The sequence below is a fragment of the Aeromonas piscicola genome, from assembly GCF_000820005.1.
GTDB lineage: Bacteria > Pseudomonadota > Gammaproteobacteria > Enterobacterales > Aeromonadaceae > Aeromonas > Aeromonas piscicola.
Genome location: NZ_CDBL01000055.1, coordinates 180,192 through 227,427, shown reverse-complemented (window position 1 = coordinate 227,427; position 47,236 = coordinate 180,192). Strand labels below are relative to the sequence as shown.

At 59.5% G+C, this 47,236-nt stretch carries 38 protein-coding genes, 3 tRNA genes and 1 pseudogene (1 of these 42 running past the window's edge); 17 read left to right on the top strand and 25 right to left on the bottom strand.

The window, feature by feature from the left end; all coding sequences use genetic code 11:
- Positions 1 to 239: 239 nt before the first annotated feature.
- From sapA to BN1128_RS14295, 6 genes are read left to right on the top strand one after another with little or no spacing between them, the layout of a single operon-like run.
- Positions 240 to 1,835 (top strand): ABC transporter substrate-binding protein SapA, encoded by a 1,596-nt coding sequence (sapA, locus tag BN1128_RS14315; RefSeq protein WP_042869872.1) that lies wholly within the window; start codon positions 240 to 242, stop codon positions 1,833 to 1,835.
- A 2-nt stretch (positions 1,836 to 1,837) separates the two neighbouring features.
- Positions 1,838 to 2,797: an ABC transporter permease gene (locus BN1128_RS14310; protein WP_042869871.1), complete on the top strand. Its 960-nt coding sequence runs from the start codon at positions 1,838 to 1,840 to the stop codon at positions 2,795 to 2,797.
- 35 nt (positions 2,798 to 2,832) lie between these two features.
- On the top strand, positions 2,833 to 3,726 hold the full coding sequence (locus BN1128_RS14305) for an ABC transporter permease subunit (RefSeq protein WP_042869869.1): 894 nt from the start codon (positions 2,833 to 2,835) through the stop codon (positions 3,724 to 3,726).
- Complete coding sequence (locus BN1128_RS26455; RefSeq protein WP_276325067.1) at positions 3,726 to 3,854, top strand: hypothetical protein; 129 nt, start codon at positions 3,726 to 3,728, stop codon at positions 3,852 to 3,854. The genes BN1128_RS14305 and BN1128_RS26455 overlap by 1 nt, the downstream gene beginning before the upstream one ends.
- The gene (locus BN1128_RS14300) at positions 3,854 to 4,852 is read left to right on the top strand and encodes a peptide ABC transporter ATP-binding protein (protein WP_042869867.1); all 999 of its coding nucleotides are present in this window, start codon (positions 3,854 to 3,856) and stop codon (positions 4,850 to 4,852) included. Before BN1128_RS26455 ends, BN1128_RS14300 begins: the two co-directional genes overlap by 1 nt.
- 55 nt (positions 4,853 to 4,907) lie before the next feature.
- Positions 4,908 to 5,693, top strand: coding sequence for a peptide ABC transporter ATP-binding protein (locus tag BN1128_RS14295; protein ID WP_042869865.1), 786 nt, complete (start codon positions 4,908 to 4,910; stop codon positions 5,691 to 5,693).
- 158 nt (positions 5,694 to 5,851) lie between these two features.
- Here BN1128_RS14295 and miaE read toward each other — a convergent pair whose 3' ends face one another.
- The 8 genes from miaE to lrp form a co-directional block, all read right to left on the bottom strand.
- Complete coding sequence (miaE, locus tag BN1128_RS14290) at positions 5,852 to 6,610, bottom strand: tRNA isopentenyl-2-thiomethyl-A-37 hydroxylase MiaE (RefSeq protein ID WP_042869863.1); 759 nt, start codon at positions 6,608 to 6,610, stop codon at positions 5,852 to 5,854.
- A gap of 200 nt (positions 6,611 to 6,810) precedes the next feature.
- Positions 6,811 to 8,331 (bottom strand): amidophosphoribosyltransferase, encoded by a 1,521-nt coding sequence (gene purF, locus BN1128_RS14285; protein WP_042869861.1) that lies wholly within the window; start codon positions 8,329 to 8,331, stop codon positions 6,811 to 6,813.
- A gap of 21 nt (positions 8,332 to 8,352) precedes the next feature.
- Positions 8,353 to 8,841, bottom strand: coding sequence for a CvpA family protein (locus BN1128_RS14280; RefSeq protein WP_042869859.1), 489 nt, complete (start codon positions 8,839 to 8,841; stop codon positions 8,353 to 8,355).
- Positions 8,842 to 9,028: 187 nt separating this feature from the next.
- A complete protein-coding gene (serS, locus tag BN1128_RS14275) occupies positions 9,029 to 10,324 on the bottom strand; it encodes a serine--tRNA ligase (RefSeq protein ID WP_042869857.1) in 1,296 nt (431 codons plus the stop codon).
- Positions 10,325 to 10,711: 387 nt separating this feature from the next.
- Positions 10,712 to 12,049, bottom strand: a complete 1,338-nt coding sequence (locus tag BN1128_RS14270) for a replication-associated recombination protein A (RefSeq protein ID WP_042869855.1) — start codon at positions 12,047 to 12,049, stop codon at positions 10,712 to 10,714.
- A 76-nt stretch (positions 12,050 to 12,125) separates the two neighbouring features.
- Positions 12,126 to 12,734, bottom strand: coding sequence for an outer membrane lipoprotein periplasmic chaperone LolA (lolA, locus tag BN1128_RS14265; protein ID WP_042869896.1), 609 nt, complete (start codon positions 12,732 to 12,734; stop codon positions 12,126 to 12,128).
- Between the two features lie 74 nt (positions 12,735 to 12,808).
- Positions 12,809 to 15,331, bottom strand: a complete 2,523-nt coding sequence (locus BN1128_RS14260; RefSeq protein WP_042869852.1) for a DNA translocase FtsK — start codon at positions 15,329 to 15,331, stop codon at positions 12,809 to 12,811.
- A gap of 207 nt (positions 15,332 to 15,538) precedes the next feature.
- A complete protein-coding gene (lrp, locus tag BN1128_RS14255) occupies positions 15,539 to 16,030 on the bottom strand; it encodes a leucine-responsive transcriptional regulator Lrp (RefSeq protein WP_005300047.1) in 492 nt (163 codons plus the stop codon).
- A 150-nt stretch (positions 16,031 to 16,180) separates the two neighbouring features.
- Between lrp and ald the strand changes: the two genes are divergently transcribed.
- From ald to BN1128_RS14240, 3 genes are all read left to right on the top strand, one after another.
- Positions 16,181 to 17,296 (top strand): alanine dehydrogenase, encoded by a 1,116-nt coding sequence (gene ald / locus BN1128_RS14250; protein ID WP_042869850.1) that lies wholly within the window; start codon positions 16,181 to 16,183, stop codon positions 17,294 to 17,296.
- A 180-nt stretch (positions 17,297 to 17,476) separates the two neighbouring features.
- A complete protein-coding gene (trxB, locus tag BN1128_RS14245; RefSeq protein WP_042869848.1) occupies positions 17,477 to 18,427 on the top strand; it encodes a thioredoxin-disulfide reductase in 951 nt (316 codons plus the stop codon).
- Between the two features lie 57 nt (positions 18,428 to 18,484).
- Positions 18,485 to 19,732, top strand: coding sequence for a diguanylate cyclase (locus BN1128_RS14240; RefSeq protein WP_042869846.1), 1,248 nt, complete (start codon positions 18,485 to 18,487; stop codon positions 19,730 to 19,732).
- A 104-nt stretch (positions 19,733 to 19,836) separates the two neighbouring features.
- Here BN1128_RS14240 and BN1128_RS14235 read toward each other — a convergent pair whose 3' ends face one another.
- Positions 19,837 to 20,307 carry an outer membrane lipoprotein gene (locus tag BN1128_RS14235; protein ID WP_042869844.1) on the bottom strand — a complete coding sequence of 157 codons (471 nt, stop codon included), beginning with the start codon at positions 20,305 to 20,307 and terminating at the stop codon, positions 19,837 to 19,839.
- A 19-nt stretch (positions 20,308 to 20,326) separates the two neighbouring features.
- Between BN1128_RS14235 and aat the strand changes: the two genes are divergently transcribed.
- The 3 genes from aat to infA all read left to right on the top strand — a co-directional run bounded on the left by aat (position 20,327) and on the right by infA (position 22,034).
- Positions 20,327 to 21,034 carry a leucyl/phenylalanyl-tRNA--protein transferase gene (gene aat / locus BN1128_RS14230; RefSeq protein WP_042869842.1) on the top strand — a complete coding sequence of 236 codons (708 nt, stop codon included), beginning with the start codon at positions 20,327 to 20,329 and terminating at the stop codon, positions 21,032 to 21,034.
- On the top strand, positions 21,031 to 21,747 hold the full coding sequence (locus tag BN1128_RS14225) for an arginyltransferase (protein ID WP_042869840.1): 717 nt from the start codon (positions 21,031 to 21,033) through the stop codon (positions 21,745 to 21,747). The genes aat and BN1128_RS14225 overlap by 4 nt, the downstream gene beginning before the upstream one ends.
- A gap of 68 nt (positions 21,748 to 21,815) precedes the next feature.
- The gene (infA, locus tag BN1128_RS14220; protein WP_005300033.1) at positions 21,816 to 22,034 is read left to right on the top strand and encodes a translation initiation factor IF-1; all 219 of its coding nucleotides are present in this window, start codon (positions 21,816 to 21,818) and stop codon (positions 22,032 to 22,034) included.
- A gap of 68 nt (positions 22,035 to 22,102) precedes the next feature.
- Here infA and clpA read toward each other — a convergent pair whose 3' ends face one another.
- Both clpA and clpS read right to left on the bottom strand, forming a co-directional pair.
- Positions 22,103 to 24,355 carry an ATP-dependent Clp protease ATP-binding subunit ClpA gene (gene clpA / locus BN1128_RS14215; protein ID WP_042869838.1) on the bottom strand — a complete coding sequence of 751 codons (2,253 nt, stop codon included), beginning with the start codon at positions 24,353 to 24,355 and terminating at the stop codon, positions 22,103 to 22,105.
- A 60-nt stretch (positions 24,356 to 24,415) separates the two neighbouring features.
- A complete protein-coding gene (gene clpS, locus BN1128_RS14210) occupies positions 24,416 to 24,733 on the bottom strand; it encodes an ATP-dependent Clp protease adapter ClpS (protein WP_005310725.1) in 318 nt (105 codons plus the stop codon).
- 229 nt (positions 24,734 to 24,962) lie between these two features.
- Between clpS and cspD the strand changes: the two genes are divergently transcribed.
- Positions 24,963 to 25,181 carry a cold shock-like protein CspD gene (cspD, locus tag BN1128_RS14205; RefSeq protein WP_005300025.1) on the top strand — a complete coding sequence of 73 codons (219 nt, stop codon included), beginning with the start codon at positions 24,963 to 24,965 and terminating at the stop codon, positions 25,179 to 25,181.
- 119 nt (positions 25,182 to 25,300) lie between these two features.
- Here the strand turns inward: cspD and folD are convergent, their stop codons facing one another.
- A complete protein-coding gene (gene folD / locus BN1128_RS14200) occupies positions 25,301 to 26,155 on the bottom strand; it encodes a bifunctional methylenetetrahydrofolate dehydrogenase/methenyltetrahydrofolate cyclohydrolase FolD (protein WP_042869836.1) in 855 nt (284 codons plus the stop codon).
- A gap of 203 nt (positions 26,156 to 26,358) precedes the next feature.
- On the opposite strand from folD, the gene BN1128_RS14195 reads away from it, so the two are divergent.
- From BN1128_RS14195 to BN1128_RS24740, 4 genes and pseudogenes are all read left to right on the top strand, one after another.
- Positions 26,359 to 26,435, top strand: a tRNA-Pro gene (locus BN1128_RS14195).
- 37 nt (positions 26,436 to 26,472) lie between these two features.
- A tRNA-Arg gene (locus BN1128_RS14190) sits at positions 26,473 to 26,549 on the top strand.
- Positions 26,550 to 26,601: 52 nt separating this feature from the next.
- Positions 26,602 to 26,677 (top strand) — tRNA-His (locus BN1128_RS14185).
- Positions 26,678 to 26,767: 90 nt separating this feature from the next.
- Positions 26,768 to 27,527, top strand: a pseudogene (locus BN1128_RS24740) (integrase core domain-containing protein); the annotation flags it as partial.
- A 64-nt stretch (positions 27,528 to 27,591) separates the two neighbouring features.
- On the opposite strand, the gene BN1128_RS14175 reads toward BN1128_RS24740, so the two are convergent.
- The 13 genes from BN1128_RS14175 to tssJ form a co-directional block, all read right to left on the bottom strand.
- Positions 27,592 to 28,080, bottom strand: a complete 489-nt coding sequence (locus BN1128_RS14175; protein WP_042869834.1) for a hypothetical protein — start codon at positions 28,078 to 28,080, stop codon at positions 27,592 to 27,594.
- Positions 28,081 to 28,247: 167 nt separating this feature from the next.
- Positions 28,248 to 30,863, bottom strand: a complete 2,616-nt coding sequence (locus BN1128_RS26255; protein WP_244464594.1) for a glycoside hydrolase family 19 protein — start codon at positions 30,861 to 30,863, stop codon at positions 28,248 to 28,250.
- A 38-nt stretch (positions 30,864 to 30,901) separates the two neighbouring features.
- Complete coding sequence (locus tag BN1128_RS14160; RefSeq protein WP_042869832.1) at positions 30,902 to 32,950, bottom strand: type VI secretion system Vgr family protein; 2,049 nt, start codon at positions 32,948 to 32,950, stop codon at positions 30,902 to 30,904.
- Between the two features lie 11 nt (positions 32,951 to 32,961).
- On the bottom strand, positions 32,962 to 33,249 hold the full coding sequence (locus tag BN1128_RS14155; RefSeq protein WP_042869831.1) for a type VI secretion system PAAR protein: 288 nt from the start codon (positions 33,247 to 33,249) through the stop codon (positions 32,962 to 32,964).
- Between the two features lie 291 nt (positions 33,250 to 33,540).
- Positions 33,541 to 34,971: a VasL domain-containing protein gene (locus BN1128_RS14150; protein ID WP_042869829.1), complete on the bottom strand. Its 1,431-nt coding sequence runs from the start codon at positions 34,969 to 34,971 to the stop codon at positions 33,541 to 33,543.
- 44 nt (positions 34,972 to 35,015) lie between these two features.
- The gene (tssM, locus tag BN1128_RS14145; RefSeq protein WP_042869827.1) at positions 35,016 to 38,513 is read right to left on the bottom strand and encodes a type VI secretion system membrane subunit TssM; all 3,498 of its coding nucleotides are present in this window, start codon (positions 38,511 to 38,513) and stop codon (positions 35,016 to 35,018) included.
- Positions 38,514 to 38,554: 41 nt separating this feature from the next.
- A complete protein-coding gene (tssA, locus tag BN1128_RS14140) occupies positions 38,555 to 39,988 on the bottom strand; it encodes a type VI secretion system protein TssA (protein WP_042869890.1) in 1,434 nt (477 codons plus the stop codon).
- 8 nt (positions 39,989 to 39,996) lie between these two features.
- Positions 39,997 to 40,602: a type VI secretion system-associated protein VasI gene (gene vasI, locus BN1128_RS14135; protein WP_042869825.1), complete on the bottom strand. Its 606-nt coding sequence runs from the start codon at positions 40,600 to 40,602 to the stop codon at positions 39,997 to 39,999.
- Positions 40,602 to 42,140 carry a sigma-54 interaction domain-containing protein gene (locus tag BN1128_RS14130; RefSeq protein WP_042869824.1) on the bottom strand — a complete coding sequence of 513 codons (1,539 nt, stop codon included), beginning with the start codon at positions 42,138 to 42,140 and terminating at the stop codon, positions 40,602 to 40,604. Before BN1128_RS14130 ends, vasI begins: the two co-directional genes overlap by 1 nt.
- Positions 42,141 to 42,142: 2 nt before the next feature.
- On the bottom strand, positions 42,143 to 44,785 hold the full coding sequence (gene tssH, locus BN1128_RS14125) for a type VI secretion system ATPase TssH (protein ID WP_042869822.1): 2,643 nt from the start codon (positions 44,783 to 44,785) through the stop codon (positions 42,143 to 42,145).
- A 21-nt stretch (positions 44,786 to 44,806) separates the two neighbouring features.
- Positions 44,807 to 45,586 (bottom strand): type IVB secretion system protein IcmH/DotU, encoded by a 780-nt coding sequence (gene icmH, locus BN1128_RS14120; RefSeq protein WP_042869820.1) that lies wholly within the window; start codon positions 45,584 to 45,586, stop codon positions 44,807 to 44,809.
- A gap of 22 nt (positions 45,587 to 45,608) precedes the next feature.
- A complete protein-coding gene (gene tssK, locus BN1128_RS14115; protein ID WP_042869818.1) occupies positions 45,609 to 46,943 on the bottom strand; it encodes a type VI secretion system baseplate subunit TssK in 1,335 nt (444 codons plus the stop codon).
- 2 nt (positions 46,944 to 46,945) lie between these two features.
- A protein-coding gene (gene tssJ / locus BN1128_RS14110) for a type VI secretion system lipoprotein TssJ (protein WP_042869816.1) crosses the window boundary here: on the bottom strand, positions 46,946 to 47,236 show its 3' portion. It continues 225 nt past the right edge of the window; 291 of the gene's 516 nt are visible here — the last part of the coding sequence; its start codon lies off the right edge, out of view; it ends in the stop codon at positions 46,946 to 46,948.

The following is a 47,236-nucleotide window of genomic DNA, read 5'->3' as shown; positions in this document are numbered from 1 at the left end:
GTTGCTGGACAGTGACAACGATGCAGATTAATACCCGGGGCAGCCAGGTTCAGGCTGATGCCGGCTCAGGTGCCGGCCTGCGCTATCGCCCGTTTCGCGGCAGGCTGCGCCAATACAGGTTGCTGGACAGTGACAACGATGCAGATTAATACCCGGGGCAGCCAGGTTCAGGCCGACTCCCGCAACTCGCCAGCCTTGGCGCTGGCACATTCGTATAAAAACATGGTTCTACAATGAGAATGTTCAAACCCTTGCTGCTTGGATTGCTGGTGCTGGTTACCGGTTGTCAGAAACAGGACGACGCCTCCAGGACGGGTCTCATCTATTGTGCGGAAGGCTCGCCCCAGACCTTCAATCCCCAGGTGTCGAACTCAGGGGTGACCCTGGATGCCAGCTCTCGCCCGCTCTACGATCGCCTGCTGGAGGTGAACCCCAACACGCTGGCGCTGGAGGGGGGACTCGCCACCCGCTGGACCCTGAGCGAGGATGGCCTCTTCTACACCTTGACCCTGCGCAAGGGCGTCACCTTCCATCACACCTCCTGGTTCAACCCCTCGCGCACCTTCAACGCCGACGACGTGCTGTTCACCTGGCAGCGCCTGCTGGACAAGCAGCACCCCTATCACGACGTCTCCGGCGGCGTATATCCCTATTTCTACAGCCTGGGGCTGGATCAGCTGATCAAGCGGGTCTACAAGAAGGGGCCCGAGCAGGTGGTGTTCGAGCTGAATCGACCGGATGCCTCCTTCCTCGCCACCCTGGCCAGCGACTACGCCATCGTGCTCTCCGCCGAATACGCCGATCAGATGCAAAAAGCAGGCACCCCGGCCCTGCTCGACAGCCGTCCCATCGGCACCGGGCCGTTCAGCTTCAAGGAGTATCGCCACAACGAATATGTGCGCTACTTGCGCCATCCCGGTTACTGGGGCGGCGAGGCCAAGATAGAGCAGCTCATCTACGACATCACCCCCAAGTCCTCCAAGCGGCTCGCCAAACTGCTGACCGGCGAGTGCGATGTGATGAGCACCCCGTCCGCCAGCCAGCTGTCGGTGATCGACACGGATCCGGATCTCAGCCTGTCGGTGCAGTCCGGCATGAACGTCGCCTTCCTGGCCCTCAATACTCGCAAGCCACCGTTCAACAAGGTACAGGTGCGTCAGGCCATCGCCAGTGCCATCAACATAGACAACCTGTTGCAGGCGGTCTATTTCGAGACGGGCCAGGCCGCCAACAGCCTGCTGCCGCCCCTCTCCTGGGGCTACAACCCCTCCCTGCCGATGCGCCAGCCTGACCTGAAGCGGGCGCGCCAGCTGCTCAAGGAGGCGGGGCTCGAACAGGGGTTCGAGATGCAAGTGCTGGTACAGCCGGGCTCACGCCCCTACAACCCGGATGCCCTCAAGACAGCCCAGCTGATGCGAAACGATCTGGCCAGGATAGGCATCAAGCTAAAGATCGTGCAGCAGGAGTGGCCCGTCATCGAGGCCCGCCTCGCCCACGGCCAATATGACAGCCTGCTCTCTGGCTGGATTGCCGACAACGCCGATCCGGACAACTTCTTTCGCCAGCTGCTGAGCTGCGCCGCCGTCGAGCGCGGCAACAACTACAGCCGCTGGTGCAGCCCGGCCTTCGATCAACTGCTGGACGATGCGGTCACCACGCCCCAGCTGGCGTTCCGGCTGCGCAACTACTATTACGCCCAGACCCTGCTCAACGAGCAGGTGCCGCTCATCCCGCTGGCCCATGCACTGCGCACCCAGGTCAGTCGCAGCGACATTCAGGGGCTCTCCCTGATGCCCTTTGGCGGCACCGTCTTCAACCAAGCCCACAGGGAGTAAGCATGTTTCTCTATATACTGCGTCGCATCAACCTGCTGCTCATTACCCTGCTGGCGCTGACTTTCGTCGCCTATCTGCTGGACTTTCGCCTCATCGGCCAGCAGGCCAGCTTCTGGAGCGGTTATCCCGACTTCCTGCGCCGCATTATGGATGGGGATCTGGGGCTCTCCAGCGTCTCAGGCCTGCCGGTGCTGGAGGAGATCCGTCACTACTTCCCGGCCACCCTGATCCTCTGCATGGCAGCCTTTGCCATCTCGCTGCTGGTGGGCATTCCGCTCGGCACCCTGGCGGCGCTCTATCAAGGCAAGCCGCTGGATCTCTCCATCATGACCGCCGGCCTCATCGGCTACGCGGTGCCCGTCTTCTGGCTGGCGCTGCTGGTGGTGATGTTCTTCTCGCTGGATCTGGGCTGGCTGCCCGCCTCTGGTCAGATCAGCCTGCTCTATGACGTGCCCTCCATCACCGGCATAGCCGTGTTCGACGTGCTGATGAGCCACGAGCCTTGGCGCCAGGCTGCGCTGCACGATGCCCTGCGCCATCTGATCCTGCCCTCGCTGGTACTGGCGGTGGTGCCCACCACAGAGGTGATCCGCCACGTGCGCAGTTCGCTGATCGACGTGATGAAGCAGAACTACATCAAGGCGGCGGCGAGCCGTGGCCTCTCCCGCCGCCAGATCGTCTGGCGCCATGGCCTCAAGAACGCCCTACCGCCGGTACTGCCGCTGCTCGGCCTGCAGCTGGGCAGCGTGCTCACCTCCGCCATGATCACCGAGGTGGTATTCGAGTGGCACGGGATCGGCCGCTGGCTCATCAACAGCATTGCCCTGCAGGACTACGCCGCCATCCGGGGCGCCACCCTGGTGGTCGCCGGCTTCGTCATCTTCATCAGCGTCAGCACCGAGCTGCTCACCACCCTCATCTATCCGGCGCGGCGCAAAGAACTCTATGCAAAACAAGACTGAACGTGCTCATGGCATGACCTGGAGCCAGGAATCCTATGCAAGACAAGAATAACCTCTACCCCGAGCTCAAGATCCTCTCCCCGCTGGAGCAGACCTGGGCCTCCTATCGCCGCAATCCGCTGGCCATGGGCGGACTCTGGTGCTTCGTGATCCTGCTGCTCATTACCCTGTTCGGCCCGCTGGTGGTGCCCTACGGTATCGACGAGCAGCACAGCAGCCGTCTGCTGCTGGCCCCCTCCTGGGCCAACAGCGGCAACATAGACTACTTCCTCGGCACCGACGATCTGGGCCGCGATATTCTCTCCCGTCTGGTGGCAGGGGCACGGCTCACCTTCGGCAACGCCCTGCTGGTGGTGATGATCGCCATGGTGGCCGGCACCGCCATCGGCATCCTAGGCGGTATGAGCAAGGGGCTGAAATCGAGCGTACTGCACCACCTGCTCGATACCCTGCTCTCCATCCCCTCCCTGTTGCTGGCCATCATCATGGTTGCCATCCTGGGACCGGGCCTGTTCAATACCCTGATCGCCATCACGCTGGCGCTGATCCCTCCCTTCATCCGGGCGACCTACAACGCGGTCCATACCGAGATGCAGAAGGAGTACATCATCGCCAGCCGCCTCGATGGTTCGCCGCCGCTGCGGATCATGCGTCTGGCCATTTTGCCGAACATAGTGGAGACCCTGGTCGCCCAGACCACCCGCACCCTGTCGGCGGCCATTCTCGATATCTCGGCGGTGGGTTTTCTCGGCCTCGGCGCCCAGTCGCCCCAGCCGGAATGGGGCGCCATGCTGGCCGATTCGAGCGATCTCATCTATCTCGCCCCCTGGACAGTGACCCTGCCAGGCATGGCCATTCTGTTCAGCGTGCTGGTCACCAATTTAGTGGGTGAAGGTATTCGCGAAGCACTCAAAGAGGGAAACGACTGATGCAGCGCTCTCTGCCCAAGATAGACATGTTCACCTTTGGCCCCTGTCCGTTCCTGTACGACGTGCGGGTCAACCAGTCTTTGGCTGGTGAAGGCATTCGCGAAGCACTCAAAGAGGGGAATGATTAATGCCCTTGCTCGATATTCGCAACCTCACCATCGAGATCGACACCCCCCAGGGCAAGGTCAAGGCGGTGGACAGGGTGAGCCTGACCCTGACCGAGGGGGAGATCCGCGGCCTGGTGGGTGAGTCGGGCTCCGGCAAGAGCCTTGTGGCCAAGGTGATCGTCGGCATCCAGAAGGACAACTGGACGGTGCGTGCCGACCGGATGCGCTTCAACGACATGGATCTGCTGACCATGGCCCCCAAGGAGCGACGCCGGATCATGGGCCGCGAGATCGCCATGATCTTCCAGGACCCCATCAGCTGTCTGGACCCTTCCGAAGAGATAGGAACCCAGCTGGAAGAGGCGATCCCGACCGATTCGTTCGAGGGCCAGTTCTGGCAGCGCTTCCAGTGGCGCAAGAAGAAGGCCATCGCCCTGCTGCATCGAGTCGGCGTCAAGGATCACCGCAAGGTAATGCGCGCCTATCCCCACGAGCTGTCGGACGGCATGTGCCAGAAGGTGATGATCGCCATGGCCATTGCCAACAAGCCACGTCTGCTGGTGGCCGATGAGCCCACCAGCGCCATGGAGTCCACCACCCACTCCCAGATCCTGCGGCTGCTGGACAAGATGAACAAGCTTGGCAACACCACCATTCTCATCATCAGCAACGACATAGCAGCCATCGCCAACCTGACCGACACCATCAACGTGATGTACTGCGGCCAGATGGTGGAGGTGGGCACTCGGGAGCAGATCCTGACCTCGCCCCATCATCCCTATACCGATGCCCTGCTCAAGTCCATTCCCGACTTTGACAAGCTGGTACGCCACAAGTCGCGGCTCGAGACCCTGCCCGGGGTGATACCGCCGCTGCAGCACCTGCCCATAGGTTGCCGGCTCGGTCCCCGCTGCCCCTATGCCCAGAAACAGTGCGTACAGACGCCGTTGATGAGCAAGATCAAGGGTCACCAGTTCAGCTGCCACTTCCCGCTGAACATGGAAGAGCCGAAGAAATGAATCCAAGACGTTATCAGCCCGTGGCCGCATGCTCTGCCACCAAGGAGCCAGGACAGTGATCGAACCCTCCCTGCTGCAGGTCAGAGGCCTTAGCAAGACCTATCAGAACCGCACCGGCCTGTTTCGGCGTCAGGCGGTCGAAGCCATCAAGCCGCTCTCGTTTGACCTCGAGGTCGGCCAGACCCTGGCCATCGTCGGCGAGGCCGGCTCCGGCAAGAGCACGCTGGCGCGGATCCTGGCGGGCATGATAGAACCCACCGCCGGCGACATCGCCATCGAAGGTCAGACCCTGGTCCACGGCGACTATCAGACCCGCTGCAAGCTGCTGCGGATGATCTTCCAGGACCCAAACTCCTCCCTCAATCGCAAGATCCGGGTCGGCCAGATCCTGGAGACCCCGCTGCGGCTCAACACCGAGATGAGCGAGGAGGAGCGTCACGACAAAGTGGTGCAGACCCTGCGCATGGTGGGCATGCTGCCGGATCACGCCCTCTTCTATCCGCAGATGCTCTCCGCCGGTCAGCAGCAGCGGGTGGCGCTGGCCCGCGCGCTCATTCTCAACCCCAAGATAGTGGTAGCCGACGAGGCACTCTCCACCCTGGACATCTCGGTGCGCTCCCAGATCATCAACCTGCTGCTGGAGATGCAGGAGACCATGGGGCTGAGCTATGTGCTGGTGGCCAACGATCTGGGGGTGGTGAGCCACATCAGTGACGAGGTGCTGGTGATGCACGAAGGGCGGGTGGTGGAGCGTGGCAAGACCCTCAAGGTGTTTGCCGATCCCCAGCACGAGGTGACTCGCCGCCTGATCCAGAATTACAACAACGAATACCGCCGCTGATCCTCGGGCCGGTGCCGACCCCGGCACCGGCCACCCCTCTTCGTCATCTGCTTGAAAAAGCCTAAAAAAATCCCGGCTCAGTGGCCGGGAATTGCGCTCAAAAAGTGAATGCGTCGCTCGTAGTAGGAACATGGCCATGGTAGGCAGTGCCTCTTGCGTCAACAACTGTCAGATCTGACAGGCAGCCCGCTATGGAACCTGAACTGCGGATCCGGCGAGCAGACAAGCTCGGCTTCGAGTTTGCCAAAATAAGCCACTCGCTCGCTGATATCCTCCCCCGCGTATTGCTCGGCCAGCGCCAGATAGTCCTGGTAGTGGCGCGCCTCGGAGCGCAGCAGGGAAACATAGAAGCGACCCAGCTCCTCGTCCAGATGGGGCGCCAGCTTGGCAAAGCGCTCGCAGGAGCGCGCTTCTATGTAGGCACCGATGATCAGCTTGTCGACCAGGGTGGCTGGCTCGTGGGTGCGTACATGCTGCATCAGGTTGCGGGCATAGCGGGAGGCGGTCACGGGGCCATAGGGAATGCCGCGCGCGGCCATCAGTTCCAGTACCTGCTCGAAGTGATGCAGCTCCTCCTGGATGAGCCGCACCATGGGAAACAGCAGCGGGTTGCGGGCCAGCTCCTCAAACACGGTGCGATCGGACTCCCCCATGCTGCGCTTGCCCAGGATCTCGGCCTTCTCCGGGATGGCATCCAGCTCCCGATAAAACTCCAGCTTGGGCAACAGATGGCGCTTGCCCTTGGGCAGGCAGTAGCGCCGCACCAGGCTGTGGGCGGTGAGCGCAGCCTTGTTCTCGCAGTTGGCGTGATCGATGAGCAGGGTCGGCAACCAGGCGGGATCCCGCGCCATCTCGACCCACGCATCCGGGGTCTCACACTGCAAAAACTGGCGCACGGGGGCTAGCAGGTCATCCATCTGAATTCTCATCTGTTCTGGTTGATACGGCGGCGCGATTGGCACGCGGCTGCCCATGCTAGCGGATCCCGCCGCCACTGCCCACACCTGGCGGTATAAGTGATTATTTTTAAAGCAGATAACAGCCCTGCCCCACCGCCCGCATACGACAATGGGGGCCGGGGCCCCCATCTCATATCTGTCATATCAAGCGAAAACGTTTAACTGCCTTCGTTAAAAATTTCCAGATTGCTGGTGCCTTCCTGCCACTCACGTACCGCCTTGTTGTCATCGCTGCGCAGGGCGTTGAGGTGGTCCAGATAGGATTGATCCACGTCGGAGGTGACGTAGTGACCGTTGAACACCGAGGTCTCGAAGTGACGCAGCTCGGGGTTGATCTCCCGCACCGCCTCTTCCAGATCTTCCAGATCCTGGAAAATCAGGCCATCGGCACCGATCAGCTTGCACACCTCTTCCACTTCCCGACCGTGGGCGATCAGCTCGTTGGCGGTGGGCATGTCGATACCGTAGACGTTGGGGAAGCGGATCTCCGGTGCCGCCGAGGCGAAGTAGACCTTGGCCGCCCCTGCCTCACGGGCCATCTGGATGATCTGCTCCGAGGTGGTGCCACGTACGATGGAGTCATCCACCAGCAACACCTTCTTGCCCTTGAATTCGGAGCTGATGGCATTGAGCTTGCGACGCACCGACTTCTTGCGCTGGGTCTGACCCGGCATGATGAAGGTACGGCCTATGTAGCGGTTCTTCACGAAGCCCTGACGGTAAGGCAGGTCGAGGGTATGGGCTATCTCCAGCGCCACGTCACAGGAGGTCTCCGGGATGGGGATGACCACATCCACGTCGAGGTCTTCCCACTCGCGGGCAATTTTCCGGCCCAGCTTGCGACCCATGTTGAGGCGGGCGGCGTAGACGGAGACCTTGTCGATGCACGAGTCAGGACGGGCGAAGTAGACGTATTCGAAGATGCAGGAGCTCATCTGCGGGTTTTCCGCACACTGCTCGGAGAAGAGCTGGCCCTGCTCTGTGATGTAGATGGCTTCACCGGGGGCGACGTCACGCACCGTCTCGAAACCTATGGCGTCCAGCGCCACGCTCTCGGAGGCGAGCATGTACTCCACCTGGCCCTGCTCATCGGCCCGACGACCCAGGATCAGCGGACGAATGCCGTTGGGATCGCGAAAGCCGATAAGGCCATGACCGATCACCAAGGAGACCACTGCATAGGCACCGCGGATCTGCTGGTGCACCTTGCGCACCGCAGAGAAGATATCCTCCGGCCGCAGCGCCATCTTGTCGCACAGATCCAGTTCGTGGGCCAGCACGTTCAGCAGCACTTCCGAATCGGAGGTGGTGTTGATGTGGCGCCGGGCTACCTTGAACTGCTGCTCCTTGAGTTCCTTGGCATTGGTAAGGTTGCCGTTATGGGCCAGCACCATGCCGTAGGGCGAGTTCACGTAAAAAGGTTGGGCTTCAGCGGCACTTGAGCTACCTGCGGTGGGATATCGGACATGACCTATGCCGATGTTCCCTTGCAGACGCTGCATGTGGCGCACTTCAAACACGTCCTTCACCAGGCCGTTGGCCTTGCGTTGCCGGAAGTTTCCACTCTCTATGGTCACGATCCCGGCGGCATCCTGTCCCCTGTGCTGCAACACCGTCAAGGCGTCGTAGAGGGCCTGATTGACGGGGGTGGTGCCAACTATACCGACAATACCACACATGTCTTTGCTACCTCGAAGTCACTATACCTGTTTAAGAAAACTGGACGAGTTCAGCATGAACCCGAAAAACCACTGGATCACCGGTTTGAACTCGGGAACCAGTTTGGACGCCACCCACCAGTCGCTCTGGGAGAGGCTGGTGAAGGTATCCATAAAAAACAGCAGGGCACTGACGATCAGTACCCCGCGAATGGCGCCGAAACAGATGCCGAGCACCCGATCCGTTCCTGACAGGCCGGTCTTTTCCACCAGCAGACCCACCACGTAGTTCACCACGCCGCCCAGGATCAGGGTCGCCACGAACAAGGCGGCGATGGCCAGGCCGTTGCGCACCAGAGGGTCGCTGAACGAGGTGAAGTAGATGGCGAGATCGGGATAGAAATGGCTGGCGATGAAGAAGGCGATAAACCAGGTGACGAGCGACATGGCTTCCTTGACGAAGCCGCGCACCAGGCTGATGAGGGCGGAGAAACCGACGATGCCGATGATGGCGTAATCAATCCAGACCATAGGAAAAAGTGTCCTGCGAAATTGCGGCGCAGTCTAACAAAAACGATTGCGCAATGCTTGATAAAAATGTGTTAAATGTTCGACAAGGGGTCGAATGAAACGCTTTTTTTGGCGCCAACGCGAAGATTTGGCGCCCAAACGCACAACGCCATGGCATGGCCATGGCGTTGTGTTCATGCGCGTGTGCTTAACCTATGTGGGTCAGGCCACCCATGTAGGATTGCAACGCAGCCGGGATGGCGATGCGGCCATCTTCCTGCTGGTAGTTCTCCATCACGGCTACCAGGGTGCGACCCACTGCCAGGCCGGAGCCGTTCAGGGTGTGCAGCAGCTGGGGCTTGCCGTCGATACGCACGCGAGCCTGCATGCGGCGCGCCTGGAAATCGGTGCAGTTGGAGACGGAGGAGATCTCGCGGTAAGTGTTCTGAGCCGGCAGCCACACTTCCAGATCGTAGGTCTTGGCGGCGCAGAAGCCCATGTCACCGGTGGCCAGCGCCATCACGCGATACGGCAGCTCCAGCAGTTGCAGCACTTTCTCGGCGTGACCGGCCATCTCTTCCAGCGCTTCCCAGGATTTTTCCGGGTGAACCAGCTGCACCATCTCGACCTTGTCGAACTGGTGCATGCGGATGAGACCGCGGGTGTCACGGCCATAAGAACCGGCTTCGGAACGGAAGCAAGGGCTGTGGGCCGTCATCTTGATGGGCAGCTCCTGCTCATCGAAGATCTCGTCGCGGGCCATGTTGGTGAGCGGCACTTCGGAGGTCGGGATCAGGGAGAACTTGCGCATCTTGCCCTCGTCTTCCCCTTCGCCCTCAATCCCGGTATTGAACAGGTCCTGGGAGAACTTGGGCAGCTGGCCGGTACCGTACAGGCTGTCCGGGTTCACCAGATAAGGCACGTAGCACTCGGTGTAACCGTGCTGCAGGGTGTGCAGGTCCAGCATGAACTGCGCCAGGGCGCGGTGCAGGCGGGCAATCTGGCCCTTCATCACCACGAAGCGGGCACCGGACAGCTTGACGCCGTTCTTGAAGTCAACGCCCTTGGCCGCTTCACCCAGATCGATGTGATCGCGAACCGGGAAAGTGAACTGACGTGGGGTACCCCAACGGCGCACTTCCACGTTGTCGTTCTCGTCGCGCCCCACCGGCGTGGTCTCGCTCGGCAGGTTGGGGATGGCGTCGGATATGGCTTTCAACTGGGCCAGCAGGGCATCCAGCTCGACCTTGCTGGTCTCCAGCTCGTCGTTGATCTTGGTCACCTCGGCCTTGAGCGGAGCCACATCTTCACCACGACGGGCAGCCTCACCGATGGACTTGGAGCGGGCGTTGCGCTCGGCCTGCAGCTCCTGGGTACGGGACTGCAGATCCTTGCGTTTCTCTTCCAGAGCATTGACAGCCGCTACGTCCAGAACGTAGCCACGTGTCGCCAGACGAGCAGCAGCTTCGTCAATCTCGCTACGCAGATATTTGGGATCCAGCATGGTTTACCTACTTTTTTAAAATGGGATCTGGGCCTGGGTCATCATGACCGGGCGAGAGAACAGATCCGGAAGTTAACATCGGTTGGCGCACCCCTATCGTCTTCAGGATCGAGCCTTCAAAAACAGGCCTTCGAAATCAAGAAGATGGCGCAAGGCCGAGACAAGCGGGGTCAGAGGGCCAGTGTATCAGACCGCCCCCCCGCCCGAACAGGGACTATTTGTGTCGTTTTCACGGACCTTGCTGGCCGACAAGGCTCGGGATCCTCCCTCACGCCCCATTCCTGACCACAGCGGCAAACCGGTAGCTGAACTGCCTCATTTGAACAAGTGCACTCAGGGGCCACGGGTCTGCCGACAGGGCTGGTCGAGGGCTCAGGCGACGGCCTGCTACTTGCCCCTTTGTTGCGGGCTCTGCCGGTCCAGCTCATGCAAATAGTCGAGCTTCTGGGCTATCTGCTTCTCAAGACCGCGATCAGTGGGCTGGTAGTACTGCTTGCCCGCCAACTCCGGCGGCAAATACGCCTCGCCGGCGGCATAGGCGCCCGGTTCGTCGTGGGCATAGCGATACTCGGCGCCATAGCCCAGCTCGCTCATCAGCTTGGTGGGGGCATTGCGCAGGTGCGGTGGCACCTCGAAGTCGGGCAGATTTTTGGCATCGTTGAGCGCCGCCTTCCAGGCGGTGTAGACCGCATTGCTCTTGGGGGCGCAGGCAAGATAAACGATGGCCTGGGCGATGGCGCGCTCCCCTTCAGCCGGGCCGATGCGATGAAAGCAATCCCAGGCCGACAGCGCCACCTGCATGGCCCGCGGATCGGCATTGCCCACGTCTTCCGAGGCGATGGCCAGCAAGCGGCGGGCGATATACAAGGGATCGCAGCCGGCGCTCACCATGCGGGCGTACCAGTAGAGTGCCGCATCGGGGGCAGAGCCGCGAATCGACTTGTGTACCGCCGAGATGAGGTCGTAGAAGTGATCGCCGCCCTTGTCAAAACGTGCCACGTGCTCCCCCACTACGGCGGCGAGCAGAGCGCTGTCGATCACTCTCTTCCCTTCGCCATTGGTCTCGGCCATGTCGGCCAGCAGCTCCAGATAGTTGAGGGACTTGCGCCCGTCCCCATCCACCGCCTTGGCCAGCGCCTCCTTCACCCCGGGGGCAAAAGTCAGGGTCGGATCATTGAGACCGCGCGGATCCTGCATCGCCTGCTCGAGCATGGCGAGTATGTCGTCTTCTTCCAGCCGCTTGAGCAGATAGACCCGGGCTCGGGAGAGCAGTGCGTTGTTGAGTTCGAACGAGGGGTTTTCAGTGGTAGCACCGATAAAGGTGATGGTGCCGTCTTCGATGTGGGGCAGGAACACATCCTGCTGGCTCTTGTTGAAGCGGTGCACTTCATCCACGAACAGTATGGTGCGCACCCCGCGCCAGCTGTTCTCCTTCGCCTTGTCGATGGCGGCGCGGATCTCCTTGATGCCGGAGGTGACCGCCGAGAGCCGCTCCACTTCCGCCTGACAGTAGTGAGCCATCAGCTCCGCCAGCGTGGTCTTGCCGGTACCAGGCGGGCCCCACAAAATCATCGAGTGGCAGTGACCGGCCAGTATGGCTTTGCGCAGGGGCTTGTCAGGCCCCAGGATATGCTGCTGACCTATGTACTGGTCGAGGTTTTGCGGCCGCATCCGGGCCGCCAGCGGGCGAAAATCCGACGAGAAATCCAGCGACAAGTTGCTCATCTGCGGTGACCGTCCCGTACTACGTCGATCGCCAGTGGAAGACGGTTCGACGATAAATCCAAAGAGAGATTGCTCATCAGCGCTGGTCGTCCAGCTCGACCCCCTTCGGGATCTTGAAGGCAAACTCATTGCCCTTGAGCGCCGGCTTGCGATTGAACTGGCTCAGGGTGAACTCGCTCCACTGCCCCTGGGCCTCTTTCACATCGAAGCGGCTGATGTTGTTATCACGATCGAAGGTGACGCGGAAGGAGGCGATCAGCTCATCCTTGTTGCGGCTGGTGACTGTGTAGACGTCCCCTTGCTGAGTCACGTCGTAGTTTTTCCAGAACTTGTCGTCGTTACCGGCGATCAGGATGAAGGGGGTGTTGAGCACCGCATCCTTGAGTTTGAGTGCGGTCACCTGCTCGACGAAAGGATCGTAGACCCAGACGTCCTTGCCATCGGCCACGATCAGGCTCTCGTCCGGTGAGGTGGTGTGCCAGTTGAAGCGATTGGGGCGCTGCACCAGCAGGTCGCCGCCAGCCTTCTGCAGCTCCTTGCCCTTGCTGTCATAGACGGTCTGGGCAAATTTGGCGGAGAAGAGGCCCACGCCCGCCAGCTTCTGCTTGAGGTCGCTGGCCGCATCGGCCCACACCTGGCTGCTGGCGACCAGCAGCACGGTTCCCATCAACAGTTGTTTTTTCATCATGCTTTTCATAACGACGATCTCGATAAAAGGCCACGCCCGCAGAGGGCATGGCCAGGATAGTGGGATGAGGCTTAGTCTCGTACCGGTGGCGGTGCCAGCACGTCGCGCTGACCATTGCCACCCGGGCTGCTGACGATGCCCTGGTTTTCCATCTGCTCGATGAGACGAGCGGCCCGGTTGTAACCAATCTTGAACTTGCGCTGCACGCTGGAAGTGGAACCACGGCGGGACTCCACCACGAAGGCCACCGCCTCGTCGAACAGAGGGTCGAGCTCTTCATCGCCGCCCCCGCCAAATTCGCCGCTGCCACCCTCGCCGCCCGACTCGCCGGAGAGGATCTCCTCTATGTAGTTCGGCTCGCCGCGCAGTTTCCAGTCCGCCACCACCTTGTGCACCTCGTGGTCATCGACGAAGGCGCCATGGACACGGGTGGGGTTGGAGGTACCGGCCGGCATGTAGAGCATGTCGCCCATGCCAAGCAGGGATTCGGCACCGCCCTGATCCAGAATGGTGCGCGAGTCGATCTTGCTCGATACCTGGAACGAGATGCGGGTCGGAATGTTGGCCTTGATGAGGCCGGTGATCACGTCCACCGAAGGACGCTGGGTCGCCAGAATGAGGTGAATACCGGCGGCCCGCGCCTTCTGGGCGATCCGGGCGATCAGCTCTTCCACCTTCTTGCCGACAATCATCATCATGTCGGCAAATTCGTCCACCACCACCACTATGTGGGGCAGCTTTTCCAGCTCGGGCGGCATCTGATCCATGGAGTCACCCGGGCGCCAGAGGGGATCACGCATCGGTTCTCCCTCTGCTGCTGCGGCCAACACCTTGTCGTTGTAGCCCTTGAGGTTGCGCACCCCGACCGCCGACATCAGCTTGTAGCGACGCTCCATCTCACCCACGCACCAGCGCAGGGCGTTGGCGGCATCCTTCATGTCGGTGACCACCTCGGTCAGCAGGTGCGGGATCCCTTCGTAGACCGAGAGTTCCAGCATCTTGGGGTCGATCATGATGAAGCGCAGATCGTCCGGCGATGACTTGTAGAGCATGGAGATGATCATGGTGTTGACCCCCACCGACTTGCCCGAGCCTGTGGTACCGGCCACCAGCAGGTGCGGCATCTTGGCCAGATTCACCACCACTGGCTCGCCGGCTATGTCCTGACCCAGGCCCATGGTGAGCGGGTTGCGACTGTCACGGAAGGCCTCGCAGTCGAGGGTCTCGCGCAGGTAGACAGTCTGGCGCACCCGGTTGGGCAGCTCGATACCAACGAAGGTCTTGCCCGGGATAACTTCCACCACCCGCACACTGCTGGCGGAGAGGGAACGGGCCAAGTCCCGCGACAGGTTGGTAATCTTGCTCGCCTTCATGCCCGGCGCCAGATCCAGTTCGAAACGGGTGATGACGGGGCCAGGATAGACACCGACCACCTTGGCCTGCACGTTGTAGTCGGCGAGTTTTGCCTCCACCAGACGGCCCATGCGATCCAGCTCGTCCTTGCTCATCATCTGGGTCTTGGCAGGCGGCCTGTCCAGCAGCTCCAGGCTCGGCAAGGGCGCCATGCCTGGCTGTGGACGACGCTTGGGCTTGCTCGGCGCAACGGCGACCGGTGCGGCCACATCATCGTCACCCTCGGCCCAGGGCAGATCGAACTCTTCATCCTCGTCATCGACCGTACTCAGGGCCGGCTGGCGACGAGCAGTGGCAGCAGCGGCGCGCTTGGGCTTGGCCACGGGCGCCGGCTCGTCGTCTTCATCATCAAACTGTGGATCGAACTGGAAGGTATCGTCATCGAGCTCGGGCAGCCACTCATCGGACTTGGCCTTCTGGCCCTTGCCCGTCTTGCCCTTGGGACTACGAGTCCAGCTGGTGTGAGGATCGTCCTCTTCATCCTCATCCAGCTCGATGGCACCCAGGCCCCCTTCCAGCAGGGGATCCGGTCCCTCAAAACGGGGCTGGCGCCAGCCGCCGGTCAACCAGCGACCCAGGGTGGTGGGGAAGTGGTAAACCGCGCTGACCGAGCCAGTGCAGGTGGCACCGATCCGCTCGACTATGGTGAGCCAGGACCAGCCGGTAAACAGTGTGATGCCGGTGGCCACGAAGCAGAGCAGCATCAGGTTGGCACCGACGCCGCCAAACAGCGGCACCACGGCGGAGGAGATCACATCCCCCACCAGACCGCCGGCGGAAAAATTCTGCATGTCGTTGAAGTTCATGCTGGCGATGGCGGACATGCCGAGCACGGTCAGCACGAAACCCACTATCCGTACCGACAGGGTAAGGTAATCCACGTCCAGCAGCCGGCTCGGGCGCCAGAACAGGCTCCAGCCCAGCAGGACGACCAGGGGGGGAACCAGATAGGAGAAGGCCCCAAAGGTGAACATGGTGATGTCGGCGAGCCAGGCCCCCGCGCTACCGGCGAGGTTCTTCACCTCCCCTTGCCAGGAGGTCTGGGACCAACCGGGATCGGCCGGGTGATAGGACAACAGGGCAAGCAAGAGATAGGCAGCCATCAGGGTGATGGCGATCAAGACGGCTTCGAAGATCCGTTGTGTACCTGATAAAGGAGTAAACAGCTTTTTATCGGCCAAACTCCGGCTCCTTTCTGAAAACATGTAATGCAGGGGATAAGGGGGCCTAGTATCCCTGAAAAGCCCACCGATTGTCAGCCAGTGCCTGATGGGCTGGGCCATATTCACAACCAACGCGATAACGATAAGAAGAAACGAGCGGACCGGCCGCTCGTTTCTGACTGTCGTGACTTGTCATTAGCCTGGCAAGCCACAGCATAACCCAACTCAACGGGTGCTGATCACCAGACGACTGCTCTGTTTGACCTCTTCCATCACCACGTAGGTGCGGGTGTCATTGACACCGGGCAGCCGCAGCAGGGTTTCCCCCAGCAGGCGACGATAGGCCGACATGTCGCTGACGCGGGTCTTGAGCAGATAGTCGAAATCGCCGGAGACCAGATGGCACTCCTGGATCTCTTCAAGCACCTGAACAGCCTTGTTGAACTGTTCAAACACATCCGGCGCACCGCGATTGAGGGTAATTTCCACGAACACCAGCAGAGACGCGTCCAGATAATGAGGGTTCAGAATAGCGGCATATCCCTCGATATAACCTTGTCGCTCGAGGCGACGAACCCGTTCCAGACACGGTGTAGGACTCAGGCCAACTCGTTTGGACAACTCAACATTCGAAATCCTGCCATCCTTTTGCAGCTCATTCAGAATGTTGCGGTCAATCCTGTCCAAATCCTTTAGCCGACTCTTAGCTTCCATCATTTTATTCCATCCTTTGGCTATTTTTTGGTAAGAATCACCAGTCATTTTATAATTATGGTCACAAATCCTGTCAATACCTGAATATACTAGGCGCAAATGTTGCTTAACATTTTTGCAACATAAAACACCAATCGATAGACGAGGGATAGCATGATTATCGGTGTACCTAAAGAAATAAAAAACCATGAATATCGCGTAGGCATGGTTCCGGCCAGTGTACGTGAACTAACAGCACGAAACCATACTGTTTTCGTCCAAAGCGGCGCCGGAAACGGCATTGGCTTCGGTGATGCAGATTATCGCGCTGCCGGTGCCGAAATTTTGGCCTCCGCCGCAGAGGTTTTCGCCAAAGCCGAGATGATCGTCAAGGTGAAGGAGCCCCAGGCCGTCGAACGCGCCATGCTGCGCCAGGGCCAGACCCTCTTTACCTACCTGCATCTGGCGCCCGATCTGCCCCAGACCCGGGAGCTGCTCAAGAGCGGAGCCATCTGCATCGCCTACGAAACCGTCACCGATGGCCGTGGCGGCCTGCCCTTGCTGGCCCCCATGTCGGAAGTGGCCGGACGCATGTCCATTCAGGCGGGCGCCCAGGCGCTGGAAAAATCCCGTGGCGGGAGCGGCATGCTGCTCGGCGGCGTACCCGGGGTCGAGCCGGCCAAGGTGGTGATCATAGGGGGTGGTGTCGTGGGTTCGAACGCAGCCCGCATGGCCATTGGTCTGCGTGCCGATGTGACCATACTCGACAACAATATCGACACCCTGCGCCGCCTCGACAGCGAATTCCAAGGCGCCGCCAAGGTGGTCTACTCCAACCGCGAGACCCTGGAGCGCCATCTGCTGGCGGCGGATCTGGTCATCGGCGGCGTGCTGGTGCCCGGCGCCACTGCGCCAAAACTTGTCAGCCGTGACCACATTGCCCGCATGAAACCGGGTTCTGCCATTGTCGATGTGGCCATCGATCAGGGCGGCTGCGTGGAGACCTCCCACCCGACCACCCATGAAGATCCCACCTACATAGTCGACGAGGTGGTGCACTACTGTGTCGCCAACATGCCGGGGGCGGTAGCCCGCACCTCAACCGTGGCCCTCAACAACGCCACCCTCCCCTTCATCATCAAGCTGGCGGAGCAAGGCTATCGTCAGGCACTGCTGAGCGACCCCAACCTGCTGCACGGTCTCAACGTGATGGAGGGCAAGCTCACCTGCAAGGAGGTTGCCGTGGCTCATGGCCTTGCCTACACGGATCCCCTGACCCTGCTGAACTGATCGCCGCCCCGCCCGGGGAGCCGATGAGTCAGAATCCGCCCGCGATGGGCGGTTTTTTATGCCCGAATGCGCGCCAGCCCGCACCGGCTGTCGATTGCCACAATCGACTCACTGGCCTTTGACCCCGGATCACGAATTACCTACAATCGCGCAAACTCATCACGTCTCGGAAATCACATCATGAGCCAAGTCACTCACAGCAAACTGTTGATCCTGGGGTCAGGCCCGGCCGGTTACACCGCCGCCGTCTATGCGGCCCGCGCCAACCTCAATCCTCTGTTGATCACCGGCATGCAGCAAGGCGGTCAGCTGACCACCACCACCGAAGTGGAAAACTGGCCCGGTGACCCCGAGGGGCTGACAGGTCCGGCCCTGATGGATCGCATGAAAGAGCATGCGGAGAAGTTCGACACCCGCATCCTGTTTGATCACATCAATGAAGTGGAGCTGACCCAACGTCCGTTCCGCCTCAAGGGCGACAGCGCCGAGTACACCTGCGATGCGCTGATCATCGCCACCGGTGCCTCCGCCAAATATCTGGGGCTGCCTTCCGAAGAAGCGTTCAAGGGTCGCGGCGTCTCCGCCTGCGCCACCTGTGACGGCTTCTTCTATCGCAACCAGGAAGTGGCCGTGATCGGCGGCGGCAACACGGCCGTGGAAGAAGCGCTCTATCTGGCCAACATTGCCAAGAAGGTGCACCTCATTCACCGCCGCGACGAGTTCCGCGCCGAGAAGATCCTGATCAAGCGTCTGCACGACAAGGTGACTAGCGGCAACATAGTGCTGCACACCCACCAGACCCTGGACGAAGTACTTGGCGATCAGATGGGCGTCACCGGTGTGCGTCTGCGCAGCACCCGGGATGACACCACCTCAGATCTGCCGCTGATGGGGGTCTTCATCGCCATCGGTCACCAGCCCAACACCCAGATCTTCGATGGTCAGCTGGCGATGCAAAACGGCTACCTGAAGGTACGCGGCGGGCTGGACGGCTTTGCCACCCAGACCAGCATCGAAGGGGTCTTTGCCGCTGGCGACGTGGCCGACCACACCTACCGTCAGGCCATCACCTCTGCCGGCACCGGCTGCATGGCGGCCCTCGACGCCGAGCGATATCTGGACGCGCAATAAGCACAAGAGATATAAAAGGCATGCCGTGAGGCATGCCTTTTTATTTTAAGGAGCCGGATGAAACAGAAAATATTGATTGTCGAAGACAGTCTGACGATCCGCCGCATGTTGATCCAGGCCATAGCACAGCAAACAGGTCTGGAAATCGATGCGTTCGATACCCTGGAGGGCGCCCGTCATTGCCAGGGGGAAGAGTATGTGGTGGCCCTGGTCGATCTCACCCTGCCGGATGCCCCCAGCGGGGAAGCCGTCAAGGTGCTGCTGGAACTGGGCCTGCCGGTGGTGATCCTCACCGCCGACATCAGCGAAGACAAGCGGGAAGCCTGGCTGGAGGCCGGGGTGCTGGATTACGTGATGAAGGATTCGCGCCACTCACTGCAATACGCGGTCAGTCTGGTGCATCGCCTCTATCTCAATCAGAAAATTGAGGTCTTGGTGGTTGATGATTCACGCACCTCCCGCCATCGCACCATGGCCCAGCTGCGCAAGCAGTTGCTGCAGGTACATGAGGCGAGCCATGCCCGCGATGCCCTGGCCCAGCTTGAACAGAACCCGGCCATCCGGCTGGTGCTGGTCGACTACTACATGCCTGAGATCGACGGCATCAGCCTGGTGCGCATGCTGCGGGAGCGCTACAGCAAGCAGCAGCTCGCCATCATAGGGATCTCGGTGTCGGACAAGCGCGGCCTCTCCGCCCGCTATCTCAAACAGGGCGCCAACGACTTTCTCAACCAGCCGTTTGAACCGGAAGAGTTGCAGTGCCGGGTCAGCCACAACCTGGAAGCCCTTGAGCAGTTCAACAGCATTCAGGAGTCGGCCAACCGCGACTACCTGACCGGGCTCTATAACCGGCGTTACTGGTTCAACGAGGGGCAGAAGTGGTTTGAGGATCATCTGCGCCAGGAGACGCCGCTCGCCCTCTGTGTGCTCGACGTGGACCACTTCAAGCAGGTCAACGATCACTGGGGTCATGCCATCGGCGATCAGCTGCTTTGTCACCTGACCCGGTTGCTCACCCAGTTCTTCCCCGATGCCATGATCGCCCGTTTTGGCGGCGAGGAGTTTGCCCTGATGGTGCCCCATTGCACCGTGCCAGTGCTGCTCAAACGGCTGGAGGGGCTGCGCCAGCAACTGCGTCAACAGCCGTTGTCACGGGAGATCCCGCTGTTTGCTCGCGCCAGTTTTGGGGTGATCAAGGTCGGGCGCGTCTCCATGGACGAGGCACTGAGCGAGGCGGATCGCCTGCTCTATCAGGCGAAGAACACAGGTCGCGACAAGATAGTGTCTCAGGACTCATCGGCCTGAGCAGACCTCGGCAGATGAGCACCGTGTAGTACCGCCCGACGGATCCTCACTGTGGATGTCGTCGGGTTGCTCCCCCTCTCCCCCTACTTCTTTCCTGGTTCCACTCAATAGGTCTTGTCGACCCGCACCCCATCGTTGAAATAGAGGATGCGCACCTTGTCGCCGTTCATGAATACCATGGCCGGATCATAATCCTGAATGACATTGATGAGCCCGTTCTGCTCGTTGCGAATGAGCAGCTCCACCAGCTTGTTCTCCACCACAGTGCCGCCAGACTGATACTGCTGCGCCGCAGCCGCGCCGGCCAGCGCCCCGACGGCGGTGGCAATTTCACGGCCGTGACCGCCGCCAAACTGGTTGCCAAGCAGGCCGCCCAAAACGGCACCGCCCAGGGTTTTCCAGCCGGAGTGCTCGGACTCCAGGATCTGGCGCTGGGTGATGTTGCGCACCGTCTCCACCTGGCCAAACACCACCTGATTGACGGGCCGCGCCGTGTTGCGCTCGTAAACCTGGGCCCCGGCGGGCGCAGTGACAAAGCAGAGCAAGCTGGATACTATCAGGATAATGGCCTTCATCTGTGAACCTCTTCGCCTTATGTCTCGCTATCTTACCCAATTGGATGATGCGCTGTGCTGGTTTCCCGACCCCGGGCACGCACTGGATGAACCCAACGGCCTGCTGGCGATCGGCGGGGATCTCTCCCCTGAACGATTGCTGGCAGCTTACCACAAGGGGATCTTCCCGTGGAATGAGCCCCACCAGCCGTTGCTGTGGTGGTCGCCGGATCCCAGAGGGGTCATCATCCCCGAACAGCTGCACATAGGTCGCAGCCTGCGCAAATTTATCCGCCGCACCTCATTCGATATTTCCATCAATCGCGCCTTTAATGAGGTAATAGCGGCCTGCGCCGCCCCCCGTCGCAGTGCCAGTGGAACCTGGATAAGCACGCCCATGATCGACGCCTATCGACAACTTCACCACCTTGGCCATGCCCACTCAATCGAGATCTGGCAGGATGGCCAGCTGCAAGCAGGTCTCTATGGCCTCTCCCTCGGCCGCCTCTTCTGTGGCGAGTCCATGTTCAGTCGCATCGACAACGGGGCCAAACTGGCCATGATGGCGCTCTGCCAGCACTTCGCCCGCCATGGCGGCGCGCTGATCGACTGCCAGATGCAAAATGACTTCCTGGCCACCATGGGGATCCAGGAGTGGCCGAGGGCCACCTTCTTGACGGCGCTGACCAAACTGAGCCGACAGCCATTGGCGGAGAACTGCTGGCAACCGGGGAGCATCAGCCTATGACAGAAGAAGTGATCCTCAAGGTAGGGCTGACCCCCAAGCATCAATGCAGCTATCTGGGCCATGAGCAGGAGCAACTGCTGGTATTGATGGACCACAACCTGCTCAATGCCAGCGGCTATGAGCGGCTGCTGACGGCGGGATTTCGGCGCAGTGGCAACGACATCTATCGACCTCACTGCCCCGCCTGCAGTGCCTGCCAGTCCTTGCGCATCCACAGCGAGCGTTTCGTGCCGAGCCGCAGCCAGAAGCGGATCCACCAGTTGAATCAGGACCTGGAACTGGTGCTCAGCTACGACGACAAACCCGAATATTATCAGCTCTACGAGCGCTACATTCGCCAGCGCCACCATGATGGCAGCATGTATCCCCCAAGCCGGACCCAGTACAAGGGCTTTTTGCACTGCGACTGGATGCCGCCTCTCTATCTGGAGATGCGCAAGGATAACCGCTTGATCGGGGTCGCGACCACGGATCTGCTGCCCCACAGCATGAGTGCCATGTATACCTTCTTCGATCCAGACCATGCCGATCGCTCTCTCGGCACCTTCGCCATTCTGAGTCAGTTGGAACTGGCCAGACGTACGGGTCGCACCTGGTTGTATCTCGGCTATCTGGTGGAGGCGTGCCGCAAGATGAATTACAAGCGCCAATACCTGCCCCACGAGCGCCTGATACAGGGGGAATGGAAAAATATCGACACCAAGCCCGAGTAAACTTTACACATAGCCTTAAATCCGGCATGATCCAGCGGATTTTTGTTGTGGCTTATCAAGAGGATTCAATGGCTAAAGAAGACAGTATTGAGATGCAGGGCACCATTCTCGAAACCCTGCCCAATACCATGTTCCGTGTGGAACTGGAAAATGGTCACGTGGTTATCGCTCATATTTCCGGCAAGATGCGCAAAAACTACATCCGTATCCTGACTGGGGACAAAGTAACGGTAGCTCTGACTCCGTACGATCTCTCCAAGGGACGTATTGTTTTCCGCTCTCGCTAAGCCAGGAATTCAGCAAAAAACCCCAACCTCTCGGTTGGGGTTTTTTGTCGCTTTCTAACTATCAGTGCTTAGTGGGAGACAGCTTCAATATTGACCTGAAAATCAAAGCTGAGGCTGTCATTTACCAACTCAACCTTCACTACCCCCCCATCAACCAGTGATCCGAACAGGATCTCATTGGCCAAGGGTTTCTTGAGGTGTTCTTGGATGACCCGTCCCATGGGTCTGGCTCCCATGGCCCTGTCATATCCCTTCTCGGCCAACCAGTGGCGGACACCCTCGGACACTTCAAGAGACACTCCCTTGGCATCCAGTTGTACCTGCAACTCGACAATGAACTTGTCGACCACCTGATGGATCACCGTCATGTCCAGATGGTTGAACCAGATGGTGTGATCGAGCCGGTTGCGGAATTCCGGGCTGAACGTCTTGTTGATCACCGCCATGGCATCGTGGCTCATGTCCTGTTGCTGGAAGCCAATGGACTTGCGCTGGGTCTCCTGCACACCGGCGTTGGTGGTCATCACCAGGATCACGTTGCGAAAATCTGCCTTGCGCCCGTTGTTATCCGTCAGAGTCCCGTTGTCCATTACCTGCAGCAGCAAGTTGAACACATCCGGGTGCGCCTTCTCTATCTCGTCCAGCAACACCACTGAGTGCGGGTGCTTGAGCACCGAGTCGGTCAACAAACCGCCCTGTTCAAAGCCGACATAACCGGGAGGAGCACCAATCAAACGTGAGACTGTGTGTCGCTCCATGTACTCGGACATGTCAAAACGCAGCACTTCCACTCCGAGCGCCTTGCCAAGCTGCTGGGTGACCTCTGTCTTGCCCACCCCGGTCGGGCCGGCAAACAGGAAGCAACCCACAGGACGGCGTTCATTGCCAAGGCCAGAGCGTGACAGACGGATTGAGTCGGTCAGCACCGCGATTGCCTTGTCCTGACCAAACACCACCATCTTTAGGTTGCGCTCCAGGTTCTTCAGTACTTCCTTGTCGGAGGAAGAGACTGACTTCTCCGGAATACGGGCTATTTTGGCAACTATGGCTTCGATTTCCGGCACATTGATCACTTTCTTGCGCTTGCTCACCGGCAGCAGACGCTGCCCTGCCCCCGCCTCGTCGATCACATCAATCGCCTTGTCAGGCAGATGACGGTCATTGATGTACTTGGCCGACAGCTCAACCGCCGCACGGATCGCCTTGACGGTATAACGCACGCCGTGGTGCGATTCGTAGCGGCTCTTGAGGCCCATCAGGATGCGGGTGGTGTCATCCACACTCGGCTCGACGATATCGATCTTCTGGAAGCGACGGGCCAACGCTCGGTCTTTCTCGAAGATCTGGGAATATTCCTGGTAAGTCGTCGACCCAACACAGCGCAGCAAACCATTGGAGAGCAACGGCTTGATGAGGTTGGCCGCATCCAGCTGGCCACCTGAGGCGGCCCCGGCTCCTATGATGGTATGGATCTCGTCGATGAACAGAATGGCCCCTTCCTGGCGCTCAATCTGTTTGAGCAGCACCTTGAGACGCTTCTCGAAGTCACCACGGTATTTGGTGCCCGCCAGCAGGGAGCCCATGTCGAGTGAATAGATGGTGCTGCCGGCAATCACCTCGGGCACATCACCCTTGACGATGCGATAGGCCAGCCCCTCGGCGATGGCTGTCTTGCCGACACCAGCCTCACCCACCAGCAGCGGGTTGTTCTTGCGGCGACGGCACAGTACCTGGATGGTACGGCTCAGCTCCTGATCGCGGCCAATGAGCGGGTCGATACGCCCCTCCAGCACCAGCTGGTTCAGGTTGGTGGCAAAGCTCTCAATCTGGGCAGCAGAGACATCGTCATCAGACTCGGCGTTGTTACCGCTGTTATCCGGTTTGCTGTCTTTGCGCACCCCGTGGGAGAGGAAATTGACCACATCCAGTCGGCTGATCTCGGCTTTCTTCAGGAAATAGGCTGCCTGAGATTCCTGCTCGCTGAAGATGGCGACCAGCACGTTGGCGCCGCTGACTTCGGTATTGCCAGAAGACTGGACATGGAAGACGGCACGCTGCAGCACCCGTTGGAAGCCAAGCGTGGGTTGGGTTTCGCGATCTTCATCATCGCGGGGGATAAGCGGGGTTGTTTGACTGATGAATGCGCTGATCTCTTTGCGCATCAGTTCCACATCAGCACCACATGAACTCAGCGCCTCATGGGCTGAGCTGTTATCCAACAGGGCTAACAACAGGTGCTCGACGGTCATGAATTCATGGCGCTCGTCACGGGCCAGTTTGAAAGCCTCGTTCAGCGTCTTTTCTAGATCTTTATTCAACATAGGCACCTCCCCTCAGTACAGCAACAATGTGGTGTCGTCATCGCCATCAAGTCATCAGATTCAAGCCTTTTCCATGGTACAAAGCAGTGGATGTTCGTTGTTACGTGAATAGGTGTTGACCTGGACCACTTTAGTTTCAGCTATCTCGGCGGTGAACGTGCCACAGACTCCCTTACCACTATAATGCACACTCAGCATCACCTGGGTGGCCTTGTCCAGATCCATACCAAAGAACTTTTGCAGCACCTCCACCACAAACTCCATCGGTGTGTAGTCGTCGTTGTTGAGGACGACCTTGTACATGGGTGGCGGTTGCAGCTTCGTTTTCTCTGCTTGTGCAATCTCTTCATTAGCAAAGAGTTCTTTCTGCTTGCTCATAATCGCGCTTCGGTACCTCTAGATTACTACCGTCTAACACAAGATTGTCAATAGACTTGTTAACCAGATCACATCAGTTGTTAACAACTCCTTGACTCGCTCAAAAGTTAGACTAGATTGGTTACTTGCTAATCGGCGCCCGTCTGCTATGGGCTTATGCTACTAGTTATAAAGGGCTGGCGCAGGTTACTCAACGACTTCAGGGTAATCAATAAAAGGATGTAGATGTATGGCAACCGGAACAGTCAAGTGGTTTAACAACGCAAAAGGATTTGGGTTTATCTGTCCGGAAGGGGGTGGTGAAGATATCTTCGCCCACTACTCCACGATACAAATGGAAGGTTACAAGACCTTGAAAGCAGGTCAGGCAGTCAACTTCGAACTGCAGCAGGGGCCGAAAGGAAATCACGCCTCTGTCATCGTGCCAAACGAAGCACAGAACATGTAAGAGTCGAACTGGATAAATAAAAAACCCGGCTAACCGCAAGGTCGCCGGGTTTTTTATTGCGGGGAGCGATTGCAAGCGTGAAGCCCGTCAGACGCAGGCCTCATCGACCATCACAGGGCTTAGTCGTGGTAGTCCTGACAGGCGCTCAGGGTGTTTTCCATCAGGCTAGCAACCGTCATGGGACCAACGCCCCCCGGAACCGGTGTGATGAAGGAAGCGTGATTACGCGCCGTCTCGAACTCCACATCCCCCACCAGAGAACCGTCGGCCAGACGATTGATGCCCACGTCGATCACCAGGGCCCCCGGCTTGATCCATTCCCCCGGAATGAAGTTCGGTTTGCCCACGGCCACGACCAGCAAGTCGGCGCGACGCACCTGATCTTCCAGATCCTGAGTGAAGCGGTGACAGGTGGTCGTGGTACAGCCGGCCAGCAGCAGCTCCAGCGTCATCGGGCGCCCCACAATATTGGATGCCCCGACCACTACCGCATGCAGGCCGTGTGTCTTGACACCCGTAGCCTCAATCAGCGTCATGATGCCCTTGGGCGTACAGGGGCGCAGCGCCGGAATACGTTGCGCCAGACGGCCCACGTTGTACGGGTGGAAGCCATCCACATCCTTGTCGGGACGAATACGCTCCAGCACCTGGGTCGTATCACAATGGGCCGGCAGCGGCAGTTGCACCAGAATGCCGTCTACGTCCGCATCATCATTGAGCCGGTCGATCAGGGCAAGCAGCTCTTCCTGACTCGCCGTCGCGCTCAGGTCATAAGAGCGGGAGATAAACCCTACCTCTTCACAGGCGCGGCGCTTGCTGCCGACATAGACCTGAGACGCCGGATCCACCCCGACCAGGATCACCGCCAGACCTGGCGCCCGTTTCCCTTGTGCCAACCGCTGTTGGACTTGCGCTGCAACCTGATTGCGAATCGTTTGCGCAACCTGTTTTCCATCAATGATTTTGGCAGACATCGTTCTTCACTCACCATATGTTCAACTGCCGCGCATTGTCGCATTTTTTTGGCGCGGGTGTTAGCAGCGCTCGCTGGGCGGGCAATAAGTAGGCACTTGAATTTACTAGCGGAAAAATACGTTGACGCTGCCTTTCCCGCTTGGGTATGATGCCCGCCCGTTGCCCAGTACCGCCGGTATCGGTATGCTGGACAAGAAATTTTCGGTGATTAGCGCAGCCCGGTAGCGCATCTGGTTTGGGACCAGAGGGTCAAAGGTTCGAATCCTTTATCACCGACCAAGTTCATCGATGAGCCACCTTGGCTGATCGATACAGAGCGCCCTTAGCTCAGTCGGATAGAGCAACGGCCTTCTAAGCCGTGGGTCGCAGGTTCGAATCCTGCAGGGCGCACCATTAATGAATCCTCTCTCCCCGGGATGGATGCTATTAATGGAAATTTTCAGTGGTGGCTGTAGCTCAGTTGGTAGAGTCCCGGATTGTGATTCCGGTTGTCGTGGGTTCGAGCCCCATCAGCCACCCCAATTTTACTGCTTTCAAAAACTCCCGCTCCTATCTAAGTCCAGTAGAAATAAATCGCCTCCTTGTGTCCTGACGGTTGCCTGTAAAAATGCCCGCTACGGGTCTCACAGGTGCTTACCCTAAAAGGCATCAGCGTCGGTGCTGGCCGTGTCTGTGGCGTGCATTCGCTCTCTAAACTCAACCGCTTGTTACACCTCGCATAAACCATCGGGAATAGGCGATTGAGCTTAACGATGAGCAAATTCACCTGTTCAAACACTTCAGTCCGTAGTTTCGAAAACGCCAGCTAGAAATCCACTACACCGAAAAACTGGTGACGGTCGACACCTTCTTCATCAGCAAGCTCAAGGGGTTGGCAAGGTGTATCTGCAAACCGTGCTGGACTGCTACAGCAGCCACGCCCGGGGACGGCTCTACACCAGCAAGCTGCCAGTCACCTCAGTCCATGTGCTCAATGAAACGACACTGCCGTTCTTCGAAGCTCATCAAACACAGGTTTATACCGTCCTGTCAGACAACTGTCGTGGGTTCTACTGGCACCCTGACCATCATCCCTATGAGCTGTTACTGCACCTGGAGGAGATTGAGCACCGGACAACCAAGGTGCGCAGACCGCAGAGCAACGGGCTTATCGAGCGGCTGCATTGAACCTTGCTCGATGAACACTTCCGTATCAAGGGGAGGAGAACTTGGTATGAGTCAATGGGGCAGATGCAGACAGACCTGGACAGCAACCTTGAGCACTACAACACCCAGCAGCCACAGGGCCGGATGGGGGGGGCAAACCCCTACAGCATGTTCAAGAAGGGTCTGAAATTGATACCGAAGGAGGTGCGCACTAAAGTAGCGTAAACAAGACACCGGTTTGAGGCCGGTGTCAGGTGATAACTAGATCTATACACATCTTACCAAATTCTTAACCATATTTTTCTTTCATATACTTCTTTACCGATATTGCATTGTTAAACTTATATGTTCCATCACCAGCCCCATCCTCTGTACCACTTAAAGCTGGATCCAAAGTCTTTACTTTGTCAAAAGCATATTCTCCACCAGCGTTCTTTTTATAAATCTTAACTTCAAAATTTGTCTCATCAATCCCTTCTGCCTGATGCTTACTATGCCATGAAACTATAGTTCCTATATGACTCACACCTTTCAGAGTAAAGAAAAAAACGCTCCTAATATTCGGGTAATCGCCGTTCTCACATATTTTATCCAGCTCATAATATGATGGCGCATCATAAATGACCATAGATAATGGACAGTTTATGTCATCTTTTTTCTCAATTTGAACGCTCGCTGTATCATTACTTATCCTATAGGGCCCTTGAATAATATCAGCCGCATTCACAAAGAAAGAAAGAAACAGAAAAATTAAAAATAAAAAATCATACTTTCTCATTATAACCTCACAATTTTTAACTCACCATTATCAATACCTATAGGATTAGATCGTAAATATTTTCGAACCACCCCACACAAAAAACACGAAAGCAGACCCAAAAGAGAACAATCAGTTCAAGGCGCGTCAAGGCTGCTTGCAAATCAACCAACATATATGGTTTTGGCTCACTCTCTCGCCCCATCAATACCGATAACTGCCGCAACTGCATTAAACCTCTTTAATCTATCTGCATAACCAGCATCCCCCCCATTTACAATTTTTGTAACCTCTTTGACAGTCCCTGTGCATGCAGTTGAATGCAAATTAAAGCCTTTTTTGTATATAAACCAAAAAAAGTATGCAGATGATGCAGCATATCGAAGTGTCAGTATGTCATCTGGTGAAGCCAAAAAGTCTTTTTGGTCTGAGGGGTTTGCTGCATTATGAGCTTCTGTGAATTTTATGTACGCATCCTTGTGTGTTATTTGAATCAAACCTCTGCCTCGATATTTATATCCATCACCAGAATTCTCATCACCGTTTCTACTTCCCGGCCTGTTGGCGTAGACATAGTTTCCTAAAGCCACAGGATTGAATGCATAATCGCTCTCATGAGTCCACAACTTCGGTCTTAACCTTCCCTCCTTTGCATCATCTAATATAGGGTCGTAGTTTTTAGATCCCCCTTTACACCCAAAAATTTTCCGCATGCCTTTAGGGTTATAACGAAGATTCTCACCTACAGGCTTAAAGTTTGACTCATGACCTACTTGGGATAAAAAATGAGCTATGGCTCTTTCTTCTTTCATACCATAAGTCTTGGCATATTCATTCAGGTATGGAAGTATGGCCTCACAGCTAGATTTATCTTGATTAAGATTAGCTGCAAAAACCATCTCTAGAGTGATAAGGTCACGTCCTTTAATATCCATCACCAACCCCATCATCCCCGCAGGATGAATAAACCAAGGCTTGGTATCACCCACCACAGCAGCAGCCTCTTCTATCCAGGCCATCTTATTGGTGACTTCCAGTACGTATTTGCATAGGTTGGGCATATTTTTCAGCTCTTGCTCGAGCCTTGGCCACGTATTGCGCTTTACCCATTCACTTTCGTGCTTGATAAACAGCTTTCGCACTTTGTCTGCAACCATTCTCTCAGCCATCGCCGCCTTGATTTCATCGGCACTGATACTGCCATCGCCATCCCGATCTGTCACCAGCTCTTCGTAAAGGGTGCTGAAAAAGTCTCCCCCCTCCTTGCCGTCAGTGTCAGCCTTGTCCAGGAATCCGTCGGGATCCGAGCCACCATCAACCAATGTCACACCCAGCCTGGCCCACTCATGTTGGCTAACCAATTGGGTATCACCACTGATAAGGACATGCTGATCTTCGGCCACCTTCACAAATTTGTCGGCACCATGGGTCACGATATCCTGAGTATTTATCGGTTTGGGAACCTCCTGCGGGCCAAAGACTCCCACCTTGCTGTAACCGACTTTATTATTCTCCTTGGTCAACTTATAAGTATCTGCCTGCTCCCCCTCTTTGAGCAGCAAATACTCTTGTCCCTTGACCAACTTCCCTTCATTGCTGATGCATTTACCAAGAACCTCCTTGTCACTCTCTGCGACAAATATCTCCATATGTATTGCTTTACGATCTTCATTGAGAACAAAACCATTGGCCGTCGGTTTCGGTGTCTCATGCTCCCCCCAATGGCCGACCACCTCACCGTCCTTGACCGGAATGGGATTGCTATGTCGCAGCTCCACTTTGTCGTAAACAATGGGAGTATGCCGAACGGCATCGCTGGGTTGACCCAGCATCTCTTTGGCAACCCAATAACGATCACCTTTCGAGGCATTGGGTACAACATTCCCTTTACCATCGGTCAGCTTGCCTTGGGCAACCTCCCAGACCTCAATCTCGAGATACTCTTTCATATTGGAAAATACGACTGGCTGAGTTGTGGTTCGTGCGACTTTGCTTGTTTTTGGCAATCCCGCAGTCACAGCTTCACCCTGATCTTTACTTTTACGCAGATAGCTGTTGCGACTGATCGGATAGAGAGAAGGAATATCTTGCTTGGCCATCATCCAATCGGGCTCAATCTTGCGTTCTTCCTTGATAAATTGTGAAGCCACATAAAACGCTGACGGATCATCGCCCTTTGGAGTCGAATAACTGACTAGCTGGTAAGAATAAGGTTCATTATTCAGATTAATCCGCTCTGATGGCGCTCCAATCAAGGTAACTTCAGCCCCCTTGCGAGCCGTACCCAGCTTGTCCTCTTTCTGAAACTGCAGACTTGCAGTGGCCTTATATATAGCGACACCGCTCCCTGTCAGCACATGACGTTCAGGCTCACCCTGATAAGCGTTTTTGCAGGCAATATGCATATAGAGGCAATAAAAGGTCAGAGCATTTCGCTTTGGCTGCTGCTGTCCGGAAATTTCTTCTGTGGCTTCATAGACATGACGGATCAGACAAAATGAAGGGGAGGTATGCAGGGTAATTGCCTCACCTGGTTTCCCCTCCTCCGGCTCCAGCTTCACAGCTGCTGGCGCAGAGGCGATACGGTAGGCCACAATCTCTCCATCGGTAATAGCTCGCACTGCGCCTTGTGGATGCCAGCCTCCCTTGTCGCTTAAATGAATGCCGCCATGCCAGATACGGTTGCCGCCAAGCAGGAAGGTGCCACCCGGCTCACCATTGAGCTTGCCGATAAATTCTTCAAGTGAGGCAACCTCTTTGGGAGCGTCACCGCCGCCCACTTGCATTGGATATAAGATTTTCATCTTCTTCTTTTCACTCGTAATCGTACGAACTATGGCCCTTAGCGGGATGGCACAAAGAAGGTCTGCGTAGGCCCTTGCTCCTTGAGCAGTGCCTCCATCGCCTTCTCGGTGGGGATGGCCTTGATGATCTCAACCAGCTCGGGAGCCTTGACCACTTCCACCCCCTTGGGCACCACGGGAGCCTTGCCACCCCAGCCGGATCCTGACCCTGCGCTGCCGCCGGCGTTGAGCTTGATGGCGGGGCCGACCAGCTTGATGCCGCTCGGGTCAACTTTCACAAAGCTGCCGCCCCCCTTGAGGGTGATCTCGGAGCCTGCCTCCAGTACCAGCTTGTCGCCTACCTTGATATGCACTTCCTGCCCGGCCTCCACCAGCAGCGACTGGCCCAGCTTCTGATGCATGGAGGCATCGACGGTGAGGGAATAGTCCGCCTTGACCTGGTCACGCCTCTCCCCCTCCACCGTCAGGTGGTCATTGGCCTTGATGCGAGTCACCCGCTCGTTGTCGATGTCGGTGTGCTGGTCGTGCTTGATGTGCCAGGCGGCATCGTTTTCGATGAGCACGTTCAGGTCTTTCTGACCGTGGATATAAATCTCTTCCTGCCCAGCCTGGTCTTCAAAGCGCAGCTCGTTGAAACCCTCCCCCTGGTGGGTTTCGGTGCGCAGCACAGTACGGGTCTTGTTGGCAGGCAACTCGTAGGGTGGTCGGTTGGTGGCGTGGAAGGTACGGCCGGTGACGATGGGCTGGTCCGGGTCCCCTTCCAGAAATGAGACGATAACTTCATGGCCGATGCGTGGAATCGCCATCATGCCGTATTGGCCGCCGGCCCAGCCTTGGGATACGCGTACCCAGCAGGAGCTCTGGTCGTTGGAACTGCCATATCTGTCCCAGGGGAATTGCAGTTTCACCCGGCCATGCTCGTCGCAATAAATCTCTTCCCCCTCGGGGCCCACCACCACGGCGATTTGCGGACCGTCCACCATGGGCTTGTAAGGCGCTTGCGGGCTGCCGATGCGCGCCCGCCAGCTGGTGCTGGCTTTGACCACATCAAATGCGTTGTGGTAGACGGTGGGGCCACTGCCCCCCTCCTCTTCCAGCGCCTGCGGCTGCAAGCCGGTGTGGCTGATGCGCACGATTTGCCAGTCGGTATTCAGACTGCCGTTCGGGTGCTCGGTCAGCGAAAAATACTGGCCCGGCAGCAGGGCCGCGCTGTTGGACTTGCCGCTGCCTGCCACTGCGTCATTGCGCAGCGCATCGAGTCTGTGCTGGGCAAACGCCTTGCCGCTGCCGTCCTGCTTATAGCGGCCGGGGTAGTCGAAGTGCTGGTAAGTATCGCGCTGGTGCTCCAGCTCGCTCCCCTGTTTTTTGTGGGATAACCCATAAGCCGGGGTCTTGAAGCTGTAGTCTTTCAGCTCCACATCCGAGGGACGTACCGCCTCGCGGTAGTGGAACTGGCGCACATAGGCTCCCTGCTCCAGCGAGCGGTTGCCGAGGTTGAAGAAGAGCGCGGGGCCGGCTGTTAATGCAGCCGCATCGTCGGCAAACACGATGCGGTGTTTGCCCGCTTCAAACTCATGGAAGTAGAACAGCCCGTCTTCGGCAGCAAGGCGATTGACGAAATCGAGGTCGGTCTCACGATACTGAACGCAGTATTCACGCTGGGCGTGCTCATTCTTGAGCGCGAAGGCGTAGTCGGTGATGCCGTGCTCTTGCAGCAGGATGGAGAGGATTTCGTCAGGCTTTTGCGCCTGGAAGATGCGGGAATTGTGGCGCAGGCCCAGTCGCCACAGCGCAGGCTGCACCATGAGCTGGTAGCGGGTACGGCGAAAGCCGCTGTCCCCTTGCGCAAAATCACTGACCACACCACACACCCGCCGCTGCAACTCGCCGTTGTACCACACCAGCAGTTCGCACGGCTGGTCCAGCACGGCGCCAAAGTCGACGTCGGGCTCTGGGCTCGCCAATTCCAAGCGCAGCTGGAACGGTCCGTTCAGCGCCTCTTCCAACGCAAACTCGGCCACCACGAAGGTGCTCTCGGGCAGCGCCCCCACCTTGACGGTAAATTGTAATCCTGTGCTGTCTGCCATAACGCTGTTCCTTATCCTGCCTGTCCGCTGCCCGAGCCAATCACAACACCACCGCAACCGATGGCGGTGCCGGTCACGGCGATGGGTTTGCCGTTGACCAAGACGGAGCCGACGCCCCCCGAGATGCTGCGCGGATGGGGAGGATTGTTGGGTTTGACGTGAGGGGCCAGCGGATCACCCTGCCGGGCCACCGGTTTGCCATCGAGGAACACATCGGGGCTCGCGGCAATCACGGGGGATGGGTGGAACCCATCGTGGTCGGTGCCAATGTCACCGAGCAATGCAATAGAAGGGCACATATGAATTCTCCGTGTGGGCAAGGGGGCCGCCGTTGGGGCTCCCGCCATGGCGCAGGCTCACCATCATGAACCGGTGCGCAGATACAGCAGGGGTAACAACCCAGCAGCCTCCATGCCATGACTGAGCGGCCATTAATCACCTTTAAAATCAGTGAATTGAGATGACGACTCACACAGTTTGACTGCGTTGCTGCAACGAATTGCGCAAGACAGGGCAAGCGACACGGCAAACCTTGCTCTGCCAGTCAAATTTGCTGTCGCTTGCGCAACTCATTGCTCAAGGCAGCACGTTCAACTGCCGGCCGCGCCCTGCTGCAACTGATAGAGCCGGATGTTGAGCGCTTTCAGGTCATTTTCCAGGCTTTTCAATTCGGCTGCCGTGATGGGTTCCTGGGAGGCTTTTCTCGCCTCCAGCTCGCCGAGGCGCAGGCTGAACGGGATGTTCTGCATCAGGTTCTTCTGCACCTCGTAGAGCTGGGATTTGAGGTAGGAGATAGTCACCGTCTTGCGCTGACGCTCCAGCTCCAGCAACTGATCGAGCAGGGCATCCACCCCGGCGCGGGCATCCAGATAGGTGGGCACGCTGATGATATCCCCCTGCTGACCGACCAACTGCGTCTGCCACTGTTTGTCCAGCGCCTTGACCGCCAGCGAGTCGGGATAGAGCATCAGCAACGAGTTGCGCAGCCCCTCGCCGTAGCGATACCAGTAGAGCGGCGAGGCCTGCTCCAATCGGGCAAGCTGGTTCTGATAACGGGCCACCAGTTCGCTCTCCATACTCTGCAGGGTCTGCTCCCCCAGCACGATGCGCGCCTGGCGAATGTCGTCATAACTGAGTGCTCGCGGCAGCTCGGCGGCCGGCTGCACCAGACGCTGGGCCGCCACGGTTTTCTCCTGCTGCTGATGTTGCCAGCCAAGCCAGCCCATCACCGGCAGGGCGCAGCTGAGCAGACCGCAGCCAAACCAGAACCAGGCGGGCCGCTGCTTGCGGTGCTGTTCAATCTTGAGCACGGTCGGCTTCATCTGTCCCTTCTCACGCCCCACCAATATGCTGCCCTGAGGCAGGTGCGGGGTCGCCGCCCCGGCAGAGGCGCCGTGATCGCTCTCCATGTCGGATTTGAAGAAGACCATGGGGGGGATCTGCAACTCCTCCTTGAGGCCGGGCTCATCGGAGACGATGACGATCTCGGTCTCGTCGAACAGATGGGTGTAGCCCTCGATGAAGTGCACCAGATTCTCGACCCGGGGAATGCGGCTTAAGCCCGCGTTGTGCAGCTTCTCGCTGATAAGTTGCAGCGCCCGCTCGCAGCGGTAGATCAGCCGCTTGTCTTCGTGGCTGATCTGGTACTGGCGAATGACATCGCTAATGCGGGCAATGAACCAGTCCAGCATCTCGATGCGGGCCCGCTCCTGATGGACCGGCGGCCAGAAGCTCTCCCACTGGGTGACGATCAGGTTGGCGAGAAACTCGCAGCCTTCGGTGAAGCCGCTCAGTCCCTGCAAGCGAGAGCGTGCCAGGGTGAAGTAGATGGCGGTCTGCAGATCCACCCCATGCTTTTCGAAGATAAGACTGGCGAGCCGATGGATCTTGAGCCAGTCCACTTCGGGGCGAGAGGCATGGCTGAGCTTGTTGATTTCAGCCCGCAGCGCCTCGTACTCCGGCAGCATCCTGGGGTCACGCCCCACTTTCAGCGCCTGCTGACCTTGTTGATTCTGTGACATATCGGATTCCAAAATGCGGGGGGCACAATGTCCCCCCGACATGATCAATAGAGGGATTCAGGCAATCTGAACTGGCTGAACAGTCCGCCGGTGAAGGGATTCTGCGCGCTGTCGGTATAGACGCGATAGGTCATGGACCCCTGATCCACCGGGAAGCGCACATCGAAGGTGGCCTCATTGACCTGGGTCAGCTCCCCCTTGTCCATCAGGCGGAACATGGCCCAGGGGCCGACAAAGCCTTCGCTGCGCGGCGAACGCTCGCGGGCGGCCGGCACCAGGGTGATCTTGCTCTCGGCCCCGTCACGCATGGTGTTGGGCCACACCAGCGGGATCTTGGTGCGACGGCCATGGGCGTACTCCAGCAGCTGGCCATCCAGGTTCAGCACGCTGCGCCGCTTGTTGGCGGTAAGCTCGATGGGCTCGAGGGCGAACTGCACCTCCAGGTTGCCCTGCTGGCTGAAGAAGATCTGGCGGATGCGGGCGGCTCTGTCCAGCTGCTTGACCAGCTCGGCCTGCATGGGCGAGCTGAACTCGCCCTCCATCAGGCCGCTCTCCACCATGGGTTTGAGATTGACCTGATAGAAGCTGTCCAGGGTGCCGCCCGGCGCAAAGAAGCGCTCCATCTCGGAGAGCGGTACGTCCTTGGCTGAGCCCGGATCGAACGGATAGCGACCGGCCAGCTGGCTGTTGAATGGCGCCAGCACCTTGTCCTGCCACTCCTGATTGAGGGAGGACATGGCCAAGTCGATCACCAGCCGCGAGCTCTGCTCGGAGAGCTGACCCACCCAGCGATCCAGCGGAGCCGGCAGGCTGCGTGCATATTGCTGCAGGGCGAACACAGGATCGGCGTACTTGTTGGTCAGACGCAGCTGCACCGCCTTGAGGGCCGACTGGCCAGGCTCGGTGGCGTTGACGATGAGCTCCAGATAGTGCTGCAGCTCCACCAGCTTCTGGTTGACCTCCTGAATGAGTGGCCCCTGCTCGCCACGCCCGGCGAGGGCGGCGTTGGTGGCCATGAAGGGACGCCCGATACGGGCCGTGATGGCCTGTGCCGGATCCCCTTCCACGTCGGAGATCTTGCGAATGCGGGTGTTGTCATCCAAAGAGGCCAGCACCCGCTGGAACGGCTGATCGTTGCCGGTGATGGCAGAAAGCACGTCGAGCGCCTGCTCGGGGCTCTCCAGGGTCTGCACATCCAGGTTGGTCAGCAATTTTTGCCACTGGTTGACGTAGTCGGTGACATAGCGATCGTTGACCTGACGGGCGATCTCCTTGCGATCGGCCTCGCTCAACTGGCTCAGCTTGCGCTGGCCCAGCACCCAGGCATCCATCGCCGTGAGATCGATCAGCGCCTTGTCCTGCTTGAGGAAAAAGTCGTTGAAACCGGGCCAGGTCAGCAGCCGCGGCACCTGACCGGCATTGTCGCTGCGCAGGGCAAACACGGTATCGAAGGTGGGGCCCACCTCGTCGCGCACGTTGAGATCCGGCGGCAGCACGTCATTCGCCTTCACCACCAGGTTTTGATACACCCGCTGATACATGGGCAGCTTGCCAAGCTCGCGTTGGGCGCCGTAGACAGGCTCCTTGAACGGCACGAAGGCGGTGATGGCGGCTTGATCACGGGCGGCCCGGGCAGCGTGCCAGTCGGTGTGGTCAAGGGCGTAATCCAGGTGCCCCATCAGCTGCTCCTGCACCGCCCCCTGTCCCGGGAAGGCCTGCTGCCAGCGGCTGGCCATGTACTGCGCCACCAACTCCTTGTTGCGACCCGATGCATCGTCCAGCATCCGCATCACCCGCAGTATGGAGAGCTTCTCCTCACTGCCGGCCGGTGCCTGCTCGAGATCCGCCAGCAGCCCCTGCATCTGGGCCGGCAGGAAGCGCAGGCTCAGCAGTTGCAGATAGGAGCCTTCCACATAGGGACCGATCTCGTCCCCCTGATAGAGGCCAAGATCGGCCACCAGCGGGGTGCGTTCACGGTAGTTGCCAAAGGAGAGGGTTGCCTCGCGAATGAGGTTCAGACGCGGCAGCTGACTCACCCCGAAGGCATGTTCATCAGCGACCTCGTTGGTCTCCATGAAGGCCTGGGCCTTGGTCAATACGTTGCGGCCCGCCTCTTCGTTGACCCGGTAGAAGTAGTGCCAGCCACCGATAAGGGCTGCCGAGAAGAGCGACAGGCAGCTCAGACCGATGGCCATGCGGCGACGGCGATAGAGGGTATGCAGCCGGTTCTCCCCGGCCAGATGGGCCTCGGGGAAAATGATGGTGGAGAAGAGCTTGCGCACGAAATAGGTGTTGGACTCTCCGCGCAGGGCCGAGTAAATGGGCTCGGGCAGGTTGTAGCGACGGGACGCCGCCTGGGCAAACGCATCGAACGGCACCCCCTGCTGATAGACGGAGCTGATATAGACGCCACGCACCAGCAGCGGCTTGCTCTCCTCGATGGCCAGGGTTTCGTCGAGCAGGCTGGTCACGTAATCCTTCAGCCCCGCCAGTTGACGTACGAACGAGAAGAGGGCGTTGCGCTGGGCAGCATCGAGCCGGGCCAACATCAGCTCGGGCAGATTCTGGTTGAGGTTGTCCACCCACTGGTCCCAGAACAGTGCCAGCTCCTGCTGCCAGGATTTGCCCTGGCTGTCGCCCGGGTTGAAGGTCACCCCCAGCACGGCCTCGCGGGCCTCCTTGTCGAGCTGCTCATACACCACGTCAAAACCGCGCAGCAAGTCGAGCTTGGTGAAGGTGACATAGAGCGGCAACCGGGTGTTCATGGTGGCCGACACCTCCTGCAGGCGGGAGCGCATCAGCTGGGCATAGGCCTTGCGCTCGGCCACGCTGGCATGGGAGAGCCAGGCCAGATCCACGGTCAGCACCAGGCCGTTGAGGGGCTGGCGGCGGCGGTGTTCGGAAAGCCAGTTCAACAGGTGCAGCCAGAGCCGCTCATGCTTGCGCGCCAGCGGATCGAGTTCCGGCTCGGATTGAGACAATAGCTCACCGGCGGGATCCAGCATCACCGCCTGCTCCCCCAGCCAGCAATCGATCAGCTGATCCTGCGCCACGTCCCGCAGTTCGGTATCGAGTCTGGGGTTGAGCTTGTTGGCCGGATTGGCTCTGTGGATCAGGCTGCTCTTGCCGCTGCCGGGCAGACCCAGCACCAGATACCAGGGCATGGCGTAGAGCGCCCCCTTGCCCAGGTGTTCGCCAAGGGCCTGCAACCAGCGATTGAGAAACAACGCCTGCTTGTCGATGAGCCCTTTCACCGGATCCTGCACCAGCACGGTTTCATGCTGACGCTCGGCCTTGAGTTGCTGCATCTTGCGCCACACTCGCCAGGAGAGGATCCCCAGCATCAGCCAGAGCCAGAGCAGGGTGAATACTACCCGCCCCCACAGCGGCTCGAACGGCTTGGCGCCACGGATCTCGACACTGGGCCCCAGCCACCACACCAGGATGAGGGCAACGACCCAGAGCACCACACAGAGCAGGGGCCAGGAGGGTTTCAGTTTCGGCAGCTGTTGCCGCAGAAAGGTAAAGATGGTTTTGAACATAAAATGTGATCCAACTCCGACTCAATGACTCATTTCGGCACTTATTTCGACAATGGGGACGCATGGCTTTCCAGGCGACTGACCAGCCCGGGCTCCCAGTGCGACAACCCCAGGCGACTCGCCTCTTGCCACAAGTGTTGATAGTGCTGGCGCGCAAGCGCCTCCATGCCTTCCTGCGCCAACAGCTCCGCCTGCACCAACTGGGCATGGAAGCGGGCTCTTGGCTCTTTCAACTGCGTCATCCTTTCATCCAGCAGGGTGAGGGCCGCGGCCACCCCCTGCTCCCCATGACGCAAGGCCACCTCTTCGGCCAGGCTGGACTCCCCATCGCCCCCCCCACCACCCAGCTTGGCGGGCTGCAACCAGCGGCTGCACTCGGGAGGCAGAAACGGGCTGCCATCGCTGAAGGTGAGATCCCGCAAGGCCGGCAGCCGCTGCAAGAAGCCGTCGAGCTCCTGCGCTATGGCCTGAGCCACGGCGGCAAATCCCAGCTTCTGCGCCACCTCGGCCGAGAGCTGATGCCCTTCGAACCAGTAAGGTGCCAGGGTCAGGCTCTGTTCGATGCGCTGCCAGAGCGCCAGATCCGGCGCGGCCCGCTCCAGTGTGGCCAGGGCGGCGCGGTACTCATCCACCATGTCCGTCGACATGGGGGCCAACTGGGTTTTATGGCCCTGGGCGCTCATGGGCGGTGTGGTGATGCCGGCCCAGATGGCGTGACGGCGCAGGCGATAGCCCACCGCCGCCTCCGGCTGGCGCTCGATCAAGAGCTCCGCCACCTTGAGCTGGGTCTGTCGCCAGGCCCTGTCATTGGAGCTGTCGATCTCGATGCCAGATCCCTTGGCGCTGCCACTGAGCAGCATGGATCCCGCCATGCTGGCCGCCGTGGCCACGGGCACGCCGTTCTCAGGTTTGGCATCGGCCTGGGCTTGCGCCACCTGCTGGCGCTGTGCCCGCTTCAGCCCCATCAACAAGGGATCGAGCAGCTCGCCCTTGTCCGGACACTGGGCCAGCCAGCAAGCCTCAAGCTGCTCGGCCTGGGCCAGCAGCTGGACCAGCTCGGCCGCAGAGGCACTTTCACTCACACGCGGCAAAGCCCCCTCGAAGCGCTTGAGGATCTGCACCATCAAGCGCTGCTTCTGGCTGGCATTGCCGGGCCACGCCAGCAGCCAATAAGCCTTGATCCAGGCTTCCAGCAAACTGAGCGCAGCCCCCAGAGGGGTCGCCTTGGCCGGATGTTGCAGGCAGCGCAGCAGCTGGGCCAGCACCCGCATGTCCTTGGTGCGGCTCTCCAGCAGGCCGAGGCACGCCTCGGCCACCGCATTGAGATCGACCTGGCTGTGGGCGAGCGATCCCAGCTTGACCAGCTCGGTCTCCACATAATCCCAGCGCGGCTCGTCGGCCAGCACGGCGCCTCTCGTCTGTTCATCCGGCAAGCTGGTGAGCAGCCGGGCACACCAGGGGTGTTGATAACTCATGGCGCCCCCTACCAGCGACACTGCTGGCGCAGCGGCGCCAGTGCCTCTTTCAAGCCGCTGAGATCGACCCGGAGCAGGGCGCCGTTGTCGGCCCGTACCTGCAGCTCGCGATGGCCAATCCAGCGCTTGAGCTCTTCGATGGCGGGCAGCCCGCGGCCATATTCGAGCAACAGACCCTGATCCCGGATAAACCAGCTCTGGGCACCGCTGCCAGGCTGGCCGTCCAGTTCAACTTGCACCGTCTCCCCTGCCCAGGGGGTGTCCAGCCTCAGCCGGATGTGGGTGATGCTGTCGACGCACCCTATGGCCAGGGTCGCCCCACGCAGCGCGGGACGGGTGAGTGTTTCGCTGCCATGGCCCTCATCGCGCTGCAACAGGAAGGGAGGGCTGTCCGGCGTGCGGGCCTGCTCCTGTGCCCAGATGGCCTGCCAGGCGGCAGACTTGGTAGTCCCCCCCTCGCTCGTCTGGGTCAGGCCATTGCCGATGGCGTCGTAACAGGCGAGCCGGATCAACGGCGATGGCTCGCGGCGGCACGCCTGCCAAGATGCCATATCCAGCGGGGCCACGGCGCCGCTGGTGGCCAGCAACAAGGGCAAAAAGCCGAGGATGCTCATCAGTTCACCTCCAGTTTCTGGCACTTGTGATCCAGGGTGCGCTTGGGAATATTCAGGCTCTCGGCCACCAGCATGCGGTTGCCCTGGAAGTAGCGCAGGCGCGCCTCGATGACGGAGGCCTCGTACTGCTGCATGGCCCGGCGCAGATCCCGGATGTGGTTGTAGTCGTCCATGGAACCGGGCAACTCGACACAAACCCGCTCTTTAAGCTCGGGGGGCAAGGCCTCCAGCACCACCTCTTCCCCGTGACGGGTGTGGGCGCAGGCGACCTCCAACAGATTGCGCAGCTCGCGCACATTGCCGGGGAAGTCATAACTTTGCAGCTGCTTCAAGAACTTGCGCTGCAACCCTGCCAGGGTCTTGCCATCCTGGGCGGCAAACTGGGCCATGAAGTGCTGGCACAACAGGGGGATGTCATCCATGTGCTCCCGCAGGGGGGCGATGAGCAGCAGACACTGGCAGAGGCGGTGATAGAGATCGGCCCGGAACTGCCCCTCCTCCACATGGCGGGTGAGCGGCTGATGGGTGGCGGCGATGAGGCGAAAATCGGAATGGCACTCCTGCTCGGCCCCGAGCGGCCGGTAACTGCGGGTTTCGAGCACCCGCAGCAGCTTGGCCTGCATGGCGGCGGGCATGTCGCCCACCTCGTCCAGAAACAGGGTGCCACCATTGGCCTGGGCCACCAGCCCTGTCTTGTTGGCAAGGGCGCCGGAGAAGGCCCCCTTCTGATAACCGAACAGCTCGCTCTCGATAAGGTTTTCCGGAATGGCGGCGCAGTTGATGGCGACGAACGGCTTGCCCGCGCGATCCGAGCACTGGTGCACCAGCCGGGCGACTACCTCCTTGCCGCTGCCGGTCTCCCCCTGAATGAGCACGGTCAGCTTGTGCTGGCCCGCCAGGCTTATCTGCTCGCGCAGCCCGCGGATCACCGCCGACTGGCCAATCAGCTGATCGCCCAGCAGCTTCTCATGCTGACGCAGTCGCTCTCCCTCTCCCTTTATTTGCCGCAGAGAGTCGCGCAGCACCCCCTGATCCCGCCGACTGCGCCCAAGATCGCGAATGAGGGTGAGCTGATTGCAGAACACCTGTGACAACTGGGCCAGTTCGGGGCGCTGTGTCCACTCTTGCAGCACATTGCCGCTGTCCATCATGGCCAGCACGGCAAACGGCTTGCCGTTGCCATCATTGAGCGGAAAAGCGTGCAGGCCGCACTGCTGACCCAGGTTGGCCAGCAAGGTACGAAACGCGGCGTGCTCGATGCGGGCCCCGCCGTGCAGGGAGTCCCAGGTGCGGGGCTGGGCCTTGTGCAGCACATAGGCGAGTGGGTGGGAAAAATCATCCACCGCCAGCGCCAGCGCCACCTTCTGCCCCTTGACCCAGCCGGTGCATTCGAGCTGGCGGCCGCTCACGTCCAGCATGCCTAGCAGTATCCCCTTGGGCTGAAAGCTGGCATTGAGGGTCGAGGTCCACCAGTGGCACAGGTGCTGCTCATCGCGCTGCTGCGTCAAGGCGAGGGCAAATGCGAGGGCTTGTTCCATGTTCAGCCCTCCACCTCGGCCACGAACTGACGCTCGCTCACAGAGAAACGCACCCGCTTGATGGGCTCACCGGCCGAGAGACGCTGCAGCAGTTGCAAGGAGACCGGCGGCAGCAGGGCACCGTCGATGACGGATTCCAGCATGCGGGCGCCGTTCTCGCTACGATTTGCACGGCGCAGTATCTCCTCGGCCACCTCCTCTTCCAGCACCACCTCGGCGCCGAAGCGATCCTTGAGCAGCTTGACCAGACGGTTGAGTTTGCCACCCACAATCTGCACCAGGGTATCGTGGCCCAGCGGCAGGTAGGGGATCACCTCCATCCGTGCCAGCAGGGCCGGCTTGAAGAAGGCGGCAAGCTCGGGATAGAGCGCATCCAGCAGAACGTCTGGCTGCTCGGCATGATCGACTATGGTCTGGAAGCCGAGGTTGGAGGTGAGGAAGAAGACCACGTTCTTGCAGTCGATGATGCGTCCTTCCCCGTCGGCCAGCTCGCCCTTGTCGAACGCCTGATAAAAGAGGTTGAGCACGTCAGGGTGAGCCTTCTCCACCTCGTCCAGCAGCACCACAGAATAGGGTTTCTGCCGAATGGCTTCGGTCAGCACGCCCCCTTCGCCGAAACCGACGTAGCCAGGAGGCGAACCGATAAGACGGGAGACGGTGTGCTTCTCCTGATACTCGGACATGTTGATGGTGGTCAGATACTGGCGCCCGCCAAACATCAGCTCGGCAATTTGCAGCACGGTTTCGGTCTTGCCGACCCCGCTTGGCCCCACCAGCAGGAAGGCACCCAGCGGACGGCCGGGACGGCGCAAGTCGGCGCGAGCGGTCAGCAGGTGCTTGTGCAGGTGGGCCACGGCCACATCCTGCCCCTTGATAAGCTCGCCCAGGTACTCCGGCAGCCGGGTCACCACGTCCAGCTCCCCTTGCGAGATGCGATTAAGCGGCACCCCGGTCCACTCTGCGATCACGGCCGCGACCTGGGTCTTGTCGACATGGGCCGAGACCAGCACCTCCCCCTGTTGCAGGTCGGCCAGTTCGCGCTCAAGCCCGGCCAGCTTCTCGGCGGCCGCTTGCGGATCCAGGGGGGCATCGGCGAGATCCAGCGCCTCTCTGGTCAAGATCTCATCCTGCTGATCGGCCAGCAACGCGGCACGCAGCTCGACAATCTGATGCACCAGCCCCTGTTGTTGTTGCCACTGGGCCTCCTGCTCACGCAGGGTGTCACGGCAGGCCTGCTGGGCGGCGTGCAATTCGGCGAGGCGCTCGTCATTGTCACCCAGACCTATCAGGCTCTGGCGCTCCAGCTGGCGGATCTCCAGCTCGCGCTGGCGCAACGCGTTTTGCAAATGACTGACGGCGCGCGGCGGCGTGGTCAGGTTGATGGCCACCCGGGCACAGGCGGTGTCGAGCACGTCGATCGCCTTGTCCGGCAGCTGACGGCCGGAGATGTAACGGGCAGAGAGCTGGGCGGCGGCTTGCAGCGCCTCTTCATCGATCAGCACCCCGTGGGCCTTCTCGTAGATGCTGCGCAGGCCGCGCAGTATCACTGTGGCTTCGTCGGCATTGGGCTCACCCACCTTCACCAGCTGGAAGCGGCGCGACAGGGCCGCGTCTTTTTCCACGTATTTCTTGTACTCGCCCCAGGTGGTGGCGGCTATGGTGCGCAGCTCGCCCCGGGCCAGCGCCGGCTTGATGAGGTTGGAGACATCCAGTCCACCGGCCTGATTGCCGGCACCGATCAGAGTGTGAGCCTCATCGATAAAGAGGATGACAGGACGCACCGAATCCTTGACCTCCTGCATCACCCCCTTGAAGCGTTTCTCGAACTCCCCCTTGACCGAGGCGCCCGCCTGCATGGCGCCAAGATCCAGCGTCATCAGCTCCACCTCGCGCAATTTCTCGGGCACCTGACCCGCCACGATGCGCAGGGCCAGCCCCTCGATGAGGGCACTTTTACCGACGCCCGCCTCCCCCACGACTATGGGGTTGTTCTTGCGACGACGGGAGAGGATGTCGATCATCAGATCGATCTCGTGATCCCGGCAGAGTACGGGATCCAGGCTGCCCTGACGGGCCTGTTCGGTGACGTTGACGGTGAAGCGGGCCAGCAGGCTGGCATCGGCTGGCAGGGCGGCCTGGGTCGAGGTGCCGTTTGCAGAAACAGTCACTTGGGTCTCGGCAGACTCTTTGACCCACTCATCGAACTGCTGGCGCAGCAGCTCGCGATTGACGTTGGCCAAGAGCCGGGTCACAGACCCCGGCAGGTAGCGCTGCGGAGTCATCAAGAGCACCAGCAGCATGACGCCGCTGCGAAGCTGGGCGTGTTGCAGCTCGGCCGAGGCCAGCAGCCAGCTGTCTTGCAGCCACTCCACCAGCAGTGGCGAGAAGGAGGGATAAGCCTGGCCATAGCCAGTATCCGTCGCCGAGGGTTGCAGCAGGGTTCTGAGTTCTTCGACCTCCACCTCGGCCATTTTCAGGATCTGGCGCACATCACTGAGTGGTGTCTCCAGCATCTTGAGCAGCAGGTGCTCGATGCGGATCTCGGCCCCCTGATGGTTGACGCAGAGGGCCGCAGCCTCCTCCAGCATGTGACGGCAGATGGGGTTGAGTCTTTCCACCAGTACGGGTAGCTCTATACGAATCAAGGCGTGCTCTCCTCAGAATAATTATTTTAATAATTCGCCCAGTTGACGCAGTACGTCCTGGGTCTGGTTATTGAGTTGATGGTGATAGAGGCCAAAAATGATGGCCAGGAGCAGGGCCCCGCCCATGAACAGGCTGCGCAGTGAAATCTGCTTGCGCAGCTGGTAGCGGGAAGCCTGACGGCCGAGGTCGAGGTGAAACACGCTGGGAGCCTCACCGCTCGCCTCGGGGGCAAGCTGCTTGTGCAACTGTTTGACGATGCGCTCAAACTCGCCTTGTCCCTTGCTCATCACCTTGTAGCGTCCCTCAAAGCCGAGGCACAGGCACAGGTAGATGAACTCCAGGATGTCGCGGTAGCGCACCGGATCTTCCTGCAGACGGGTGAGCAACACGAACACCTTCTCGCCGCCCCAGGTCTCGTTGTGAAAGCGCGTCAGCAAGGAGTGTTCAGACCACTCGCTCTGGCTGCCCCAGTCGCGGCCCATCACGGCCTCGTCGATGAAGGTGCAAAGGATGTAGCGAAACGAGAGGACGACGCCGTTCTCGTAGCCCTGGGCCATCAGCTCCTGTTCGATGGCCTGGATCTCGGTCACCACCCGCTGATAGAGCTCGGGCACCCGGTCGTAGCGCGACAGCAGGCGCACTCGCTGCACCAGCCCCAGCAAGGGGGTCACCGCATCGATCATCGGGTTGATGCTCTGGCCACGCAGGCGGAACCAGTAGTCCGAATCCATGTCCAGCTGCTCGGCATGATCGAACAGCAGGTCGCTGAGTTGCTCGTTCTTGATAATGTCCGTGGTCATCTCTGCTTATTCCTTGATGCGATCACTGGCTGCGAATGGCCCAGAGCTGCATGTCGAGCTCGGGGAAATCGCCGGCGATGTGGAAGGCGAGCGTGTTGCTGACCGCCAGCATCTGCCAGGCAGGGCTCTGACGGTCGAGCTGGAAGTAGCTGTAACCGGCGTGATAGGGCAGCTGACGCGGCGCCACCGGCAGCGGCAGCAGCGGAATGCCGGGCAGTTGCAGGCTGATGAGCTCGCGTATCTTGTCGCTCGACGCCACCTTGGTCTGCTGCAGCAACTGCTTGCGCAACTGCTCTTGCGGCATGCGGGCACGCACCGCCAGCACGAAGTCGGCGCTTTGCATCAGCTCGCTCTCGTTGACCATGGCCACCATGACGCCGTACTGGTGCTTGCGCAGCTGGATGGAGACGGCGCGCGGCGACAGCACTGTGCTCAGCGCCTGACGCAGGGCCAACATCACCGGCTCGAAGCTCACCTGCTGATCGTCGTGACGATAGGCGGGGAACTCGGGCGGCAGGCGGGATTCATCGGTGAAGGTCATCAGTTCGCCACAGAGCTGCACCAGCGCCTCGTGCAACCGCTCCGGGTGCAGGGTGCCAAGACGCGAGAGGTGCGACAACTGGGGCTGGGCCCGGTTGAGCAGTTGCAGCATCATGAACTCGGCCACATCGGCGACTCCCTGCTGACCCGGCGCGGCGATGCGCTGGGAGAGACTGCGAGCCCGCTCGGCCACCAAACCAGCCGATTCGCCAAGGAAGCGCTTGAGGGTCGGGATGGCGGAGACGCTGATGCTGCAGGGCATGAAATTGGGATCCAGCACCAGACCACCGTCGGGGCGCTTGTCCAGAATGCGGGCGATGGCAAGCGAGGCATAGGCGCTGCGATCTTCCCGCTCCAGCATCAGCCGCAGGCTGACCCGCCCCACTTCCAGGGAGACCACATCGCCCCCCTCGCTGTGCAAGTCGCGCACATCATGGCGATGGGCCTGCAGGCGGGTGGCGACCTGGCCGCCCTGATTGACCTCGTTGACCCCGCTCACCGAGAGCGGCAGCGCCAGATAGACCTTCTGGTTGGCGACCGAGGCATCGGTGATCTCCAGCGGTGCCGGCAGCATGTCGTCATTGGGAATATTGAAAACGGTGCCGTCCGGCAGTATCCCGGTGGCCCCCACCAGGGCGATGCGGCCAAACCCCAGGTAATCTTCGTTGATGGCGAGCGACTGCAAGCCGTAGAAATAGTCGGACAGCGCGCTCAGGCGAGCGTGCAGCGCATACTCTGAATGTCTTTGTTGTTGCTGGAAGTGCTGGGGCTTGATGAAGAGCCCCTCACGCCAGATAACCCGATTTCGACTCGACATGGTTATTCTTCTTCTTTTTGCAGTTCTACTTCATCCAGACGCAGATGAACCAGGATTTGATAGGCTCGCCCCATGCTCTTGACCTTGATGACCTTGCGCCACTCGGCGCTGTCCGGATCGGCGTAACGTGCAATCACGCCGATGTAGCGGGTCTTCTCGTCGAGCTTGATGGGCGGCAGATACTTGAACTGGCCTGGCAGCAGTGTGTAGTCCTGATGATCCAGGTAGTTCTTGCCAAGGGCCTTCTCCACATCCGCCGTCACCTGGTCATAGTCGGTGGCGAGCAGCTTGGA

Bases quoted from the DNA above. Each gene is read 5' to 3' on its own strand.
- sapA (WP_042869872.1), top strand. From the start codon at position 240: ATGTTCAAACCCTTGCTGCTTGGATTGCTGGTGCTGGTTACCGGTTGT.
- BN1128_RS14310 (WP_042869871.1), top strand. From the start codon at position 1,838: ATGTTTCTCTATATACTGCGTCGCATCAACCTGCTGCTCATTACCCTG.
- BN1128_RS14305 (WP_042869869.1), top strand. From the start codon at position 2,833: ATGCAAGACAAGAATAACCTCTACCCCGAGCTCAAGATCCTCTCCCCG.
- BN1128_RS26455 (WP_276325067.1), top strand. From the start codon at position 3,726: ATGCAGCGCTCTCTGCCCAAGATAGACATGTTCACCTTTGGCCCCTGT.
- BN1128_RS14300 (WP_042869867.1), top strand. From the start codon at position 3,854: ATGCCCTTGCTCGATATTCGCAACCTCACCATCGAGATCGACACCCCC.
- miaE (WP_042869863.1), bottom strand. From the start codon at position 6,610: ATGGATGACCTGCTAGCCCCCGTGCGCCAGTTTTTGCAGTGTGAGACC.
- purF (WP_042869861.1), bottom strand. From the start codon at position 8,331: ATGTGTGGTATTGTCGGTATAGTTGGCACCACCCCCGTCAATCAGGCC.
- BN1128_RS14280 (WP_042869859.1), bottom strand. From the start codon at position 8,841: ATGGTCTGGATTGATTACGCCATCATCGGCATCGTCGGTTTCTCCGCC.
- serS (WP_042869857.1), bottom strand. From the start codon at position 10,324: ATGCTGGATCCCAAATATCTGCGTAGCGAGATTGACGAAGCTGCTGCT.
- BN1128_RS14270 (WP_042869855.1), bottom strand. From the start codon at position 12,049: ATGAGCAACTTGTCGCTGGATTTCTCGTCGGATTTTCGCCCGCTGGCG.
- lolA (WP_042869896.1), bottom strand. From the start codon at position 12,734: ATGAAAAAACAACTGTTGATGGGAACCGTGCTGCTGGTCGCCAGCAGC.
- lrp (WP_005300047.1), bottom strand. From the start codon at position 16,030: ATGATGGAAGCTAAGAGTCGGCTAAAGGATTTGGACAGGATTGACCGC.
- ald (WP_042869850.1), top strand. From the start codon at position 16,181: ATGATTATCGGTGTACCTAAAGAAATAAAAAACCATGAATATCGCGTA.
- trxB (WP_042869848.1), top strand. From the start codon at position 17,477: ATGAGCCAAGTCACTCACAGCAAACTGTTGATCCTGGGGTCAGGCCCG.
- BN1128_RS14240 (WP_042869846.1), top strand. From the start codon at position 18,485: ATGAAACAGAAAATATTGATTGTCGAAGACAGTCTGACGATCCGCCGC.
- BN1128_RS14235 (WP_042869844.1), bottom strand. From the start codon at position 20,307: ATGAAGGCCATTATCCTGATAGTATCCAGCTTGCTCTGCTTTGTCACT.
- aat (WP_042869842.1), top strand. From the start codon at position 20,327: ATGTCTCGCTATCTTACCCAATTGGATGATGCGCTGTGCTGGTTTCCC.
- BN1128_RS14225 (WP_042869840.1), top strand. From the start codon at position 21,031: ATGACAGAAGAAGTGATCCTCAAGGTAGGGCTGACCCCCAAGCATCAA.
- infA (WP_005300033.1), top strand. From the start codon at position 21,816: ATGGCTAAAGAAGACAGTATTGAGATGCAGGGCACCATTCTCGAAACC.
- clpA (WP_042869838.1), bottom strand. From the start codon at position 24,355: ATGTTGAATAAAGATCTAGAAAAGACGCTGAACGAGGCTTTCAAACTG.
- clpS (WP_005310725.1), bottom strand. From the start codon at position 24,733: ATGAGCAAGCAGAAAGAACTCTTTGCTAATGAAGAGATTGCACAAGCA.
- cspD (WP_005300025.1), top strand. From the start codon at position 24,963: ATGGCAACCGGAACAGTCAAGTGGTTTAACAACGCAAAAGGATTTGGG.
- folD (WP_042869836.1), bottom strand. From the start codon at position 26,155: ATGTCTGCCAAAATCATTGATGGAAAACAGGTTGCGCAAACGATTCGC.
- BN1128_RS14175 (WP_042869834.1), bottom strand. From the start codon at position 28,080: ATGAGAAAGTATGATTTTTTATTTTTAATTTTTCTGTTTCTTTCTTTC.
- BN1128_RS26255 (WP_244464594.1), bottom strand. From the start codon at position 30,863: ATGAAAATCTTATATCCAATGCAAGTGGGCGGCGGTGACGCTCCCAAA.
- BN1128_RS14160 (WP_042869832.1), bottom strand. From the start codon at position 32,950: ATGGCAGACAGCACAGGATTACAATTTACCGTCAAGGTGGGGGCGCTG.
- BN1128_RS14155 (WP_042869831.1), bottom strand. From the start codon at position 33,249: ATGTGCCCTTCTATTGCATTGCTCGGTGACATTGGCACCGACCACGAT.
- BN1128_RS14150 (WP_042869829.1), bottom strand. From the start codon at position 34,971: ATGTCACAGAATCAACAAGGTCAGCAGGCGCTGAAAGTGGGGCGTGAC.
- tssM (WP_042869827.1), bottom strand. From the start codon at position 38,513: ATGTTCAAAACCATCTTTACCTTTCTGCGGCAACAGCTGCCGAAACTG.
- tssA (WP_042869890.1), bottom strand. From the start codon at position 39,988: ATGAGTTATCAACACCCCTGGTGTGCCCGGCTGCTCACCAGCTTGCCG.
- vasI (WP_042869825.1), bottom strand. From the start codon at position 40,602: ATGAGCATCCTCGGCTTTTTGCCCTTGTTGCTGGCCACCAGCGGCGCC.
- BN1128_RS14130 (WP_042869824.1), bottom strand. From the start codon at position 42,140: ATGGAACAAGCCCTCGCATTTGCCCTCGCCTTGACGCAGCAGCGCGAT.
- icmH (WP_042869820.1), bottom strand. From the start codon at position 45,586: ATGACCACGGACATTATCAAGAACGAGCAACTCAGCGACCTGCTGTTC.
- tssK (WP_042869818.1), bottom strand. From the start codon at position 46,943: ATGTCGAGTCGAAATCGGGTTATCTGGCGTGAGGGGCTCTTCATCAAG.